The sequence below is a fragment of the Pedococcus sp. 2YAF34 genome (assembly GCF_052114585.1).
In the GTDB taxonomy this organism is placed as follows: domain Bacteria; phylum Actinomycetota; class Actinomycetes; order Actinomycetales; family Dermatophilaceae; genus Pedococcus.
On record NZ_JBFRFA010000034.1, the window covers coordinates 1 to 55,511 of the forward strand.

General features: G+C 72.1%; 57 protein-coding genes (1 of these 57 running past the window's edge). 16 read left to right on the forward strand and 41 right to left on the reverse strand.

Annotation, left to right across the window (positions count from 1 at the left end):
• On the forward strand, window positions 1–475 hold a 475-nt coding region (locus tag AB4Z02_RS15315; protein ID WP_441971974.1), incomplete at its 5' end, for a hypothetical protein.
• Window positions 476–557: 82 nt separating this feature from the next.
• Here AB4Z02_RS15315 and AB4Z02_RS15320 read toward each other — a convergent pair.
• Together AB4Z02_RS15320 and AB4Z02_RS15325 are read right to left on the reverse strand one after the other, a co-directional pair.
• Window positions 558–1,364, reverse strand: coding sequence for a hypothetical protein (locus tag AB4Z02_RS15320; protein WP_441971976.1), 807 nt, complete (start codon window positions 1,362–1,364; stop codon window positions 558–560).
• A 144-nt stretch (window positions 1,365–1,508) separates the two neighbouring features.
• Window positions 1,509–2,012 (reverse strand): MarR family winged helix-turn-helix transcriptional regulator, encoded by a 504-nt coding sequence (locus AB4Z02_RS15325; protein WP_441971977.1) that lies wholly within the window; start codon window positions 2,010–2,012, stop codon window positions 1,509–1,511.
• 95 nt (window positions 2,013–2,107) lie between these two features.
• Between AB4Z02_RS15325 and AB4Z02_RS15330 the strand changes: the two genes are divergently transcribed.
• The 3 genes from AB4Z02_RS15330 to AB4Z02_RS15340 are packed head-to-tail and all read left to right on the forward strand — an operon-like array spanning window position 2,108 to window position 4,396.
• On the forward strand, window positions 2,108–2,680 hold the full coding sequence (locus AB4Z02_RS15330) for an NADPH-dependent F420 reductase (protein WP_441971979.1): 573 nt from the start codon (window positions 2,108–2,110) through the stop codon (window positions 2,678–2,680).
• A 34-nt stretch (window positions 2,681–2,714) separates the two neighbouring features.
• Entirely contained in the window at window positions 2,715–3,224 is a 510-nt protein-coding gene (locus AB4Z02_RS15335; protein ID WP_441971981.1) for a VOC family protein, read from the forward strand.
• Window positions 3,221–4,396: a luciferase domain-containing protein gene (locus AB4Z02_RS15340; RefSeq protein ID WP_441971983.1), complete on the forward strand. Its 1,176-nt coding sequence runs from the start codon at window positions 3,221–3,223 to the stop codon at window positions 4,394–4,396. The genes AB4Z02_RS15335 and AB4Z02_RS15340 overlap by 4 nt, the downstream gene beginning before the upstream one ends.
• Before the next feature lie 69 nt (window positions 4,397–4,465).
• Here the strand turns inward: AB4Z02_RS15340 and AB4Z02_RS15345 are convergent, their stop codons facing one another.
• The 7 genes from AB4Z02_RS15345 to AB4Z02_RS15375 form a co-directional block, all read right to left on the reverse strand.
• The gene (locus AB4Z02_RS15345) at window positions 4,466–5,911 is read right to left on the reverse strand and encodes an aldehyde dehydrogenase (protein ID WP_441971985.1); all 1,446 of its coding nucleotides are present in this window, start codon (window positions 5,909–5,911) and stop codon (window positions 4,466–4,468) included.
• On the reverse strand, window positions 5,908–6,144 hold the full coding sequence (locus AB4Z02_RS15350) for a 2-hydroxymuconate tautomerase (RefSeq protein WP_056883861.1): 237 nt from the start codon (window positions 6,142–6,144) through the stop codon (window positions 5,908–5,910). Before AB4Z02_RS15350 ends, AB4Z02_RS15345 begins: the two co-directional genes overlap by 4 nt.
• Before the next feature lie 5 nt (window positions 6,145–6,149).
• The gene (locus AB4Z02_RS15355) at window positions 6,150–6,965 is read right to left on the reverse strand and encodes a 2-keto-4-pentenoate hydratase (RefSeq protein ID WP_441971987.1); all 816 of its coding nucleotides are present in this window, start codon (window positions 6,963–6,965) and stop codon (window positions 6,150–6,152) included.
• Window positions 6,965–8,113, reverse strand: coding sequence for a 4-hydroxy-2-oxovalerate aldolase (dmpG, locus tag AB4Z02_RS15360; protein ID WP_441971989.1), 1,149 nt, complete (start codon window positions 8,111–8,113; stop codon window positions 6,965–6,967). The genes AB4Z02_RS15355 and dmpG overlap by 1 nt, the downstream gene beginning before the upstream one ends.
• A 5-nt stretch (window positions 8,114–8,118) precedes the next feature.
• Window positions 8,119–9,147, reverse strand: a complete 1,029-nt coding sequence (locus AB4Z02_RS15365; RefSeq protein WP_441971991.1) for an acetaldehyde dehydrogenase (acetylating) — start codon at window positions 9,145–9,147, stop codon at window positions 8,119–8,121.
• 36 nt (window positions 9,148–9,183) lie between these two features.
• Window positions 9,184–9,966 carry a 2-keto-4-pentenoate hydratase gene (locus tag AB4Z02_RS15370; RefSeq protein WP_056883858.1) on the reverse strand — a complete coding sequence of 261 codons (783 nt, stop codon included), beginning with the start codon at window positions 9,964–9,966 and terminating at the stop codon, window positions 9,184–9,186.
• Window positions 9,967–10,089: 123 nt separating this feature from the next.
• Window positions 10,090–10,893, reverse strand: coding sequence for an IclR family transcriptional regulator (locus tag AB4Z02_RS15375; RefSeq protein WP_082590504.1), 804 nt, complete (start codon window positions 10,891–10,893; stop codon window positions 10,090–10,092).
• Between the two features lie 67 nt (window positions 10,894–10,960).
• Here AB4Z02_RS15375 and AB4Z02_RS15380 point away from each other — a divergent pair, with 67 nt between their 5' ends.
• Entirely contained in the window at window positions 10,961–11,734 is a 774-nt protein-coding gene (locus AB4Z02_RS15380) for an IclR family transcriptional regulator (protein WP_441971993.1), read from the forward strand.
• Here AB4Z02_RS15380 and AB4Z02_RS15385 read toward each other — a convergent pair.
• The 9 genes from AB4Z02_RS15385 to AB4Z02_RS15425 form a co-directional block, all read right to left on the reverse strand.
• Entirely contained in the window at window positions 11,731–12,822 is a 1,092-nt protein-coding gene (locus tag AB4Z02_RS15385; RefSeq protein WP_441971995.1) for an NADH:ubiquinone reductase (Na(+)-transporting) subunit F, read from the reverse strand. The two genes, AB4Z02_RS15380 and AB4Z02_RS15385, sit on opposite strands and share 4 nt — an antisense overlap.
• Before the next feature lie 23 nt (window positions 12,823–12,845).
• A complete protein-coding gene (locus AB4Z02_RS15390; protein ID WP_056883855.1) occupies window positions 12,846–13,172 on the reverse strand; it encodes a phenol hydroxylase subunit P4 in 327 nt (108 codons plus the stop codon).
• Window positions 13,173–13,175: 3 nt separating this feature from the next.
• Complete coding sequence (locus tag AB4Z02_RS15395) at window positions 13,176–14,711, reverse strand: YHS domain-containing protein (RefSeq protein ID WP_441971997.1); 1,536 nt, start codon at window positions 14,709–14,711, stop codon at window positions 13,176–13,178.
• A 79-nt stretch (window positions 14,712–14,790) separates the two neighbouring features.
• On the reverse strand, window positions 14,791–15,084 hold the full coding sequence (locus tag AB4Z02_RS15400; protein ID WP_056883853.1) for an MmoB/DmpM family protein: 294 nt from the start codon (window positions 15,082–15,084) through the stop codon (window positions 14,791–14,793).
• 15 nt (window positions 15,085–15,099) lie between these two features.
• Window positions 15,100–16,137, reverse strand: coding sequence for a hypothetical protein (locus AB4Z02_RS15405; RefSeq protein WP_441971999.1), 1,038 nt, complete (start codon window positions 16,135–16,137; stop codon window positions 15,100–15,102).
• Window positions 16,138–16,148: 11 nt separating this feature from the next.
• Window positions 16,149–16,577 carry a hypothetical protein gene (locus AB4Z02_RS15410; RefSeq protein ID WP_156399943.1) on the reverse strand — a complete coding sequence of 143 codons (429 nt, stop codon included), beginning with the start codon at window positions 16,575–16,577 and terminating at the stop codon, window positions 16,149–16,151.
• Window positions 16,561–17,070 carry a GlcG/HbpS family heme-binding protein gene (locus tag AB4Z02_RS15415; protein ID WP_441972001.1) on the reverse strand — a complete coding sequence of 170 codons (510 nt, stop codon included), beginning with the start codon at window positions 17,068–17,070 and terminating at the stop codon, window positions 16,561–16,563. The genes AB4Z02_RS15410 and AB4Z02_RS15415 overlap by 17 nt, the downstream gene beginning before the upstream one ends.
• 19 nt (window positions 17,071–17,089) lie before the next feature.
• Entirely contained in the window at window positions 17,090–18,004 is a 915-nt protein-coding gene (locus AB4Z02_RS15420; RefSeq protein ID WP_441972003.1) for a catechol 2,3-dioxygenase, read from the reverse strand.
• Entirely contained in the window at window positions 17,992–18,393 is a 402-nt protein-coding gene (locus tag AB4Z02_RS15425; RefSeq protein WP_441972005.1) for a 2Fe-2S iron-sulfur cluster-binding protein, read from the reverse strand. The genes AB4Z02_RS15420 and AB4Z02_RS15425 overlap by 13 nt, the downstream gene beginning before the upstream one ends.
• A 200-nt stretch (window positions 18,394–18,593) precedes the next feature.
• On the opposite strand from AB4Z02_RS15425, the gene AB4Z02_RS15430 reads away from it, so the two are divergent.
• The 4 genes from AB4Z02_RS15430 to AB4Z02_RS15445 all read left to right on the forward strand — a co-directional run bounded on the left by AB4Z02_RS15430 (window position 18,594) and on the right by AB4Z02_RS15445 (window position 22,683).
• Window positions 18,594–19,427, forward strand: coding sequence for an alpha/beta fold hydrolase (locus AB4Z02_RS15430; RefSeq protein ID WP_441972006.1), 834 nt, complete (start codon window positions 18,594–18,596; stop codon window positions 19,425–19,427).
• Between the two features lie 202 nt (window positions 19,428–19,629).
• Window positions 19,630–20,574 carry an AraC family transcriptional regulator gene (locus tag AB4Z02_RS15435; RefSeq protein WP_441972008.1) on the forward strand — a complete coding sequence of 315 codons (945 nt, stop codon included), beginning with the start codon at window positions 19,630–19,632 and terminating at the stop codon, window positions 20,572–20,574.
• Between the two features lie 58 nt (window positions 20,575–20,632).
• Window positions 20,633–21,355 (forward strand): trimeric intracellular cation channel family protein, encoded by a 723-nt coding sequence (locus AB4Z02_RS15440; RefSeq protein WP_441972010.1) that lies wholly within the window; start codon window positions 20,633–20,635, stop codon window positions 21,353–21,355.
• Window positions 21,356–21,399: 44 nt separating this feature from the next.
• Window positions 21,400–22,683 carry an amidohydrolase gene (locus AB4Z02_RS15445; RefSeq protein ID WP_441972012.1) on the forward strand — a complete coding sequence of 428 codons (1,284 nt, stop codon included), beginning with the start codon at window positions 21,400–21,402 and terminating at the stop codon, window positions 22,681–22,683.
• Window positions 22,684–22,876: 193 nt separating this feature from the next.
• Here AB4Z02_RS15445 and AB4Z02_RS15450 read toward each other — a convergent pair whose 3' ends face one another.
• Window positions 22,877–24,376 carry an AAA family ATPase gene (locus AB4Z02_RS15450; RefSeq protein WP_441972014.1) on the reverse strand — a complete coding sequence of 500 codons (1,500 nt, stop codon included), beginning with the start codon at window positions 24,374–24,376 and terminating at the stop codon, window positions 22,877–22,879.
• A 171-nt stretch (window positions 24,377–24,547) separates the two neighbouring features.
• Between AB4Z02_RS15450 and AB4Z02_RS15455 the strand changes: the two genes are divergently transcribed.
• Together AB4Z02_RS15455 and AB4Z02_RS15460 are read left to right on the forward strand one after the other, a co-directional pair.
• Window positions 24,548–24,862, forward strand: coding sequence for a 2TM domain-containing protein (locus AB4Z02_RS15455; RefSeq protein WP_441972016.1), 315 nt, complete (start codon window positions 24,548–24,550; stop codon window positions 24,860–24,862).
• A 51-nt stretch (window positions 24,863–24,913) separates the two neighbouring features.
• Window positions 24,914–25,804 (forward strand): universal stress protein, encoded by an 891-nt coding sequence (locus AB4Z02_RS15460; RefSeq protein ID WP_441972017.1) that lies wholly within the window; start codon window positions 24,914–24,916, stop codon window positions 25,802–25,804.
• A 25-nt stretch (window positions 25,805–25,829) separates the two neighbouring features.
• On the opposite strand, the gene AB4Z02_RS15465 is transcribed toward AB4Z02_RS15460, so the two are convergent.
• Window positions 25,830–26,837, reverse strand: a complete 1,008-nt coding sequence (locus AB4Z02_RS15465) for a zinc-dependent alcohol dehydrogenase family protein (RefSeq protein WP_056883845.1) — start codon at window positions 26,835–26,837, stop codon at window positions 25,830–25,832.
• Between the two features lie 138 nt (window positions 26,838–26,975).
• Here AB4Z02_RS15465 and AB4Z02_RS15470 point away from each other — a divergent pair, with 138 nt between their 5' ends.
• Together AB4Z02_RS15470 and AB4Z02_RS15475 are read left to right on the forward strand one after the other, a co-directional pair.
• Window positions 26,976–27,266, forward strand: a complete 291-nt coding sequence (locus tag AB4Z02_RS15470) for a hypothetical protein (RefSeq protein ID WP_056883844.1) — start codon at window positions 26,976–26,978, stop codon at window positions 27,264–27,266.
• A gap of 5 nt (window positions 27,267–27,271) precedes the next feature.
• A complete protein-coding gene (locus tag AB4Z02_RS15475; protein ID WP_441972019.1) occupies window positions 27,272–27,769 on the forward strand; it encodes a hypothetical protein in 498 nt (165 codons plus the stop codon).
• Between the two features lie 15 nt (window positions 27,770–27,784).
• Here AB4Z02_RS15475 and AB4Z02_RS15480 read toward each other — a convergent pair whose 3' ends face one another.
• Window positions 27,785–28,405, reverse strand: coding sequence for a LysE family transporter (locus AB4Z02_RS15480; RefSeq protein WP_441972021.1), 621 nt, complete (start codon window positions 28,403–28,405; stop codon window positions 27,785–27,787).
• Window positions 28,406–28,523: 118 nt separating this feature from the next.
• Here AB4Z02_RS15480 and AB4Z02_RS15485 point away from each other — a divergent pair, with 118 nt between their 5' ends.
• Window positions 28,524–28,880 carry a VOC family protein gene (locus tag AB4Z02_RS15485; protein WP_056883842.1) on the forward strand — a complete coding sequence of 119 codons (357 nt, stop codon included), beginning with the start codon at window positions 28,524–28,526 and terminating at the stop codon, window positions 28,878–28,880.
• 86 nt (window positions 28,881–28,966) lie between these two features.
• Here the strand turns inward: AB4Z02_RS15485 and AB4Z02_RS15490 are convergent, their stop codons facing one another.
• The gene (locus AB4Z02_RS15490; RefSeq protein WP_156399942.1) at window positions 28,967–29,158 is read right to left on the reverse strand and encodes a hypothetical protein; all 192 of its coding nucleotides are present in this window, start codon (window positions 29,156–29,158) and stop codon (window positions 28,967–28,969) included.
• 336 nt (window positions 29,159–29,494) lie between these two features.
• On the opposite strand from AB4Z02_RS15490, the gene AB4Z02_RS15495 reads away from it, so the two are divergent.
• On the forward strand, window positions 29,495–31,261 hold the full coding sequence (locus AB4Z02_RS15495; RefSeq protein WP_441972023.1) for an FG-GAP-like repeat-containing protein: 1,767 nt from the start codon (window positions 29,495–29,497) through the stop codon (window positions 31,259–31,261).
• A gap of 43 nt (window positions 31,262–31,304) precedes the next feature.
• Here the strand turns inward: AB4Z02_RS15495 and AB4Z02_RS15500 are convergent, their stop codons facing one another.
• The 6 genes from AB4Z02_RS15500 to AB4Z02_RS15525 form a co-directional block, all read right to left on the reverse strand.
• Complete coding sequence (locus AB4Z02_RS15500) at window positions 31,305–33,449, reverse strand: SpoIIE family protein phosphatase (protein ID WP_441972025.1); 2,145 nt, start codon at window positions 33,447–33,449, stop codon at window positions 31,305–31,307.
• Window positions 33,450–33,509: 60 nt separating this feature from the next.
• Window positions 33,510–35,714, reverse strand: coding sequence for a S9 family peptidase (locus AB4Z02_RS15505; protein ID WP_441972027.1), 2,205 nt, complete (start codon window positions 35,712–35,714; stop codon window positions 33,510–33,512).
• Between the two features lie 22 nt (window positions 35,715–35,736).
• Window positions 35,737–39,342 carry a DNA polymerase III subunit alpha gene (gene dnaE / locus AB4Z02_RS15510; RefSeq protein WP_056883838.1) on the reverse strand — a complete coding sequence of 1,202 codons (3,606 nt, stop codon included), beginning with the start codon at window positions 39,340–39,342 and terminating at the stop codon, window positions 35,737–35,739.
• A 102-nt stretch (window positions 39,343–39,444) separates the two neighbouring features.
• On the reverse strand, window positions 39,445–40,368 hold the full coding sequence (locus AB4Z02_RS15515) for an RluA family pseudouridine synthase (RefSeq protein WP_441972029.1): 924 nt from the start codon (window positions 40,366–40,368) through the stop codon (window positions 39,445–39,447).
• Window positions 40,361–41,017: a signal peptidase II gene (gene lspA, locus AB4Z02_RS15520; RefSeq protein WP_056883837.1), complete on the reverse strand. Its 657-nt coding sequence runs from the start codon at window positions 41,015–41,017 to the stop codon at window positions 40,361–40,363. Before lspA ends, AB4Z02_RS15515 begins: the two co-directional genes overlap by 8 nt.
• Window positions 40,990–41,538, reverse strand: coding sequence for a TraR/DksA family transcriptional regulator (locus tag AB4Z02_RS15525; protein ID WP_235531449.1), 549 nt, complete (start codon window positions 41,536–41,538; stop codon window positions 40,990–40,992). Before AB4Z02_RS15525 ends, lspA begins: the two co-directional genes overlap by 28 nt.
• Between AB4Z02_RS15525 and AB4Z02_RS15530 the strand changes: the two genes are divergently transcribed.
• Window positions 41,501–41,848, forward strand: a complete 348-nt coding sequence (locus AB4Z02_RS15530; RefSeq protein ID WP_235531448.1) for a hypothetical protein — start codon at window positions 41,501–41,503, stop codon at window positions 41,846–41,848. The genes AB4Z02_RS15525 and AB4Z02_RS15530 overlap by 38 nt on opposite strands.
• A gap of 83 nt (window positions 41,849–41,931) precedes the next feature.
• Here AB4Z02_RS15530 and AB4Z02_RS15535 read toward each other — a convergent pair whose 3' ends face one another.
• The 13 genes from AB4Z02_RS15535 to AB4Z02_RS15595 all read right to left on the reverse strand — a co-directional run.
• On the reverse strand, window positions 41,932–43,272 hold the full coding sequence (locus AB4Z02_RS15535; RefSeq protein WP_441972032.1) for a DivIVA domain-containing protein: 1,341 nt from the start codon (window positions 43,270–43,272) through the stop codon (window positions 41,932–41,934).
• Window positions 43,273–43,378: 106 nt separating this feature from the next.
• Window positions 43,379–43,666: a YggT family protein gene (locus tag AB4Z02_RS15540; protein ID WP_056883834.1), complete on the reverse strand. Its 288-nt coding sequence runs from the start codon at window positions 43,664–43,666 to the stop codon at window positions 43,379–43,381.
• Window positions 43,667–43,755: 89 nt separating this feature from the next.
• Complete coding sequence (locus AB4Z02_RS15545; RefSeq protein ID WP_056883833.1) at window positions 43,756–44,244, reverse strand: cell division protein SepF; 489 nt, start codon at window positions 44,242–44,244, stop codon at window positions 43,756–43,758.
• Window positions 44,245–44,319: 75 nt separating this feature from the next.
• Window positions 44,320–45,024, reverse strand: coding sequence for a YggS family pyridoxal phosphate-dependent enzyme (locus AB4Z02_RS15550; RefSeq protein ID WP_441972034.1), 705 nt, complete (start codon window positions 45,022–45,024; stop codon window positions 44,320–44,322).
• A complete protein-coding gene (gene pgeF / locus AB4Z02_RS15555) occupies window positions 45,021–45,746 on the reverse strand; it encodes a peptidoglycan editing factor PgeF (protein WP_441972036.1) in 726 nt (241 codons plus the stop codon). Before pgeF ends, AB4Z02_RS15550 begins: the two co-directional genes overlap by 4 nt.
• Window positions 45,747–45,847: 101 nt before the next feature.
• Window positions 45,848–47,107 carry a cell division protein FtsZ gene (ftsZ, locus tag AB4Z02_RS15560; RefSeq protein ID WP_056883830.1) on the reverse strand — a complete coding sequence of 420 codons (1,260 nt, stop codon included), beginning with the start codon at window positions 47,105–47,107 and terminating at the stop codon, window positions 45,848–45,850.
• A gap of 257 nt (window positions 47,108–47,364) precedes the next feature.
• Window positions 47,365–48,246 carry a cell division protein FtsQ/DivIB gene (locus tag AB4Z02_RS15565; protein ID WP_441972037.1) on the reverse strand — a complete coding sequence of 294 codons (882 nt, stop codon included), beginning with the start codon at window positions 48,244–48,246 and terminating at the stop codon, window positions 47,365–47,367.
• The gene (gene murC / locus AB4Z02_RS15570; protein WP_441972039.1) at window positions 48,243–49,682 is read right to left on the reverse strand and encodes a UDP-N-acetylmuramate--L-alanine ligase; all 1,440 of its coding nucleotides are present in this window, start codon (window positions 49,680–49,682) and stop codon (window positions 48,243–48,245) included. The genes AB4Z02_RS15565 and murC overlap by 4 nt, the downstream gene beginning before the upstream one ends.
• On the reverse strand, window positions 49,679–50,824 hold the full coding sequence (gene murG, locus AB4Z02_RS15575; RefSeq protein ID WP_441972041.1) for an undecaprenyldiphospho-muramoylpentapeptide beta-N-acetylglucosaminyltransferase: 1,146 nt from the start codon (window positions 50,822–50,824) through the stop codon (window positions 49,679–49,681). Before murG ends, murC begins: the two co-directional genes overlap by 4 nt.
• Window positions 50,824–52,086, reverse strand: coding sequence for a putative lipid II flippase FtsW (gene ftsW, locus AB4Z02_RS15580; RefSeq protein ID WP_056883827.1), 1,263 nt, complete (start codon window positions 52,084–52,086; stop codon window positions 50,824–50,826). Before ftsW ends, murG begins: the two co-directional genes overlap by 1 nt.
• A gap of 2 nt (window positions 52,087–52,088) precedes the next feature.
• Entirely contained in the window at window positions 52,089–53,609 is a 1,521-nt protein-coding gene (murD, locus tag AB4Z02_RS15585) for a UDP-N-acetylmuramoyl-L-alanine--D-glutamate ligase (protein ID WP_056883826.1), read from the reverse strand.
• 60 nt (window positions 53,610–53,669) lie between these two features.
• Complete coding sequence (gene mraY, locus AB4Z02_RS15590; RefSeq protein WP_056883825.1) at window positions 53,670–54,752, reverse strand: phospho-N-acetylmuramoyl-pentapeptide-transferase; 1,083 nt, start codon at window positions 54,750–54,752, stop codon at window positions 53,670–53,672.
• A protein-coding gene (locus AB4Z02_RS15595; protein ID WP_441972044.1) for a UDP-N-acetylmuramoyl-tripeptide--D-alanyl-D-alanine ligase crosses the window boundary here: on the reverse strand, window positions 54,749–55,511 show its 3' portion. 662 nt of this gene lie beyond the right edge of the window; the window shows 763 of its 1,425 coding nt (coding positions 663–1,425); its start codon lies beyond the right edge, outside the window — the gene reads right to left on this strand; it ends in the stop codon at window positions 54,749–54,751. Before AB4Z02_RS15595 ends, mraY begins: the two co-directional genes overlap by 4 nt.

Genomic DNA, 55,511 nt, shown 5'->3' on the forward strand with positions numbered 1-55,511 from the left:
GAAGATCACGATGCCGTCCGGCAAGGCGATCGAGGACCCGGCGATCAAGCCCTACCTGTCGCAGTACGCCGGCCAGGAGCTGACCACCGGCGCCCAGGCCAAGGCCTACGCCGACCACTACATCCTGGTCCACATGAACAAGGCCAGCGGTGGCAAGACCTACGAAGAGGTCAGCGGCCAGTTCATCGCGATGTCGCAGGACAAGACGGCCGACCCCGCCGCCGTTGCCGAGCTCGGCCAGCTGCGCCAGACCCTGTTCATGGGCAACACCCTTCGCGGGCTGCTCCTCAACGCGTACGCCTTCGGCACCATGGGCGTCATCGCCTGGTGGGGCGCGATCGCAGCCTTCATCGGCTCGGGCCTGATGTTCCTGCTCAGCTTCCTCGGGATCTGGCACCGTCGCACCGTGCCGGTCGAGGAGGAGGTCCGCATCGGAGCCAGCCGTGCCGCCGCTCCTGCTCCCGCTGTCGGTTGACACAGGCCAGCACCCGCGGACACAGCAAGCCCCCGACCCCCCGTCGGGGGCTTCGCTGTGCCCCGTACGGGGCCGGGCTCGGTCAGTGGGTACCGGCGGGGCGCCCAAGCCAGACCGTCGGGCCCCGGGTGTCGAGGTCCGGGCCGTCCGCGACCTGCACGTGCGGGGCGTACCGGTGGACCGCCTCCGTGAGCGCGGCGCGCTGCGCTGCATCGAGCCCGTTGGCCAGGGACTGGTAGGGCAACCTGGGCGACGCGCTCCCGGTGCGGTCGCGCTCGAGCATCGCCGACAGGTCGGGGCGCGACCTCCGCAGCTCGGCCAGGGCAACCGGGTCCACCGACGACACGTCCACGGCGCCCGGCTCGTAGGGGACCATTCCCTCGACCTGCGGCAGCTGTGCGGCCCCGGGCGCAGCGGTGCCCGGCGCCGGGTCCACCGTCACCACGGCCAGCGCCGGCTGCCTGGAGGCGGGCCGGCCCACCTGAGCCGACGGCTCCAGCGCACAGCACACCACCAGGCGACGCAGCTGCGCCCAGGGAAGGACCTGGGCGCGCTGGTCGCCGGGCGCCATGCCGAGGCCGCTGAGGTAGAGGCCGCCGGGTCCGGCTGCCAGCAACGGGACCGACGCCGCGCGCAGGCCCTGCCGTGCCGCAAGCCATGCTCCACCGGCTACCAGGCCGCCGATGAGGAAGCCGACGACGGACAGGTGGACGAGGGCGACGACGGCGACGAAGGCGCCGAAGGCGGCGCCCAGGAGGGGGACCACGACCCCGACTGCCGCGCTGCCACGGGGCATCTCGAGGACGAAGGCGTCGGGGTCGCCGACCGTCGCCTCGGAGGGGGACGCCCCGACGCCGGTCTGGTCGAAGGTCACGGTGAACCGCTGCACACGTCCTCCTGCGTCGATCCGGGTCGCCCGCAACGTAGCCGCCGCGCGCACCGACGCGCGCGGCGATCCGGACGACCTGACCCGAACGGGTGAGGGGCCACGCAGGCACGCGCCCTCCGCAGGCGCCCTCTTGAGGGGCCGAGCTCAGTCCGCCGAGGGCGAGGCGTCGGGGTTGATCAGGGCCTGCATCCGGCCCTCGGGGTCGAGGCGCGCGAGCATGGCATCACTGATCCGTGCCAGCTGGCGCACCTGCGTGCGGGAGAGTCCGTCGAGGACGAGGTGCCGCACGGTCTCGACGTGCCCCGGGGCGGTCTCGACGACGAGGTCCCAGCCACGGTCGGTCAGGCGCGCGTTGGTGGCGCGGCCGTCCTCGGGGCACGGGAACCGCTCGACGAGCCCGCGGCCCTCGAGCTTGTTCACCACGTGCGACAGCCGGGGCAGCGTGGCGTTGGTCTTCTGTGCCAGCGCGGTCATCCGCAGCGTGTGCTCCGGCGCCTCGGACAGCATCGCCAGGACGAAGTAGTCGAAGTGGCTGAGCCCGGCGTCGCGGCGCAGCTGGGCGTCGAGGGCCCCGGGCAGGAGCTCCATCACGGCGGCGAACCGCAGCCACGCCGCGCGCTCCTCGGGGTCCAACCATCTCGTGCTCATGCTCCACAGCATAGGACATTGGTTGAAGGAACAACTTTTGGGTGTACGGTGTTACTTGTATCAACAACCAAGCACTCACCACTCGGAGGCACACCATGGCGCACATCTCGATCATCGGAACCGGCAACATGGGCCAGGCGATCGCTGCCGTCGCCGGCCGCGGCGGCCACACCGTCACCCTCATCGGCAAGGACGACGCCGACGCCCGTCTCGGCGACGTGGTGGTCCTGGCCGTCCCCTACCCGGCCCTCGCCGACATCGTCGCCAGCCGTGGTGCCGAGCTCGCGGGCCGGATCGTCGTCGACATCACCAACCCGGTCGACTTCGCGACCTTCGACTCCCTCACCGTCACGGCCGACGGTTCCGCCGCTGCCGAGCTCGCCGACGCGCTCCCCGAGTCCCGCGTCCTCAAGGCGTTCAACACCAACTTCGCGGGGACGCTGGCCGCCGGGACCGTGGGCGACCTCACGACGACCGTCCTCATCGCCGGCGACGACGCCGACGCGAAGACCACCCTGGCCGGCATCGTCGCGGCCGGCGGCCTCAGGGCCATCGACGCCGGGTCCCTGCGCCGAGCCCGCGAGCTCGAGGCCCTCGGCTTCCTCCAGATCACCCTCGCCGCCGGCGAGAAGATCTCGTGGACCGGCGGCTTCGGCGTCATCGCCTGACCCAGATCCCCACCAGCAGAACGGATTCCGCACCATGACCGTCAACGCCGTGCGCCTCAACCACGCCGTGCTCTTCGTCAGCGACCTCGACCGCAGCCTGGAGTTCTACCAGCAGGCCTTCGGGATGGAGGTCGTGGCGCGGGAGCCCCGTGCCCAGGCCGCGTTCCTGCGACTGCCCCGCTCGGGCAACCACCACGACCTCGGCCTCTTCGGGGTCGGCGCCCAGCCGCCGCGCCCCCGTGGCGCCCTCGGGCTCTACCACCTCGCCTGGCAGGTGGACACCATCGACGAGCTGGTCGAGGCCCGCAGCACCCTGCTGCGCCTCGGCGCCCTCGGGGGCGAGTCGAGCCACGGCGCCACCAAGAGCATCTACGGCCAGGACCCCGACGGCAACGAGTTCGAGGTCATGTGGATGCTGCCGCGCGAGTCGTGGGGCGAGTTCGAGCACTCCGCACCGGTCGAGCGCCTCGACCTCGGCGCCGAGGCGACGCGCTGGGCGGGTGTCCGCACCGCCGCCGAGCTCGTGCCGCTGGACGCACGATGACCACCGCCACGGGCACGGCCACCTTCGCCGCCCCGGTCGTCGCGACCCACGGCGCCGGTGACCCGAATGCTCCCCTGGTCGTCCTGCTCCACGGACGTGGGTCCACCGAGCAGGAGATCCTCGGACTCGCCCCCCACCTGCCGCAGGGCGTCGAGTACGCCGCCGTGCGGGCGCCGATCGCCGAGGGTGGCGGGTTCGCGTGGTTCGCCAACCGCGGCATCGGCCGTCCCGTGGCCTCCTCCCTCGAGGCCACCATGGCCTGGTTCCGGGCGTGGCTGGACTCGGTCGCCCCCGCCGGCCGACCCGTCGTGCTCATCGGCTTCAGCGGCGGCGCCGCCTTCGCCGGCGGGCTCGTGCTCGCGGACCCGTCGCGGTTCGCGGGCGCCGCGATCCTCTACGGCACGCTGCCCTTCGACGCCGGCGTCCCGCTCGACCGCAGCCGGCTGGCCAACCTGCCGGTGTTCGTGGCCCAGGGCGAGTCCGACCACGTCATCCCGCGCGAGCTCCTCGACCGGACCTGGGCCTGGCTGCACACCGAGTCCGGGGCACCCACCGTCGGACGACGCGACGCCAGCGGCCACGGACTCACGCAGGCCACCGTGCGCCGGCTGGCGGCGTGGGCCGCCGAACGCCTCACCCACGTCTCCGTCGAGGGAGCCGCTCCGGTGGGTCCGCAGCGGGACGTGGTCTGGCACGGCATCGAGGGCGGCCGGCTCCCCCACCGGGCCGGTCCGTCGCCCGAGGTCCACTGGGACATCCCGCAGCAGCAACAGTCGCAGAACGCGCCGGAGCCGTTGCAGGAGAGACTGTTCGAGCGCGTCAGCGCCCTCACCGGCGTGCAGGGCGGCCCGTCCCAGATCTCCGTCCCCGGCGCGCGCGCCTTCACGCTGCCGGGCGGCACGGGCCCCGACGAGTGCTACCTCGTACCGGGCGTGCGCGAGTTCGCCCACCTCCACCCGGCCCACGACGGCTCGCTCCACCTGGCCCTCCCGGCGGCGTACGCCGCGGACCTCGTCGCCCACGGCTGGGGCGTCCCGCACCCGTGGGCGGGCACCCGCCTGGCGGCCGGGTTCGTCATGCTGTTCGGCCCCCGGACCGAGGACGAGCTCGAGACCTTGACCGCGGTCGTCACCGAGGCCCACTCCTTCGCCTCCGGGAGCAGGACGGCCTGACGGCGGACACACGCGAAGACCCCCTCCGGGTTCCGGAGGGGGTCTTCGCGTGTGTGCGGTCGAGGGCTCTCAGCCGCGGTCGATCTGCATGACGACGGCCTTGGGCTCGGTGAAGAACTCGCGCGAGAAGTTGCCCCCCTCGCGCCCGACCCCCGAGTCACCGACGCCGCCGAAGGGCGTGCGCAGGTCGCGGATGAAGAAGCAGTTGACCCAGACCGTGCCGGCCCGAAGCCTCGACGAGACGCGGTGCGCCCGGGACAGGTTCTCGGTGAAGACCATCGCGTTGAGGCCGTAACGCGTGTCGTTGGCCAGGGCGACGACGTCGTCCTCGGTCTCGAAGCGGTTGACCACGCACACCGGGCCGAAGATCTCCTCGCAGTACTGAGGGGCCGTCAGCGGCAGGTCGGTGACGATGGTCGGCCGCACGAGCCAGGCGCCGTCCTCGTCGACCCCGCCGGTGAGGACCTTGCCGCCCTGCTCCTCCACGGACTCGACGTAGCCGCGCACCTTCTCGAAGTGGCGCCTGCTGGCGAGGACCGAGAACCTCGTGGCGGGGTCGAAGGGATCGCCGATGACGAGGGCCTCGGCTGCTGCCCTGAAGCGGTCCATGAACTCGTCGTACACACCGGACTGCACGAACAGCCGCGACCCCGCGAGGCAGATCTGGCCGGAGTTGCGGAAGATCGCCTCCACGGCCCAGTGCACGGCGTTGTCGAGGTCGGCGTCGTCGAAGACGAGGTTCGCGCCCTTCCCGCCGAGCTCCAGCGAGACCGGCGCGAGGTGGGTCGCGGCGGAGGCCATGACCGCCTTGCCGGTGGTCGACGACCCCGTGAAGGTCACCCGGTCGACGCGCTCGTCGGCGGTGAGTGCTGCACCAGCAGGCGCGCCGTGGCCGTTGAGGACGTTGAGGACGCCCGGGGGGAAGCCTGCTTCGATGGCGAGGCGACCCAACAGGGTGACCGACGCGGGGGTGTCCTCGCTCGGCTTGATGATGCAGGTGTTGCCCCAGGCGATCGCGGGGGCGATCTTCCAGGTGGCCATCATGAGCGGGAAGTTCCACGGCGAGATGGCTGCCACGACACCCGCGGGGCCGAACTCGCTGTAGGAGTGGTGGCCCGAGTCCATCGGGTACACCTCCCCGACGTGGTCGCGCTGGTGGTCGGCGAAGAAGCGGAAGTTCCACACGGACCGACCGACGTCGTGCTTCGCCTGGGCGAACGGCTTGCCCATGTTGGTGGAGTCGAGGCACGCCAGGTCGTCGGCGCGCTCCTCCATCAGGTCGGCGAGCCGGTGGATCGCGGCGGCGCGCTCGGCGCGGCCCATCCGCGGCCACGGGCCCTCGTCGAACGCCCGGCGCGAGCTCTCCACCGCGCGTGCCGCGTCGGCGGCACCCGCCTCCGCCGCCTGCGCGAAGACCTCCTGAGTCCACGGGTTCCAGACGTCGAAGCGAGCCCCGTCGAGGGACTCCACCTCCTCGCCGTCGATGATGTGGCCGAAGAACTGGATGTCACTCATGGCGCCTCCTTCCCGAGGTCCGGTGAGGTGTCATGGGCCGAGGCGGCACGGCGCTCGGCGATGGTGACGTCGCCTGCCGCCCAGTGGGTCGCCGGCACCTCGCGGACGACGACCCTGACGTTCTCGAGCGGCGCGTCGACGGTCTCGACGACGGCCCGGGTCAGTGCGGAGACGAGGGCGCGCACCTGCTCGGGCGTGCGGCCCTCCACCATGGTCACCTCGACGAGTGGCACGGTCCTCAGCCCTCCCCACCGTTGAGGAAGACCGACCCGAGGTGGGTGAAGTGGCACGCGGTGCTCGACCCGGGTGGCGCGAAGACCGCATCGGTCATGCCGCCGGTGAGGACGATCCACCCCGCCTCGATGGCGTGGCCCCGTCGGGCGAGGTCGTTGGCGGCGAGGGCGAGCGCCTCCCCGGGGTGTCCCTGCACGGCCGCACCCGTGGCCGAGTCGACGACCACGCCGCCGACCTCGACGAGGACGGCCTCCAGGGCGAGGTCCAGCTCGGCCGGGGGCAGCCCGACCGGTCCCGTGACGAAGGCCCCCGACGAGGCGTTGTCGGCGGCGACGTCACCGGCGGTGAACCGGAAGTCCTGGTAGCGGCTGTCGATGACCTCGGCGCCGCCCCACACCGACTCGACCGCGGACATGGCCTGCGCGCAGGTGACGCCGGGGCCCTCGAGGCGCTCCCCCATGACGAAGACGATCTCGGGCTCTATCCGCGGGTGGATCAGGCGCGACTGCGGGACCGGGTCGCCGACCGGAAGCACCATCGCGTCGGTGAGCCAGGCCACGAACGGGAAGTGGACCCCCATCCGCTGCTGCTTGGCGCGGCTGGTCAGGCCGAGCTTGACGCCCACGAGCTTCTCCCCGCGCGCGAGCCGCTTGGCGAGGTTCAGGTCCTGGACCTCGTAGCCGGTGTCGAGGTCGAGCCCCGGCCACTCGTCGGTGAAGGGGGGCCGCTCGCGACGCTCGTCCTCGCACCGCAGGAGCTCGGCGGCGACGGACTCGACGTCCCAGCTGCCTGCCGGTGCGGTGCCGGGCTGCGCGGACATCAGCGGACCCCCGCCCCTGCGAGGTCCCCGAGCTCGACGAGCTGGGCCCGCTCCTCGGCGAGCTGGAGGGCGATGTCGATGATCATGTCCTCCTGGCCGCCGACGTACCCGTGCTCCCCCACCTTCTGCAGGATGGCGTGCGCCGGCACGTCGTACCGCTCGGCGGCACGCTCGGCGTGCAGCAGGAACGAGCTGTAGACCCCCGCGTAGCCCTGGGTGATGGACGCCCGGTCCATCCACGGCAGGCGCGGGATGAACGGCCGGACGACGTCCTCGGCCGCCGAGAGCACCTCCCCCAGATCGATGCCGGTGCGGACCCCGAGGCGCTCGAACGTCGCCGCCAGCACCTCCGTGGGGCTGTTGCCCGCGCCGGCGCCGAGCGCGCACAGCGCCCCGTCGATCTGCAGGGCCCCTGCCTGGTGGGCGAGGACGGAGTTGGCGATGCCGAGGCTGAGGTTCTGGTGGCCGTGGAAGCCCACCTGCGCCTCGGCGCCGATCTCGTCGATGACGGCGGTGATCCGCTGCTGTGCGTCCGAGAGCACGAGGGCGCCCGCGGAGTCGACGACGTAGACGCACTGGGCACCGGCATCGACCATGGTCCGCGCCTGCTGGGCGAGCTTCTCGGGCGTGGCCTTGTGGCTCAGCATGAGGAAGCCGACCGTCTCCATGCCGAGGGCCCGGGCCGCGCCGAAGTGCTGGACCGAGACGTCGGCCTCGGTGCAGTGCGTGGCGATCCGGGCGACCGAGGCCCCGGCCGCGTGCGCCTGCTTGAGGTGGTGCACCGTACCCAGCCCCGGGAGCATCAGCACCGCGATCTTCGCCCGGGTGGCCTCGTCGACGGCCGCGGCGATCAGCTTCATCTCGTCGACCGCGGAGAAGCCGTAGTTGAAGCTCGAGCCCCCGAGCCCGTCACCGTGCGACACCTCGATGACCTCCACGCCGGCGTGGTCGAGGGCGTGCACCACGCCGCGCACCTGCTCCTCGGTGAACTGGTGCTGCATGGCGTGGGAGCCGTCGCGCAGGGTCGAGTCGGTGATGCGCAGGTCACGCTGACCGCCACCGCTGGGGGTGTGGGCGAGGACCTCGGACTCGGTCACCTCGCTCGTGACGACGGGCGCGTCCTCGGGGCGGATGGTCATGTCTCCCATGGGGATCAGGCTCCTGCCTGCTGTGCGCCGGCGCCTGCGCCGACCAGCGGGTCGGGGACGTCGCCGAGCTCGCTCGAGGACTTCCAGGTGGAGGCGACCCCCAGGCGGTGGGCGACCATGATGTCGCCCACGCGGGCTGCGGCCGCCGTGATGATGTCGAGGTTGCCGGCGTAGTCGGGCAGGTAGTCGCCGCGTCCCTTGACCTCGATGGGGACGAACACCCGCGCCATACCCCGCCACAGGTCGCGGGCCGGGTCGAACTGCGGGTCGGCGCGGAGGTGGTAGCCGGGCACGTAGTCCTGCACCCGGGCGACCATCTCGTGGATGGACTCGAGGATGCGGTCCTGCAGCGCGCCGGGCTCCCCCGCCTCCGCGGGTATGGCGCAGAAGACCGAGTTGCGCATCATGAGGGGCGGCTCGACGGGGTTGAGGATGATGATGGCCTTGCCTCGCTCGGCACCGCCGACCACCTGGAGTGCCTCGGACGTGGTCTCGGTGAACTCGTCGATGTTGGCACGCGTCCCCGGACCGGCCGACCGGCTGGAGATCGACGCGACGATCTCCGCGTAGGGCACGGACACGACGGAGGAGACCGCCTTGACCATCGGGGTCGTGGCCTGTCCCCCGCAGGTGATCATGTTGACGTTCATCGCGTCGAGGTTGAAGTCGAGGTTGACCGGCGGGCAGAGGTACGGCCCGACGGCAGCGGGCGTGAGGTCGACGGCCAGGATGCCCGCCTCGGCGTACCGGGGAGCGTTGGCCTCGTGGGCCTTGGCCGAGGTGCACTCGAAGACGACGTCGGGCAGGTCGTCCTGGGCCAGCAGCCAGTCGACGCCCTCGTGGCTCGCCCGGAGTCCGACCGATCGGGCGCGCCTGAGGCCGTCGGAGGCCGGGTCGACCCCGACCATGTAGCGCGGCTCGAGCACGTCGCTGCGCCGCAGGAGCTTGAACATCAGGTCGGTGCCGATGTTGCCCGGGCCGACGATGGCGGCGGTGCCCGTGGTCCGGGTCGGGGTGGACGTCGGGGTGGACATGTCGCTCCTCCGTTGATCGGGGGTTCTGGGTGTGGGTCAGGCGAATCGGGCGGTGACGCTGCCGAGCCCGGCGAACGTCGCGGTGAAGGTGTCGCCGGCGGCGACCGGCACCATGGCGCACACGGCACCCGGCAGGACGACGTCGCCCTCCTCGAGCGTGATCCCGCGGGCTCCGACTGTGTTGGCGAGCCAGACGAGGGAGTTGACGGGCGAGCCGAGGACGGCGCCACCGGCGCCGGTGCCCACGACCTGGCCGTTGCGGTGGAAGGTCGCGCCGGCGAGGCGCAGGTCGACCGCGCCCACGTCGGTCGGTGTCGAGCCCAGGACGACCGCCCCGCTGCTCGCGTTGTCGGCGATGGTGTCCAGGAGCCCGATCCTCCAGTCGCGGATGCGGCTGTCGACGATCTCCAGGGCGGGCAGGACGAAGTCGACAGCCCGCAACGCCTCGTGGACCGTGACGCCCGGGCCCTTGAGCGGTCGCTTGAGGACGAAGGCGACCTCCGGCTCCACCCGTGGCTGGAGGAAGGAGCTGACCGGGACCGGAGCGTGCTCGAGGTGGAAGAAGTCGTCGAGCAGGTGGCCGTAGTCGGGCTCGGTCACCCCGAGGAGCTTCTGCATCGCGACGCTCGTCAGGCCCACCTTGTGACCCCGGACGACCCGGCCCTCGTCCCGACGGCGCTCGACCTGCAGCAGCTGGATGGCGTAGGCGTCCTCGAGGGTCATGTCCTCGTACGTGGCCGTCAGCGGCTCGACGGGCGTGCGCGTGGCGTAGGCAGCGAGGAGCTGCTCGGCGGCGGCGGCGCGGGTGAGATCGTCCACGTGGCTGACCTTCCTCGGTGCGGTGCTGCGGTCGGGCGGCTCGTCCCGCCGACACTGTCGACGGTACGGACCCGCGGCCCCGCGCGCCGCCCCCGTTCCGCTCCCGGGAACGGGACCCGCTGGTCAGCCTGCGTGGGCGAGGGAGATCCGCCGGGCGGCGGCGGTGAGCACCGGCACCAGGCGGTCGACGCGGGGGGCGATGACCTCGGTGGGCCCGAACACCGAGATGGCGGCGACGGCGCGCCGGTGGACGACGACGGGCACCGCCACCGAGGACGCACCGTCGAACGACTCGCTCGTCGACGAGGCGAAGCCGACCCGTCGCACGCCCTCGAGGCAGCGCACCCAGTCCGCCTCAGTCCGGACGGTCCGGCTCACGCGGGGCGGGAAGCCGGCACGACGGCGCGCCAGGTCGGCTGCGGGGTCGAAGGCCGCGATCGCCTTGCCGCTGCTCGTGGTGTGCGCGGGCAGCCGGCGCCCGAAGTTGCCGAGCATCCGCACGCCGTCACTGTTCTCGATGCGCTCGATGAAGACGATGTCCGGGCCGTCGCTGACCGACAGGTTCGTCGTGAGGCCGGTGGTTGCGACGACCTGGCGCAGGTGCGGGAGGGCGTGGTGGCGAAGGGCGTTGCGGGCCAGGGCCAGCTCGCCCAGCTCGTAGAGGTGGATGCCCAGGCGGTACAGCCCGGTGTCCGGGCGCTGCTCGACGAACCCGCGGCTCGTCAGCGTCTGGAGCAACCGGTGGGCCGTGGACTTCGCGACCCCGAGCCGTCGTGCGATGTCGGAGACCCCCAGCTCGCCGTCCGTGGCGAAGCACTCGAGCACGTCGAGGGCGCTGCCGACCGACTTGACCCCTGCCGTGTCGTCGCCGTGGCTCCGCTTCGGGGTGCTGGAGCACCACACCTGCTCCTGCGCGAGGGTTGTCATGGCCTGGCTCCTTTGCCCTTCCGGTGATGGGCTGACAATGCCTGCCCCCGCGTGCTTCGATCAACGAATGCGTTCCACTGAGCGGAACGGTCCGCCGGTCAGCCTCCTCGCCCGTGCGACCGCGGTCCTCGAGGCGTTCGACGACAGCCACCCCGTCCTGGGGCTCGCCGACCTCGCGCGCCGTACGGGACTGCCGAAGTCGACCGTGCACCGCATCGCGAGCGAGCTGGTGTCGCTGCGCGTCCTCGAGCGCCCGGACGACGCCACGGTGGACGGCTACCGGCTCGGCATGTGGTTCTTCGAACGGGGCGAGCTCGTCCCGGTGCACCGGTCGCTGTCCGATGCGGCCCTCCCGGTGATGGAGGACCTGCGTGAGGCCACCCGCCAGCGCATCCACCTCGCGGTCCTCGACGGGGTGGACGTCGTCTACGTCGAGATCCTCGGCACGGGGCGGCACGACATCGCCTCCCGCACCGGTGGCCGGTTGCCGGCGCACGCCACCGGTGTCGGCAAGGTCCTGCTGGCCTACAGCCCTGCCGCCACGGTCCGCGCCCGGGTGGACGCCGGGCTCCCCCGGATGACGCCGCGGACCATCGCGACGCCCGGAGGCCTCACCCGTGAGCTGCGCAAGATCCGCTCGGTGGGGATGGCGCTCGACCTCGAGGAGTCGCACCTGGGCATCTCCTGCGTGGCGGCACCGGTCTTCGGCGCCGACCACAAGATCCGCGCAGGGCTGTCGGTGACCGGCGTGACCGGGTCGATCGACCCGGTCACCCTCGGGCCCGCCGTGCGGACCGCCGCCTTCACCCTCAGCCGGACCCTGCGCGCCTCGGGCCTCTAGCGCTTGATGAGCGGCGACCGCACACCCCCCGTCGCCTTGTCGCCCTCGTTGAAGAAGTCCTCCCGGTGGATGTCCCGCGGGAAGAGCCGTCTGCCCATGAGGGTCTTCAGCGCCGCGTCGACCATCGGCGGTGGGCCGCACAGGTAGCCGGCGCTCCCGCTGAGGCTGGCGTGGTCGGCGGCGATCACGTCGGTGACGAGGCCGAAGCCGTAGTCAGCGGCGTCGGCGCCGCAGTCCTCGGGAGCCTCGTCAGAGAGGCACGGCCGGTAGGTGAACCGGTCGGGGTACCGCGCGGCGAGCCCACGGAAGTACTCCACGTCGTAGAGCCACTCCCGCGTGCGGGCTCCCTGGTACAGGGTCAGCCGCCCCTCGTACGCGTCGTCCTCGAGCGCGTGGCGCAGCATCGACTTCAAGGGCGCGAGCCCTGTCCCGCCACCCACCAGGATGGCGTGCCGGTCGTCCCCCGTGCGGAGCACGAAGCGGCCGTAGGGTCCCGACACCGAGACGCGGTCGCCCACCATGAGGCCGCCGAAGACCCAGCCGTCGGTCCCCCGGCCGCCCTCGACGTTGCGGATGTGGAACTCCAGCCTCCGCGACTCGCTGGGTGGCGAGGCGATGGACCAGGTGCGGTCCACCGCCGGCATCCCGTCCCGCGCCGGCACCTGGAACTTGAGGTACTGCCCTGCGTTGAAACCGATCTCACGGTCGAGCTTGATGACGAGCCGTCGCGTCTGGAGCGCGATCTCCTCGAGCTCGACGACGGTGCCCGTGTAGTCCTCGACCGGGAAGACCTCCACGGAGTCGTCGACGTCGACGTCGGCCTCGATCACGACGTCCGACCGCGGGCAGGCGACGCACGGGAGGACCTTGCCCTCGTCGCGCTCGTAGTCCATCAGCGCGAACGAGCTGGCCGCCCCGTGGTCCACCTCACCGTCGAGCACCTCGGCCTTGCAGGTCGCGCAGGTGCCGTGGGTGCAGCTGTGCGGGAGCCAGACCCCGCTGCGCAGGCAGGCGTCGAGGATCGTCTGGTCCTCGCGGCACTCGACCTCGCGGCCGAGGGGCTCGACGGTGATGGTGTGGGTGTCCATGTCTCTCCTCCGGGTGGTCCGCTTCAGGCCGCCACACGCGTGCCGATGACGTCCTTGTGCCCCACGCCCAGCTCGGCGAGCGTCTGGTCGTCGCGCGGCTGGAACTGCGCGCCGTGCAGGGTCCACACCCGCGGGGCGGCCGCGTCGAAGTCGGGGTCCTCCTCGGCGAAGGGGACCACGACGCCATTCCAGAAGTCGGCCCAGGTCATCGCCCTCGGCGCCCGGAAGCAGGCAGCGGCGGCGAACCACAGGGTGTCGGTGAACCACACGTGGACGAGCTGGTCGTCCCCGTACAGCTCCTGGCGTGAGCGCGACGGGAACTCGTACGCGCCGATGCTCTTGACGGTCATCCTTCAGCCCTCCGTTCCGGTCGGTGCGTGGTCGTCGTGCCAGGTGTTCCAGTTCTTCTCGTCGACGGAGCCCTTGTACTCGCCGCTGTCACCCTCCTCGAGGCCGTACCACTGCAGGACGTCCGGCAGGGTCGGCCCGCCGCAGCTCCCCTGGTAGATCTGGTGCACGGGCAGCCACGCCTGGACGTACTTCTCCGGCTCGCGCTCGAAGATCCACTGGCAGCCGTTCGAGCAGGTCTGGAACGTCTCGCCGTCGTACACCGACTCGCGCTGGCAGATCGTCGTCGGGTCGCCCGGCTCGGTGAAGAGCATCGGCACCTGGCAGACCTGGCAGAGCTGGGGCAGGCCGCGCCAGAAGTGCCGGCCACCGGCCTCGATGTTCTTCTCCTCCTTGGCCCACAGCGGCTGGTAGAGCTGCTCGAAGGTGTCGGGGTAGTTGTCCCGCAGCCACTGCTGGTGCTCGGCGTCGGGGACCGAGGTCGTGAAGGCCGCCGCGTGCGAGAACTGGTAGAGGGTCCAGTACACCTGGTGTGACAGGGTCTCCTTCTCGGCGATGGCGTCGTCGACGTGCTTCGGCGGCGTGATGCCGTAGAAGGCGAGGTCGGCGAACAGGCCCCCGAGCATCTGCTCCTCGAAGTACAGCTCGAAGGACTCCTTCCAGCTCATCACCTTGCGCGGCAACATGTAGTCGAGCATCTGCGCGACCAGCGCCGTGACGCGGTACCCGCGCCAGAACCACTTGTCGATCCACGCCTGGACGATCGGGACGTTGCCCTCGTCCTGCTCGAGGATGAACTTGATCGCCTCGAGCCCGAGGGTCATGTGGCGCGACTCGTCGGACTGCGCCGAGAAGCCGAAGGTCATCGTCGGCAGGTCGCCGTTGAACGACGCGCCTGACATGAACGGCACGAACAGCAGGTTGGTCAGGAGGTACTCGAAGGAGAACCCGATGGCGATGAGGAACTCGAACGGCCCGGCGGACAGCGCGTCGTCGAAGAACGACTTCGGCACCGAGAGGTACCAGACCCGGTCGTGCTGCTCGAGGTAGTTGTGGAAGCCGCCGTAGTACTTGTTGTAGTTGCTGAGCGTGTGGATCTCGGTCTGCGTGTGGCGCAGCTCGTCGATCGACTGGCAGAGGGCGGCGAAGCGCGGTCCCGGGCCGTTGAGGTGCCGGGCCAGGTAGGCGAAGTTCCGGTGCGCCGTGTACTCCAGCGGCGTGACGCCCTGGAGGAACACCTTCATCGCGTTGAGGTACGACGCGTCGGTGAGGCTGAGGTGCCCCTGGCTCTGGGCGAACCCGTCGAGCACGGCGTAGAGGCGCTTGTCCTTCTCGGCCTGGTACTTCGCGTAGGCGTCGACGGTGAGGCGGAAGGGGTCCTCCCACTTGCCCCAGTCGTGGATCTTGATGCCCTCGAACTCGGTGTGGGGGAACACGTCGCGCTTGTCGACGTAGCTCGGCTCCCAGTCGAGGTCCCGGGTCAGCGCCTCGTAGCGCTGCTTCATGGTCAGCTTGCGGGGGGCCTTGGGGGCGATGGTCATTGCGGACTTCCTATCTGCGACATCGGGGCCCCCGCGAAGTATCGGAGCGAGGGACGAGCGGAGAACTTCGTGGGGTGAGTCAGTGGTCCCAGGCGATGACGATCTCGTCGTCATCCCATTCCTTGATGTGCCCGAAGTAGCTGACGATGGCCAGCTGGAACTCGTGCGTCTCCCACTCGCGGCCGAGGCGCTCCTCGACCGCCTCCCGGGTGACGACCAGTCGGCCCGGCGCGGAGATCCGGACGAGGCCGGGCATGTGCTTGACGGTGCAGCCGTCGTTCGTCGCCTCGATGGCCTCGACGACGGAGCGGTTCGCCTCGCTCTCCTGGATGTCGACGCCCACGGTGCGGGTGGCGGCGGGTGTGGCGGTCATGTCGTCTCCTCCTGGTCAGGCCGTGGGGGCCGTGGGGGCCGTGGCCGTGTCGGGGCCGGCGGCGCGGACGGCTTCGCGGATGCCGTCGGCGGTGGCCTCGAGCGCGGCGACCGCACCGGAGGCGACGAGCTCGTCGACGCGCAGGGCGACCGGGCGGACGGCGCGCAGCGCCTCCTCGAGGGCCTCGGTCGTGGTGCTCGCGAGCAGGGCCGCGTTGGCCGACCCGGTCGCCGGGTCTGCAGCCCAAGCCTTGTAGAGGCCGTCGAGCCACTTGCGCTGGTCCTTGAACCACGTGGCGAAGTGCTGGGCCACGAGGCTGTACGCCCCGGCCCCGGACTCGATGGCGGCGTCGTCGAGGTGGCCGTGGAAGAGCGCGTAGACGAGGCGGTCGGTGACGTCGAGTCGGACGAGCGCACGGCCCCAGTCCTTCTCGAGGAAGAGCTCCTCGACGAAGCGGCGCAGGCCCTGCAGTGGTGCGTCCTCGACCCACCGGGTCTTCGCCTGGGTGAGCAGCTCTGCCGTCCCACCGCCCAGGGCGATGCCCAGGCGGCTCAACGACTGGGCGTTGCCGATGCGGTCGAACGCGGCGTAGCCGGCGCACTGGGTGATCGTCGTGCCGAACCCGAAACGCGTGACGTCGCTGCACACCATCTGCGCGCCCGACTCATAGTGCCGCAACGGCACGAGCAGCTCGCCGACGAGCGTGGCCCACCCCTCGGGGAGCCGCGACAGCAGGTCGCGGGAGTCGAGGTAGTCCAGCGTCGCCGCCATCGCCTCCGCCATGGCGGCCCGCGAGCTGACGTACGGCGCGTAGTAGTACTGCCGTGGGTCGGTGAACGAGTACGGGTCGGTGAGCCGGAAGGCACTGAGCGTCTCGTCGTAGAGCTCGTGCTGCGGGTCCCACAGCGGTCGGTAGTGGAAGTTCTCCTTGGCCTGGACGTCGATCGTCCCCTCCTCGTAGCGGGAGGCGGGGCGGTCGCCGTAGCGCTTCACCAGGTGGGTGAAGGTCTTGCGTTGCGGTTCGATGACCTGCGTGCGGAGCTCATACTGCATGGCGTGCCTCCTCAGGCGACGTGGTGGTGGGTGACACCCGACTCGACGAGCAGGCGGACCAGCAGGTCGGGCAGGGCGTCGGCGTCCTCGAGCTCGACGGGCTCCTCGGACTCGATGCCGTCGCCGACCAGCCGGCCGTACGCCGTGCCGTCCTCGAACGTCGTCGAGACGCGGGCCGCGCGGCCGCGGTGGACGACCCGGAAGGCGAGCTCGGTCGGCAGGGTCTCGTCGACGAGCTCCAGCCGGTCGTCGGCCGCGCCGAGGACCGCGTTGGCCTCGCTGACGAGCTGCTCGGCGAGCGAGCGGATCATCACCTGCCGGTCGGCGCCGGTGCCCGTGGCGATGCGCCGGCTGAGCCGGGTCACCGGTGGGGGCGACATCGCGCCCAGGGCCACGAGGTCGTCCTCGGGGGTGCCGACGAGCTCAGCTACTCGCTGCATGAACGGGGTCATGGTGCGTCCTCTCGGTGACGTCGCGGTGGCAGAAGAAGGTGGGGCTCACCCCGGTGACGCCGGCGACCACCGCAGCGGCGCCGGTGGAGGCGATGTCCTTGTCCTGGGCGGCGGACCCGCCCGAGACGCCGACGGCACCGACGGCACCCCCGCCGAGGACGATCGGGACCCCCCCGCCGAAGGCCGCGACCCGCCCGCGCTGGCCGATGCCCTCGCGGACGGGGTCCTCACCCGCGATGGCGTCGTAGAAGTCGTCGGTGGCGACCCCGCCGAAGCCGGCCACGGTCCACGCCTTGTCCTGGGCGATGGCCCCGGACCCGGCGAACGCCCCGTCCATCCGGGCAAAGGCCAGCAGCCCACCACCGGTGTCGGCGACGGCCACGTTCACCGCGACGCCCAGGGCCTGGGCCCGGCGCACCGCGGCGTCGAGAGCGAGGCGCGCACCGTCGTAGGTGAGGGTGAGCTCGTTGCGCAGCAACATGGTTCGGCTCCCCGGCTCGTCAGGTCAGGACCGACGTGAAGGCGTCGTTGAGCTCGCGCGAGTGGTAGAACACACCCTTGCCGAGTGCCTCGGGGGTCCACACGTTCGTCGGCCGGTCCGGGTAGGCGAGGTAGCCGCCGGAGAAGACCTCGTTGCGGTTGCCCGAGGGGTCGAAGAAGTAGACGGTCTGCCCGCGCGTGATGCCGTGGCGGGTCGGGCCGACGTCGATCGGGACGTCATCCATGGAGAACAGGTCGGCGGCACGGCCGACCTCGTTCCAGTCGTTCAGGCGGAACGCGAAGTGGTGCAGCTTGCCCTGCGGTCCGGAGAGGACCGCGAGCTGGTGGATCTGGTTGCTGCTCGTCATCCACGTGGCGATGATGTCGGCGTCGTCGTCGAGGCTGGTCTGCACCCGCTCGGTCGCGTAGAACCCGAACACCTCCGAGAGAAAGCGGTCCATCTGGCCCGGGTCCTCGGCGGTGATGAGCGAGTGGTCCAGGGCAGGCACGCCCACGCCCACCAGGCGGCGGGGGAACGCGTCGGGGTTGTGCACGCCGACCTCGGTGCCGACCAGGGTGGCCTCGTGGTAGACCTCGAAGACGTGGTCCGAGGGGGTCGTGAACCGGATGCCGTCACCGATCTCCGGGTTGTCGCCCTTGCTCATCCTATCGACCGTGACGCCGAACGCGGTCGCCTTGGCCTCGATGTCGTCGAGGTCGGTGGAGTGCTGGACCTTCCAGCCGTACTTGACGACGCCGACGCCGCCCTCCTCGAGGACGACCGAGTGGTGGTCCCACTCGTCCCAGGCCTTGTAGTAGACCTTGTTGCCCTCGGCGTGGGTCTCGTACAGGCCCATCGTGTTGGCGTAGTGGTCCTTGGCCTCGGCCAGGTCCGTGACGCGGATGTGGGCGTAGCCCAACCTCATGACTCCCATGACTGCTCCTTCTCGGGGGTGCCGGCCGCGCTGTTCGCGGCGGCGTGCGCCTCGGCGCGCTGCCGGGCCTTGTCGTTGATCTGGTGGAGGAACCGGTTGACGAGACGGACGTCCTCGCCGCGCAGCTCGATGGTGATGTCGCCCTCGGGGACGGCTCGGCAGGTCAGGCAGGTGCCGTCTGCCTGCTCGGCGTCGGAGATGACGGTGTCGGACACGGGACGGCAGTAGGCGAAGTCGCCCGCACGGCAGTCGACCTTGCAGATCGCGCACCCGCCGCGGCGGCACCCCACGGTGTAGGCGAACCCCGCCTGGTAGAGGCCGCTGAGCACCGTCTGGCCGGGCTGGAGGTAGATCACCTCGCCCGTGGGGTGGATCGTCACGGTCGGCACTGCCGCTCCCTTGCGTTCAGTGGTGAGAGGCGGGTGCCGCTCGTCAACGAGAGTCGCGCCGGTCCACGGCTGCGACCACCGCCGTTCCTCACGCCGGAACGCGCCGGCCGTCCGGCGCGGGGTCGTGGCTCACTGGTCGCGAACGCCGCGTGCCGACCGAAACTCGCCCGCCGACCGCGACCCGCCCTGGAGGAGACACCGTGAGCGCCGTGACCACCCGGACCAGCCCCGAGATCGCCCTGACCGTCGACGTCGACGGCATTGCGACCAACTACCACGACGTCGGCGAGGGCTCGCCCGTCGTCCTCGTCCACGGCTCGGGGCCCGGGGTGACCGCCTGGGCGAACTGGCGCCTCACGATGCCCGAGCTGGCCAGGCACCACCGGGTCATCGCCCCGGACGTCCTCGGCTTCGGCTACACCGAGCGCCCCGACGGCGTCGCATACGGCATGCAGGCCTGGACCGACCACCTGCTCGGCTTCCTCGACGCGCTCGGCCTCGATCGGGTCTCGCTGGTGGGAAACAGCTTCGGTGGCGCGCTGGCACTGAGCATGGCCACCCGGGCCCCCGAGCGGGTCGACAAGCTGGTGCTCATGGGCAGCGTCGGGGTGCCGTTCGAGATCACCCCGGGGCTGGACGCCGTCTGGGGTTTCGAGCCGTCGCTCGACGCGATGCGCGACCTCATGGGTGTGTTCGCCCACGACCGCTCCCTGCTCACCGACGACCTGGCCCGCTCGCGCCTGGAGGCCGCCACCCGGCCCGGGGTCCAGGAAGCCTTCAGCTCGATGTTCCCCGCGCCCCGCCAGCGCAGCGTCGACGCGATGACGGTCGACGAGGGGCTCATCCGTGGGATCGCCGTGCCGACCCTGGTGGTGCACGGCCGGGACGACCAGGTGATCCCCCTGTCGAACTCGCTGCGGCTGCTCGAGCTCATCGACGACGCCCAGCTGCACGTCTTCGGCCGCTGCGGCCACTGGGTGCAGATCGAGCACGCCGAGGAGTTCACGCGCCTGGTGGGCGACTTCCTGGGCTGATGCGCCCACGGTGACCTCCTCTCGCCGTCGAGGCTGCGGACGTTAGGCGCGTCCGCGCCGCGGCGCGATCCGCTGGACGCAGCCCCCATCCGCTGGGCGCAGCGACCCGGTGCCGTCGGGGGATGCGGTCGCGGACGGCTGTTGAGCCCGGTCCCCCCGCTCGGCGACAATGGCGCACGACCATGGGACGAGGAGGTCCCCGTTGAGCCACGTCCTCACCTCGGCTCCCACGTTCGACGACTGGGAGGGCGTCCACGACGCCGTTGCCCAGGCGTACTTCCCGCACTCCATGCGCCCCCTGTCGCGGGGCCCGGCCGGCCTGTCCGAGGTGGGGGTCGTCGACCTCGGGCCGTGCCGGGTCACCCGGATGTCGCTCGGCGCGACCGTGCGGGTGCAGACCGACCACCCGGGCGCCTGGGCGGTCAACATCGCCGAGTCCGGGCGGCTCGAGCACCGCATCGCCGGGACCACGGTGGTGTCCGACGCCGAGCGCGCGACCGTCTGCCCGCCGGACACCCCGATGAAGCTCCCGTCGTGGGACCCGTCCTGCACCCTGGTCGGGTTCCGGGTCGACGAGGAGTTCCTGCGGCGGGAGTACGAGCGGGTCCTGGCCCGTCGGCCCCACCCCCTGCCCAGGCAGCTGGACCTGCGCTCGGACACGGGCCACGACTGGCTGGCCTGGATCACCAGCGCCCTCGACCGGGCCACGTCCGACTCGCCGGGACTCTTGGCCGATCCGCGGATGCAGCGACAGCTCGGCGAGCTGCTGGTGACCGGGCTGCTGCTCACCAGCGCGCCGGAGGAGCCCGCGGGAGCCCGCGGCACCCGACCCCGGATCGTGCGCCGCGTCGTCGCCGCGATCGAGGACGACCCCGCCCGCCCGTGGACCCCCTCCGAGCTGGCTGAGCTCGCCGGTGTCAGCGTGCGCCGGCTGCAGCAGGGGTTCCGGGAGTACGTGGGGCGCAGCCCCTTCCAGTACCTGCACGAGGTGCGCCTGGACCGGGCCCACCACGACCTCGTCCACGCGCAGGACGCCACCACGGTGACCGAGGTGGCCATCCGGTGGGGTCTGAGCCACACAGGCAGGTTCGCGGCCGACTACCGGCACCGGTTCGGGCAGTCACCCTCCACGACGCTCAACTCCTGAGCGCCTGCACGTGCCGCGCGGGGTCGCGCAGGACCTGTACGCAGTGGATGCTGGCAGGGTGCAGAGCGAGAGCGTCAGCGACGTCTTCCGCGTCCTCGACCTCACCGGCGTCCTCGGCAACGCCCTCCTCGGCGGGGTGATCGCCCGCCGGGAGCGACTGGACCCGATCGGCTTCGCGACCCTGGCGGTGCTCTCGGGGCTGGGCGGCGGGATCATCCGCGACGTCCTGCTGCAGCACGGGCCACCGGTGGCCCTGACCGACCATGCCTACCTCCTCACCGCCCTGTTCGGCGCCGCGGTGACCTTCCTGCTCCGGGTCCGCGGCCGGGCCTGGGACCGGCTGTGGCCGGTGGTCGATGCCGTGGCCCTGGGCTGCTGGGCGACCGCGGGAGCCCAGAAGACGCTCGAGGCGGGGCTGGGCTGGCTGCCCGCGCTCCTGCTCGGCACGGTCACCGCCGTCGGTGGAGGTGCGGTGCGGGACCTCGTGCTGCGCAGGGTTCCCGGCATCCTGGGCGGCAACACCCTGTATGCCACCGCAGCCCTGGTCGGGGCCGGTGCGCTCGTGTGGTTGAGCGAGACCGGCCACCCCACGGCCGGCTCGGTGGTGGGCCTGCTCTCCGGCGCGGGGTTGTGCCTCGCCGCCCGGTGGCGCGGCTGGATCCTGCCGTCCGCCGACGCCTGGTCGCCGGCCCTCGTCGTACGACGCCATCCACACCTGCGGTCCAGGGGCGGCCGGCGCCGTCGTTCCGGCCACCCCCCGAAGCCGGCCCCCGACGCCTGAGGCTCCCGCCGATCCCCGTCGAAAACCACACCCCGGAGGCACCCATGAACGACACCCGCCCTGCCGGTGCAGTGCTCGCCGACCTGCCCACGGTGCGCCCGTGGCAGGAGGACTTCTACCGGGACCTGCACCAGCACCCCGAGCTCTCCCACCAGGAGCACCGCGCGGCCGGCGCCGTGGCCGCCCGGCTGCGCGACTCCGGGTACGAGGTGGTCGAGCACGTGGGCGGCACCGGGGTGGTCGCGACCTTGCGCAACGGCGAGGGGAAGACGGTCCTCCTGCGTGCCGACATGGACGCGCTCCCCGTCCTGGAGGCGACCGGGCTCCCCTACGCCAGCACCGACAGCGCCACGGACGCCACCGGAACCCACGTCCCGGTGATGCACGCCTGTGGCCACGACGTCCACGTGACGTGCCTGCTCGGCGCTGCCACCCTGCTCGCGTTGCACCGCGACGAGTGGGCCGGGACGCTGGTCGCCCTCTTCCAGCCGGCTGAGGAGCTCGGTGACGGTGCCCGCCGGATGGTCGAGGACTCCCTCGCGACGAAGGTCGGCGACGTGGACGTCGCCCTCGCCCAGCACGTCCTCCCGATGCCGGCGGGGACCGTCGGCACGCGGACGGGGCCGGCGCTCTCCGCAGCCGACAGCCTGCGGGTCACCGTGTACGGGCGCGGCGCCCACGGGTCGATGCCCCAGGCGTCCGTCGACCCGGTGGTGCTGGCAGCCATGGTCGTCGTGCGCCTGCAGACGGTCGTCTCCCGCGAGGTGGCCCCCACCGAGACCGCGGTGGTGACCGTCGGCAGCATCCATGCCGGCACCAAGAGCAACGTGATCGGCGACAGCGCGGTCCTGGAGCTGAACGTCCGCACCTACGACGAGCAGACCCGCACGACGGTGCTCGACGCCATCCGCCGCATCGTGGTCGCCGAGTGCCAGGCCTCCGCCAGCCCACGCGAACCGGACTTCGAGCTGTTCGACCGCTTCCCGGCCACGACCAACGACGAGGACACGACGGCGCGGGTGCGCGACGCGTTCAGCGCGTACTTCGGCTCGCGCGCGGGGACCCTGCCCCTGCAGAGCGCGAGCGAGGACTTCAGCGACATCCCGAAGGCACTGGGGATCCCCTACTCCTACTGGGGTATCGGTGGAACCGCCCCTGACGCGTACCGCGCGGCCGAACAGGCGGGCCGCGTCGCACAGGACATCCCTGTCAACCACTCCGCTGCCTTCGCACCCGTGATGCAGCCGACGCTCGACACCGGGACCGCAGCGCTCGTGGTGGCGGCCCTCGCGTGGCTCGGGCCACAGGAGGCGCGGGCCACCCCCTGACCGCCTCGCTCTCCCCGGCGCCCCTCGCGGGAGAGCGGGCGGCCACGACGCCCACGGCCCCACACCGCGGCACCGGCCCCGCTCGACAGCGTCGCCGGGACCGGGCCACCCCACTAGGGACCATGGTCCCTAGTGACGTCGCAGCAGGCGTCGGTCCCGGGTGGCATGCGCCCTGCCGCATCCTCACCCACCCTCACGAGGGGTCCGCCGCCCCGGTCCCGAGGTGGTGCAGGGCGTGGGTGAGGGCCGCCTCGCGGGACGTGCCGGTGTGCACCACCGACGCCTCGGGCCAGGGTTCGGCCAGGGCCGCCACCCGGCGGCCGACCGACCAGTCGGCGTCGCTCAGCGCGTCGGGTCGGCTCGCCCGCGAGCGCAGCCGGTCCTCGATGACCCGTCCGGGTGCGGAGCAGACGAGCTCGACCACGGGGGTGCTGGCGGTCCTGGCCAGCGACCGGAACTGCTCGCGCAGGCCGGCTGCCGAGAAGGACGCGTCGACGACGACCGTCTCCCCCATGCCGAGCAGCAGCGCGGCGCGAGCGGCGAGCGAGGTGTAGGTCCGCACCGTCATGCCTGCGGTGTAGATGCCCTGCCCCAGGGCCGCGGGCGCGTGCACCGACGGCGCCATACCGGCGAGGCTCTTGCGCTCCACGTCGCTGGCCAGCAGCACCGCCCCCAGCCGGTCGGCGAGAGCAGCCGACAGGGTCGTCTTGCCGGACCCAGGCGGACCGCCGACGAGCACCAGCCGCACCCGCCCCCGACGCAGGTGGGACAGCCCGATGTCACAGAGCAGCCCCGCCTCGTCGGCGTCGGCACCGGTGCGCGTGTGGTGCCCGGCCGCCCGGATGGCGGCGACCTTGGCGCGCATCACCGCGCGGTAGGCGGCGTAGTGGTGCCGCAGCGACGGCGGCTGGCGGGTCCCGGAGAACTCCGCGTAGTCGTGCAGGAACTGCTCGCCCAATCGCGGGCTGCCGAGCCGTTCCAGGTCGGTGGCGAGGCTGGCGGCGTCGTCGAGCACGTCCATCCAGCGCAGCTCGTCGGAGAAGTCGAGGCAGTCCAGCGCCCGCGGGCCCTCGGGCACGCAGAAGATGTCGTCGGCGAGCAGGTCGCCGTGGCCGTCCCGCACCAGCCCCGCCTCCACCCGGCTCTGCAGCAGCGGCGTGCGCCCGTCGACGAACTCGAGGGCCAGCTCCTCCACCCGGTCCGCCAGCTCGGCGCCGACCGTCGTCACCGGGTGGTCGCGCAGCCCCTGCACGTTGTCCTCCCACCGCTTCCGCAGCGCCTCGGCGGAGCCGCAGCGTGCGATGTCGTCGCCCGTGCGCGCCGTGGCATGGAAGGCGGCCAGGTCCTTGGCCAGCCGGCGCAGGTCGGGCCCGACGTCCGCCCCCGCGCGGACCAGCGTGGACAACCGGCGGTCCTCCGGCATGCGGCGCATCGCCAGCAGGTGCTCGCACGGCCCTCCGTCCGGGTCGCGGACCTCGAGCACCCCCAGGTAGACGTCCGGTGTCAGCCGCCGGTTGAGGACGAGCTCGCGACGGATGGCCGCCTCGCGCGCGGCGCGGGTGGTGAAGTCGAGGAACCCGAGGTCGACCGGCTTCTTCACCTTGTAGGCCCGGTCCCCCATGAGCAGGACGACGGCCGAGTGGGTCTCCCGGACCTCGGCGCCCCAGCCTGCGGCCTCCATGACCTCAGCCATGGAGCCAGACTCGCACCGGCTGCCCCGCCCTCCTCGGGTCCATGGTCCCCCTCGGTGCCGGTCGCCTCGGTGCCGGTCGTCCTCGCTGCGGTCAGGCCGGATGCGGGACCAACGACCCGCCGTCCGTGCGCCCAGCAGACCGATGCTGGGACGGGAAGGGAGATGGTCCGGATGTCAGACGACGTACGCACCCCCACGGGCGCCGGCCCCACCGAGGACTTGGGCGAGCTGCGCGAGCAGGCCCTCAAGCGGTTGAAGGACAAGCGCGGCCTGATGGCCCACGTGCTGTCTTACGTGATGGTCAACCTCCTGCTGGTGGCGGTCTGGTACGCCACCGGTCACCACTTCTTCTGGCCGCTCTTCCCCCTCTTCGGCTGGGGCATCGGGCTGGTCTTCCACGCCTGGGACGTCCTGTGGCCCGAGCCGCGCCCGGACCAGGTCGAGGCCGAGATGGAGCGCCTGCGCCGCCGCAACCGGCACACCTGACTCCCGCAGCACCCCACCCAGCAACCGCACCGACCACCGCGAGGAGCACCCGTGAGCACCACCGACCTGCGAGCCACCACCCGACCGGTCGTCGTCGGCGTCGACGGCCGCCCCCACACCCGCAACGCCCTCGACTGGGCCATCGACGAGGCCGTTCGGCGTCGCTGCGCCATCAAGCTCGTCCACGGCCGTAGCGTCCCCGTCCAGGGCCCCCACATCGAGCCTCTGATGGCCGCCTCCGACGAGGTAGCCAAGCGGGTGCTGCACGAGGCGGAGCAACGCATCCACAGCGTCTCGCCGTCGACCCCCGTGAGCACGGCCACCGGCATCGGCAGCCCCGGCGCCCTGCTCGTCGACGCCTCCACCGGGGCCGGCCTCGTCGTCGTCGGGGCGCGCGGGCGGGGTACGGTTTCGAGCGCCTTCCTGGGGTCCTCCTCGGTCGACGTGGCGGCCCGGGCCCACTGCCCGGTGGTCGTGGTCCGCGAGCTCCCCACGACGTCGTCGCCGGCGTCGGGGGTGGTGGTCGGGTCGGACGGCTCGCCGCTGAGCACCACCGCGATCGGTGAGGCCTTCGACGAGGCCCACGCCCGGCAGGCACCCCTCACCGTGGTGCACACGTGGCTGCTCGACTACGACGACAGCAACTTCCCACTCGTGGACGCAGAAGCGTTGCAGGACAAGATGGTTCGTCAGGCCAGCGACCTCACCGCCCAGGCGGTGGCCGACTGGTCCCAGAAGTTCCCGGACGTCGACGTGCGGGTGCGCGTGCTCAACGCCCACCCCGTGGAGGCGCTCGCCGAGCTGTCGCGCGAGGCGGAGCTGGTCGTCGTCGGCAGCCGCGGCCGCGGCGGGTTCCGCGGGCTGCTGCTGGGGTCGGTCAGCCAGGGCGTCCTGCACCACGCGCACTGCCCGGTGATGGTGGTCCGGCCCGAGCCCGACTGAGCCAGCCGGCTCAGCGCCTGTCGGCTCAGCCGCCCGCGGACCACCCCGACAGGACCGCCACCCCGGTCAGCCGGCCGCTGGACAGGTCCTCCAGAGCGACGTCGGCCGCCTCGAACGGGTACGTCGTCACGGCTGCGCGCACCGACAGGGCGGACGCCAGGCGCAGCAGCTCCTCCCCGTCGGCGCGGGTGTTCGCCGTCACCGAGGTCAGCCGCTTCTCCAGGAACAGGTGCCGCTGGTAGTCCAGGGGCGGCACGTCGCTGAGGTGGATCCCGGCGAGCACCAGCGTCCCGCTGCGGTCCAGGGCCTCGAGGGCCACCGGCACCAGGTCGCCGACCGGCGCGAAGACGATCGCCGCGTCCAGCGGCACCGGCGGCGCGTCGTACGCGTCACCGGCCGACGCCGCGCCCAGCTCGAGGGCGAGCTCGCGTGCACCCGCGCCGCGGGTCAGGACGTGCACCTCGCTGCCCTGGGCGATGGCGAGCTGGGCCGTGAGGTGCGCACTCGCCCCGAAGCCGTACAGGCCGAGCCGGCCGCCCGGTGGCAGCCCGGTCCGCCGCAGCGCCCGGTACCCGATGATGCCGGCGCACAGCAGCGGGGCCGCCTGCTCGGGAGAGAGGTCGCCGGGCACCCGGTAGGCGTAGGCGGAGGGCACCACGACGTGCTCCGCGTAGCCACCGTCGTGGTCCCACCCCGTGAACTGCGCACGGGTGCAGAGGTTCTCGGCGCCGCGGCGGCACCAGCGGCACTCCCCGCACGTGTGGCGCAGCCAGGCAACGCCCACGCGGTCGCCCACCGCGAACCTTCCCTGGGCCACACCCTCGACCACGGTGCCGACGACCTCGTGGCCCGGCACGACCCGCCGGCGACGCATCGGCAGGTCCCCGTCGGCGACGTGCAGGTCGGTGCGGCACACCCCGCAGGCCTCGACCCTGACCAGCACCTCTCCCGGCCCGGCGACCGGGACCGGCCGTTCGCCCAGCCGCACGCGCCCGAGGGTGCCCGCCTCGCCCGTGACCTCCCACGCCCTCATCCGCGCCCTCCTCCTCCTGAGGTTCCGACGTCACCGCCGGCCGACCCGGGACCTAGGTCCCTGACGTGGACGTGGCCTCGCGGCGTTCACTGGACTGACCAGGTGTGTGAACGTCCACACCGGAACAAGGGAGAAGGCATGCAGCCGACGACGTCTGAAGCGCCCCGCACCGAGCAGAGCGCCCTGACGGAGCACCTCACCCACCTCACCCTGCGCGACCTCCTGCAGCGGCTCGCCGCCTGCGAGGAGGCCTTGCGGTCCCCCGGCGCGGCCGGGTCGGTCCGCGCCGGCTCGCCCGAGCGCGAGGCCGTCCTGCACGACCAGGCGCGCATCACCCAGGAGCTCAGGCGGCGCCGTCACCTGCGGCGGCTGCACCCGCACGGCGAGGAGCGTCGCCGCTCGGCGGCGTGGCCGCGGCCACCCTGGTGACGTCCATGGACACCGCGCAGGACCGCGGGAGCGGCGTGGCGTACGAGGTCGAGCAGGTCACACTGCACGACCAGCCCACGCTCGTGGTCCGTGACACCGTCGACGAGGCGGGGATCGGGCCGTTCGTCGGTGCGGCGTTCGCACGCGTCGCCGAGGTGGCGGGGCAGGACGGCATGCACGTGTCAGGGCCGCCCTTCGTCCGCCTGCGGCCCGACGCGGACGGCGCCTTCGAGCTCGAGGCGGGCTTCCCCGTCAACGGGATGGTGCTGGGGCAGGGCGACGTCAAGGCGTCGCACCTGCCCGGTGGCCCGGCCCTGCGCACGACCCACCGCGGCGACTACGCGCGCAGCCGCGACGCCCACGAGGCGCTGCACGGATATGCCGCGCAGCACGGCCTGGTCCCGGCCGGCGACGCGTGGGAGGTCTACCTCGACGGTCCGGACGTCGCCCAGCCGCGGACCGTCGTCGTCCTGCCGACGCGCCCCGGGGGCGGCTCCGGCTGAGCGGGACCCCGACCGTCAGTGGATGGTCGCGAGGAGTGCACCGACCCCGACGAAGAGTCCGCCGAAGATCTTGTTGAGGCGCCGCTGGCCGCCCTCGCTGCGCGTCAGCCGGCGCAGCCCCCGGGCCGCCACCGCGAAGACGAACCACATGACGAGGACGTCGACGAGCACGACCGTCGCCGCGAGCACCGCGTACTGCGTGGCCAGCGGCCGGTCGGGCCGGATGAACTGCGGCGTGAAGGCGAGGAAGAACACGACGGCCTTGGGGTTGGTCAGGTTGACCAGCACGCCCTGGCGCATCATCGACCACCGTGAGCCGCCGCCTGCCGGCGCCTCGTCGTCGACGGGCGCCGGTCTCGCGCGCAGCTGCCGCACCCCGAGGAGCACGAGGTAGGCGGCGCCGGCATAACGGATCACGTTGAACAGCAACGGAGATCCGGCGACCAGGACCCCCACCCCGGCCGCCACGACCGCGATGTGCACGAGGAGGGCGAGCTGCTGCCCGAGGATGCCCCAGATCGAGCGGGCCCAGCCCCAGCCGATGGAGTTGGACATCGTGTTGATGGCACCGGCGCCGGGGGTCAGCGAGATGAGGACCGCGGCAGCCAGCAGGGTGAACCAGAGCGACCACGACACGGTGCGAGAGTCTAGTTTCGGCCACGCGAGCGCCTCCACGTGGTCCGCGACGTGAGCCGGACGTGACCCCGGGACGTTGCGGACGCCGAGCGTCCGCAACCGGGCGTACCGTGCCGCCATGGCCATCGCACGGTTCCCCAGCATCGTCCTCGACTGCCCCGACGCCGGCGCCCTCGCGACGTTCTACGGCGCGATGCTCGACTGGAAGGTCGACATCTCCCCCGGCTGGGGGGAGGTGCGCGCCGACTACGGCCAGTGCATCTGCTTCCAGCAGGTGGACGACTACACGCCTCCTCGGTGGCCCTCCCAGGAGGCGCCCCAGCAGATGCACCTCGACGTGGTGGTCGACGACCTCGACGAGGCGGAGGCCGAGGTCGTCAGGCTCGGCGCGACCCGGCACGAGCACCAGCCCGGCACCTCCTTCCGGGTGTTCCTCGACCCCGCCGGGCACCCGTTCTGCCTCTGCACCGACTGAGGACGTCGTAGGGCCCCCGACCAGTGGTCGGGGGCCCTACGACGTGGTGGCGGTGCCGCGGCCGTCGCGGTCAGCGGCCGCGCCGCTCAGGGGAGCGGGAGCAGCGAGGAGTCACCGCCCTGGGCGACCGCCGGGCCGGCGACGTCACGGGCGGGGGTGCGACGGGAGGCCGAGGCCCCGACACCGTCGAGCCGGTCGAGAGCCGACACGTCGTCGTCCACGAGGGGAACGAAGCGCTCCAGGAACAGCTGCCACATCGCCGCACCGACCTTTCTCACGTGACCCACCTCCGGACGCGTGCCCAACCAGGGGCACAGAGTCGAGGATGGGCGGCTCGGCGTCCGGGACGCACGCTGTGACGCGTCCACTCATCCATTCTGCTGACATCGTCACCCATTCGTATGATGCCTCGCAACCGCAAACGGGTGGCATCCGGGAACGCGTGGGCCCATCCGGGTACAGATGCCACAAACTGGACACTCCCCCACACTGCTGCGACCGCGATCCTCCCCGGGTCCTCCAGAGGTCCTCTCCGGGTCCTCCCGAGGTCCTCCCCAGGTCCTCCCCGCGAGGAACGGCGCGACCAGCCGCCTGAGCCGTCCCGGAGCTGCCCCATGACCACCTCCCGCCGCCTCCGCACCCTCCTGCCGCGCAGGGTCGCGACCACCGCCATGCTCGTGCTGGCCCTCGTCGCCACGGTGGCGGCCACGGGCCCGAGCGCCTCCGCCGCGACATCGGTGCCACCCACGCCGACGGGGCTGCCCACCGGGATCGAGGCCCTGTCCTCCTACGTCGGGGCGAACTCCTGCGACGCCAGGGCGAAGCCGGGCACCGCCGCCCTGGGTGCGTTGCTGGTTCGCACCTACCCGGGCACGACGTACGGGTCGGCACGGGCCTGCGGCTCGGACTCCCTGGCCACCTCCGAGCACTACGACGGGCGCGCGGTCGACTGGATCGCCAGTGTCCGCAACACCACCCAGAAGGCGCAGGCCAACGCCGCCCTCGGCTGGATGCTCGCGACCGACCGGGCCGGCAACACCCACGCCATGGCGCGCCGGCTCGGCGTCATGTACCTGATCTGGAACAACAGGACCTGGTCGGCCTACCGTCCGGCAGACGGCTGGGTGGAGTACCAGGGGTGCCTGTCCACGGCAAAGGCGGCCACGTCCTACGACACCGCCTGCCACCGCAACCACGTGCACATCTCCCTGTCCTGGTCGGGCGCCATGCAGCGCAGCTCCTACTGGTCCAAGCAGGTCGCGCCGCCGGAGTGGGGCCCGTGCCGCTCGTGGGCCCTCAGCTGGGCCTCGCCGCGCAGCAGCGCCAACCTGACGCGCTGCCAGGTGCCCCCGGCGGTCAAGGCGGTGCCCTCGGCGAGCAGCCTCGGCAAGCAGCTGGTGTCGTTCTCGGGCATGTACCTGCGCTCGGGCAGCACGGGCCCCGCGGTCCAGGCCGTGCAGAGCGCCATCGGCACGACGGCGTCCGGGTCCTTCACCTCGACCACGCAGGCAGCCCTCGTCGCCTGGCAGAAGCGTCAGGGCGTCACCGGGAGCGGGGTCACCGATGCCGCGACGTGGCGAGCCCTCATCCGCTCGTATGCCGCGCCGCCGGTCGCCCTCGGGCTCGACGCCACCATCGACTCCGACCTGGTCTCCCTGTCGGCGACGCAGGGGGTCGTGCTCCACGACAGCCCGGCCGACGTCACCGGGCGCAGCCTGGCCGGGAGCTGGGCCAGCGTGGCGGACGTCGTCACCCCCGGTGACTTCACCGGCGACGCCGTCGCCGACCTCGTCACCCGCACCGCGGGAGGCGACCTCTACCTCCTGCGCGGCACCGGCAACGCCACCTTCGGTGCCCCCACGCGCATCGGCTCCGGCTGGGGCATCTTCGACGCCGTGGTCTCGCCCGGCGACTTCACCGGCGACGGCCGACCCGACGTCCTGGCCCGCCGCCGCAGCGACGGCACGCTCTGGCTCTACCGCGGCACCTCGTCGGGGCTCGCCGCCACGGAGACCCGCGTCGCCACCGGCTGGCAGGTGTTCGACCAGGTGTTCTCACCCGGCGACCTCACCGGCGACGGCCGGCCGGACCTCCTCGCCCGCCACCGCAGCGACGGCACCCTGTGGCTGTACGCCGGCAACGGCAAGGGCGGCTGGTCGGTCTACAGCAGACAGGTCGGCACCGGCTGGCAGCCGTTCGTCACCCTCACCGGCGCCGGCGACCTCAACCGTGACGGGTTCTCCGACGTGCTCGCCCTGACCACCTCCGGCACGTGGACGGCCTACTACGGCAACGGCAAGGGGGGTTGGCTCTCGGGCTCCGGCACCCAGGTCGGGCGCAGCGGCTGGCCGCTGGACACCGCCTACGTCGGGGCCCGCTGACCTCATCGCACGCCGGGGTCGGTGACGGTCGCCGGCACGGGCGTCAGTGGCGGTCGCCGACGCCGATCCCCGCGTCGACCCCCGCGTCGGCGAGGGCCACCTCCACCTCGAACCACACCGTCGTCCCCGCCGACGTGCGGTGGGCCCCGAAGGCGTCGCTGACGGCGCGCACGAGGGACAGCCCGCGCCCGCGCACCGCCATCGCCTCGCCCCCGGTCAGCAACGGCTCGCCCCGGTTGCCGCTGTCGGCCACGGTGACCGCGACGACCCCGGTGTCGAGGTCGAGGGTCAGGTGCGACTCGGTGCCGGCGTGCAGGACGGCGTTCGTGATGAGCTCGGAGATGCCGGTGACGATGGTGTACTGGTCGGCCTCGTTGACCGTCCAGAGGTCGAGCTGCTCCCGGGCCCAGTCCCGGGCCGCCTTGACCGACTCCGGCATGGGCGGGACCACGATGGCGGCCCGGCGGTGCCCCACCGGTGACCGGCCGACGGTGAGGACGGCGCAGTCGTCCTCCTGGCCGGATTCGGGGACCATCGCCTCCATGACCAGCTGGGCGACGCTGCGGGGGCTGCTCGGCGGCACGTCGGCGAGCGCAGCGAGCAGCCGCTCCTCCCCCGCGTCGAGGGTCTCGTCGCGACGCTCGATGAGCCCGTCGGTGTAGATCACCAGCATGTCCCCCACCTCGAGGAGCTGGCGGTGGGTGGGCCGGTGCCCCGACAGGCCCAGCGGCGGCCCGACCGCCATGTCGACCAGGCGGACCCGGGGGTGGCCGTCGTCGCGCGCCGCGCGTCCGGAGAGCAGGACCGGCACCGGGTGACCGGCGCTCGCGACCTCGACGACGCCCGTCTCCGGCGACACCGTGCCGTAGAGCATGGTCACGAACAGCTCGCCCCCGAACGCCATCCCGGGGCGCGCGCGGGTGGACCCGAGCGGCATCGACGCCGGCCACAGGGCGTCGAGGTCCCACACGACGCGGTCGAGCGAGGTCATGACCGACTCGGGCCGCGGGTCGGTCATGGCGGCACCGCGGACGGCGGCGCGCACCTGGCCCATGACCGTGGCGGCCATGACCCCCCGGCCGACGACGTCGCCGATCACCAGGGCGAGCCGCCCGTCGGGCAGGAAGAACGAGTCGTAGAAGTCGCCGCCGGCGACCGTGCCCTCCGACACCGGCTCGTAGCGTGCGGCGATCGAGATCTCGTCGGACTGCGGCAGGCTCGGCGGCAGGAGGGTGCGCTGGAGCAGCTCTGCGGTCGAGCGCTCGGCGTCGTAGGCCACCGCGCGGCCGAGCGCCTCGCCGACGAGGTCGGTGAACGCCGACAGGACCGCCACGACGTCCCGTGGCAGCGGCGTGGACTCCCTGAAGACGACGACTGCCGCGTCCGTGCTGCGCGCGCGCAGCGGTACGGCGACGAGCTCGGCACCGTCGGACACGTACGGCTCCCCGTGGTCCAGGGAGCGGGAGACGACGTCGGCGAGGTCCTCGGGCACCTCGGACCAGATCAGCGGCAGCCTCTCCTCGTCCGGCGACAGGTCCTCGATGCGGTGCCGGCGCGCCATCCGCCAACCGCCCGGTCCGGGCGACGGCAGGCAGATGCCCACCGACAGGGCACCGAACGCCGAGACCGACTCTCGCAGCACCACCTTGCACACGTCGTCGACGGTGACCGCCACTGCCAGCGCCGTGGCCAGCCCCGTGACGGTGCGGGCCCGGTCGAGCGAGGAGGACGTCTCGACCGCGATGTGCAGCAGGGCGATGACGCGCCCGTCCTCGTCGTGCACCGGTGAGCCGGTGCGCAGGAAGTGCCCGAGGATCGGGGTGTCGTCGGCGAGGTCACCCGACGCCCGGAGCTCGGTGCCCTCGTCGAGGAACGAGCGGTCGTCAGCCATCGTCGCGTCGAACAGGGCGCCCAGGTGCGAGCCGCCCCACACCTCGGGGACCACCTCCGACGCCGGCCGGCCGAACGCGTGGGGGTGCCGGTCGCCGAGCTGCTCGGCGAAGGCGTCGTTGTAGAGCAGGACGTGGTCGTCACCGACGAACAGCGCCATGGGCAGTGGGCACGCCAGGGCGAGGTCCCACGTCACCTGCAGCGCCGTCGGCCACTGGTCGGGAGCCCCGATGGTGGTGCCGGACCAGTCCAGGAGGGCAGCGAAACGACGCGCACCACGCGCCTTGCCCTCACTCAACGCACTCCGCCTTCCGCCACCACACAGGGTAGGGCCCGGTACCCGCGAGGTGACCGCTGGTCAGCGGGCAATTTGGGTGGAGTCCTGCACGGGTGCGGCTTCCACCTCGGTTGCCCCGACCTGGCTGATGAGGAACGCCCACTCCCACGCCACCTGCCGCCAGGAGTCGTAGCGGCCGCTCTTGCCGCCGTGGCCCGCGACCATCTCGGTGCGCAGCAGCACCGGGCGCTCCACCGGGTCGCTCGTGGTGTGCTCGCGCAGCCGGGCCACCCACTTGGCCGGCTCGGTGAAGTAGACACGCGTGTCGTTGAGCGACGTGGTCGCCAGCACCGCCGGGTAGGCCGCGTCCCGCACGTTCTCGTAGGGCGAGTAGGACTTCATGTACGCGTAGACGTCGGGGTCGTGCAGGGGGTCGCCCCACTCCTCCCACTCCACGACGGTCAGCGGCAGGCTCGGGTCGAGGATGGTCGTCAGCGCGTCGACGAACGGCACGGCCGCGTGGACCGCGCGGAACCGCTCGGGGGCGAGGTTGACGGCGGCCCCGATGAGCAGGCCACCGGCCGAGCCGCCCTCGGCGACCAGCCGGTCCGGGTGGACCCAGCCGGCCTCGACCAGGTGGTTCGCGCAGTCGACGAAGTCGGTGAAGGTGTTCTTCTTCTGCAGCAGCTTGCCGTCGTCGTACCAGCGGCGCCCGAGCTCCCCGCCGCCGCGCACGTGCGCGATGGCGTAGACGAAGCCGCGCTGCAGCAGCGACAGCCGGGCGACGGAGAAGTAGGGGTCCGAGGAGAGCTCGTAGGACCCGTACGCCGCCAGCATGCCCGGGCGGGTGCCGTCGGGGGTCGCGCCGGCGGGGTGGACGATGGAGACCGGCACGCGGGTGCCGTCGGCCGCCGTGGCCCACTCGCGCCGCTGCTCGTACTGCGACGGGTCGTAGCCCCCGAGGACGGGTTGCCGCTTGAGCACGGTGTACTCGCGGGTGCGGACGTCGTAGTCCATGACGGTGCGCGGGGTGACCATCGACTCGAAGACGACCTGCAGGGCGGTGGTGGCGCTCTCGGGGTTCTCGCCGAGGCCGACCGAGTAGACCGGCTCGTCGAAGACCAGGTCGTGGCTCGCGCCGTAGCCGGACCCGCTCGAGGGGTCGCGGTCGAGCACGCGCAGGGCGGTCAGGCCGTCGCGGCGCAGCGACAGGACGGCGACGTCGTCGAACGCCTCCACGCCCTGGAACCGCTCCCCCGGCGCCGAGGCCATGAGCGGCTGCCACTGGTCGGCGGACGTGGCGTCCAGCGGGGCCCAGGCGAGGTCGGAGTCGACGTGGTCGGCGTTGTGGACGATGAGCAGGCGGTCCGGGCCCGGCTCGACGTCGTACTCGACGCCCTCCCGGCGCGGCGCCACCACCCTCGGGGTCCCCGTGGGGTCGGCAGCGTCGAGCAGCATGACCTCCGAGGTCGTCTTGGACCCCAGGCCGACCATGATCCAGCGGTCGTCGCGGGAGGACCCCAGGCCCATCCAGAAGCGCTCGTCGTCCTCCTGGTGCACCAGCACGTCGGCCTCCGTGGGGCCGCCGACCTCGTGCCGCCACACCTGGTGCGGGCGCCAGGTCTCGTCGACCCGCGTGTAGAACAGGTAGCGGCCGTCGAGGGAGAACACGCAACCGTACCCGACCTCGCGCACCGCGGTGTCGACGACGTCCCCGGTGGTGAGGTCCTTGACGCGCAGGGCGAAGCGCTCGTCGCCCTCGGTGTCCACGGCATACGCGAGCAGGCGGTGGTCGGGGCTGACGGACAGGGCGCCGAGGGCGAAGAAGTCGTGGCCGCGGGCCTCGAGGTTGCCGTCGAGCAGCACCTGCTCGCCCTCGACCTGAGCCTGCGCCTCGGGCATCGGGCGGGGTGCGCCCTCCACGCGCGGGCACCGGCACTCCACGGAGTACTGCGAGCCCTCGTAGCTGCGCGAGTAGTACCACCACGGCCCGCTCGCCACCGGCACCGACAGGTCGGTCTCCTGCGTGCGCGAGCGGATCTCCTCGAAGATCGCGTCGCGCAGGGGCTGGAGGTCGGCCGTGACCGCCTCGGCGTAGGCGTTCTCGGCCTCGAGGTGGCTGACCACCGCCGGGTCGGCCTTGTCGCGCAGCCACTCGTAGGGGTCGACCACCACGTCGCCGTGGTGCTCGCGCGAGGTGTCGCGCCGCGCCGCACGCGGTGGCGTCGGCGACGTGCCGGACGGCGGGGTCGGAGGAGTCGGCGGCGTCACTGCAGGCGTGCTCACGCTGGCACCCTATGCGGTGCGCTCAGCCGGCGAGGCAGCGCGGGCCGAGGATGACCTTGAGGTCGCCGAACAGCGCCTCCGTGGCGTTGACCCGGTAGGCGTCCTCGAGCTTCATGAGCACCGACCGCCCCGGCTGGCTGAGGCGGACGTGCACCTCGGTCTGGCCCGGGTGGGACGACAGCACCGACTTCAGCTCCTCGACCTTGGCCTGGGTCGCCCGGTTGGTGTCCATGGTCACGACCACCGGGCCGCGCGGCCCCTCGGAGATGTCCGGCAGGGTCAGGTCGGAGGCGTAGATCGACGGGGTGTCGTCGCGCCGGTTGACCCGGCCCTTGACCACGACGACGGCGTCGTGGGTCAGGGCGTGCTGGACGGTGAGGTAGGCCGAGGGGAAGAACAGGCACTCGATGGCGCCCTCGAGGTCCTCGACGGTCACGATGGCCCAGAGGTCACCCTTCTTGGTGCGCTTGACCTGCAGGCCGGTGATGAGGCCGGCGATGGTGACGTTGGCGCCCTCGGGCTTGCCGTCCTCACCGGTGAGGCTCGCGATCGAGGTGTCGGCGTGCGAGGCCAGCACGTGCTCGATGCCGAACAGCGGGTGGTCGGAGACGTAGAGGCCGAGCATCTCGCGCTCGAACTGCAGCAGCGTCTTCTTGTCCCACTCCACGCCCGGGATGGGTGGCAGCACCGAGAAGTCGACCGACTCCCCCGCGCCCGCGTCGCCACCGAAGGACCCGAAGAGCGAGTCCTGGCCGATGGCCTCCTGGCGCTTGATGTCGACGAAGTTGTCGACGTAGTCCTCGTGGACGCGCAGGAGGCCCTGGCGCGACTCCTGCAGGCCGTCGAACGCCCCGGCCTTGATGAGCGACTCGATGGTGCGCTTGTTGCACACGACGATCGGGCACTTGGACAGGAAGTCCTTGAAGGACGTGAACCGGCCCTTCTCCTCACGGGCGGCGATGATCGCCTCGACGACGTTGTGGCCGACGTTGCGGATCGCCTGGAGGCCGAAGCGGATGTCGGTGCCGACGGCGGCGAACCGGCCCACCGAGTCGTTGACGTCCGGCGGCAGGACCTTGATGCCCATGCGCCGGCACTCGCCGAGGTAGAGGGCCGACTTGTCCTTGTCGTCGCCGACGCTGGTGAGCAGCGCGGCCATGTACTCGGCCGGGTAGTTGGCCTTGAGGTAGCCCGTCCAGTACGACACGAGACCGTAGGCGGCGGTGTGCGCCTTGTTGAACGCGTAGTCGGAGAACGGGACCAGGACGCCCCACAGGGCGGCGATGGAGGCCTCGTTGAACCCCTTGGCCTTCATGCCCTCGGAGAAGGGGACGTACTCGGCGTCGAGCACCTCCTTCTTCTTCTTGCCCATCGCTCGGCGCAGGAGGTCGGCGTTGCCGAGGGTGTAGCCCGCGAGCTTCTGGGCGATCTCCATGACCTGCTCCTGGTAGATCACCAGGCCGTAGGTCGTGCCGAGGATCGGGCCGAGGGCGTCGATCATCTCCTGCTGCAGCTTGCCCTCGAGCTGGGGGTCGAGGGGGGTGAGCGCCTGCTTGCCGTTCTTGCGCAGCGCGAAGTTGGTGTGGGCGTTGACGCCCATCGGGCCGGGCCGGTAGAGCGCGAGCGCCGCCGAGATGTCCTCGAAGTTGTCGGGCTGCATCAGCTTGAGCAGCGTGCGCATGCCGCCGCCGTCGAGCTGGAAGACGCCGAGGGTGTCACCGCGCGAGAGCAGGTCGAACGTCGCCTTGTCGGTCATGTCCTTGGACAGCGCGTCGAGGTCGATGTCCTCGTCGCGGTTGGCCTTGATGTTCTCGATGGCGTCGTCGAGGATCGTGAGGTTGCGCAGGCCGAGGAAGTCCATCTTGACCAGGCCGAGCGACTCGCAGCTCGGGTAGTCGAACTGGGTGATGACCTGGCCGTCCTGCAGCCGCCGCATGATCGGGATGACGTCGATGAGCGGCTCGCTCGACATGATGACGCCGGCCGCGTGGACGCCCCACTGCCGCTTGAGCCCCTCGAGGCCCTTGGCCGTCTCGACGATCTCCTGCAGGTGCGGCTCGGACTCGACGAGGGCCCGGAAGTCGACGCCCTCGTTGTAGCGCTTGTGCTCCTTGTTGTAGATCTCGGACAGGGGCACGCCCTTGCCCATGACGTCCGGCGGCATCGCCTTGGTGAGCTGCTCGCCGACGACGAAGGGGTGGCCCATGACGCGGGCGGCGTCCTTGACGGCCTGCTTGGCCTTGATGGTGCCGTAGGTGACGATCTGCGCGACGCGGTCGGCGCCGTACTTCTCGGTGACGTACTTGATGACCTCACCGCGCCGGCGCTCGTCGAAGTCGACGTCGAAGTCGGGCATCGACATGCGCTCGGGGTTGAGGAACCGCTCGAAGATCAGGCCGTGCGGGACCGGGTCGAGGTCGGTGATCTTCATGGCGTAGGCGCACATGGACCCCGCACCCGAGCCACGGCCCGGGCCCACGCGGATGCCGTTCTTCTTGGCCCAGTTGATGAAGTCGGCGACGACGAGGAAGTAGCCGGCGTAGCCCTTGGAGACGATGACGTCGGTCTCGAACGCGGCCTGCTTGGTGGCGTAGTCGGGCACCCCACCCGGGAACCGCTCCATCAGGCCGCTCTGGACCTCCTTGACGAACCAGCTCTCCTCGTTCTCCCCCGGCGGGCAGGGGAAGCGGGGCATGAAGCGCCCCTCGCCCTCGGTGAAGGAGATGTCGCACATCTCGGCGATGAGCAGGGTGTTGTCGCAGGCCTCGGGCAGCTCGCGCCAGGTGTGGCGCATCTCGGCCGGGCTCTTGAGGTAGAAGTCGTCGGCGTCGAACTTGAAGCGACCCGGGTCCATCATCGTCGAGCCGGACTGCACGCACAGCAGCGCCGAGTGGGCCTTGGCGTCCTCCGGGCTGGAGTAGTGCAGGTCGTTGGTGGCGACCAGCGGCAGCCCGAGCTCGCGGGCGAGGCGCAGGAGGTCCTTCTGGACGCGGCGCTCGATGTCGAGGCCGTGGTCCATGAGCTCGCAGAAGTAGTTCTCGGCGCCGAAGATGTCGCGGAAGTCGCTGGCCGCCTGCATCGCCTCGCGGTACTGGCCCAGGCGCAGGCGGGTCTGGATCTCCCCGGACGGGCAGCCGGTGGTGGCGATGAGCCCCTGGCCGTAGGTGCTGAGCAGCTCGCGGTCCATCCGGGGCCACTTGGCGTAGACCTGGTCGAGGCTGGCGAGGGAGTCGAGCCGGAAGAGGTTGTGCAGGCCGTTGTTGTTCTTGGCCAGCAGCGTCATGTGCGTGTAGGCGCCCGAGCCCGACACGTCGTCGCCCGACTGGGACTCGTCGCCCCACTTCACGCGGGTCTTGTCGGTGCGGTGGGTGCCCGGTGTGACGTAGGCCTCGACGCCGATGATGGGCTTGACGCCCGTGCCCTGCGCCTTCTTCCAGAACTCGTAGGCCCCGAAGACGTAGCCGTGGTCCGTGGTCGCCAGCGCGGGCATCCCCATCTCCGCGGCCCGGGTGAACAGGTCACCGATCCTCGCTGCCCCGTCGAGCATGGAGTACTCGGTGTGGACGTGGAGGTGGACGAACGAGTCGGTGCTGTTCGAGGGGCTCTGGGGGGCGGGCTGCGGGGACATCGAGATGATCCTAAGCCCGCCCACCGACGCCCTTCGGCGTGTCGCCGAGCCGTGTCGCGCGGGGCCGCCGCAACGGTTCCCCGACGACCGGTGGGGTGGGCCTCAGAGCCGGTCGAGCGCCCGCTGGAGGTCCTCGGGGTACGGGCTCTCGAAGGTGACGTACTTCCCCGTACCGGGGTGCTCGAAGCCCAGGCCCACCGCGTGCAGCCACTGCCGCTCCAGCCCCAGCCGGGCGGCCAGGGTGGGGTCGGCGCCGTAGGTCAGGTCGCCCGCGCACGGGTGGCGCATCGCCGCGAAGTGCACCCGGATCTGGTGGGTGCGGCCGGTCTCGAGGTGGATGTCGAGCAGGGACGCCGCCCGGAACGCCTCGATCACCTCGTAGTGGGTCACGCTCGGCTTGCCCTTGTCCATGACCGCAAACTTGTAGTCGTGACCGGGGTGCCGGCCGATGGGGGCGTCGATCGTGCCGACGACCGGGTCCGGCAGACCCTGCACGAGGGCGTGGTAGGTCTTGAGGACGGTGCGGCTGCGGAAGGCCTGCTTGAGGACGCTGTAGGCGTACTCGGACTTGGCGACGACCATGAGCCCGCTGGTGCCCACGTCGAGACGGGACACGATGCCCTGGCGCTCGCTCGCCCCACTCGTGGCGATGCGGTACCCGGCCGCGGCGAGGCCACCGACCACCGTCGGCCCGGTCCAGCCGACGCTCGGGTGGGCGGCCACGCCGACCGGCTTGTCGACCACGACGATGTCGTCGTCGTCGTGGATGATCCCCATGCCCGGGACGGGCTCGGCGATGACCTTGAGGGTGGGGCTGTCCTCGACGCCGGGCAGCAGCACCTCGAGCAGGTCGCCCGCGCTGACCCGGTCGGACTTGCCGACGGAGGCGTGGTTGAGCTGGACGTCGCCGGCCTTCGCGAGGTCGGCCGCCTTCGTGCGCGAGACGCCGAAGAGGCGCGCCAGCGCCGCGTCGACGCGCTCGCCCTCGAGGCCGTCGGGCACGTACAGGGTGCGGGCGTCAGCCACGGGTCCCACCGCCCGTGGTGGAGGCTCCACCCTCGTGGCGGCCGTGGTGGGCGGCCCGCTTGCCGTCGACGCCCACGCCGCGCAGGGCCAGCAGGCCGATGAGGACGGCCGCCGACACGATGGCGATGTCGGCGACGTTGCCGATGAACAGGCCGAAGTAGTCGATGAAGTCGACGACGTGCCCGCGGCCGGGGGCCGGCTCGCGCAGCATGCGGTCGGTGAGGTTGCCGAGCGAGCCGCCGAGCAGCATGCCCAGCGCCCAGGCCCAGCCTCGGCTGCCGATCCGCCGCGCGGTGCGGATGATGAACACCAGCACGCCGAACGCGATGAGCGTCAGCACCCACGTGGCGCCGTCGGCGATGGAGAACGCGGCGCCGGCGTTGCGGATGAGGTTGAGGCGGATGAACTCACCGACGACGTTGACCGGCTCCCCCGGTGTGAGCCGGTCCAGGGCCAGCACCTTGGTGACCTGGTCGGCCACGTAGGCGACCACGGCGACCGTGGCCAGGAGGAGGAACAGCGCGCGCCGGTCGCGCGGGGCGCCGGCTCCGTCGTCGGTTGTGGTCCCCGTGGCCGTACCGGGAGTGGTGTCGTGAGTGGGGGTGGACGCGTCGGCCGCGGTCAGCGGCGCTCCTGCTTCGTCTTGCATGTCACGCATAGGGTCGCACGAGGAGCGGCCTGAAGGCGAAGTTTGCCGATGGGGTTGCCGCACGACTCGCAGATGCCGTAGGTGCCGTTGTCGAGGCGCTCGAGGGCGTGCAGGTTCTGGTCGAGCATGTCGCGGGCGTTGTTGGCCAGCGAGATCTCCTGCTCACGCTCGTAGGTCTTGGCCCCGGCGTCGGCCTGGTCGTCGCCTGCGCCGTCACCCGCATCGCGCATCAGGCCCACGAGGTCGGCCTCGGCGACGGTGATCTCCTGGCGCAGGTGGGCGATGTCGGCCTGGATCTCCGACCGCACCTCGCGCAGCTCCTTGGCGGTCCACGGCGACTCGTCGTCGCGCACGACCAGCGAGGCGGGGCTCGCCTTCTTCGTCGCAGCGGTCTTCCTGGCCGGCGCGGCCTTGGTCGCCGGAGCCGTCTTCGTGGCAGTGGCCTTCTTCGCGGGCGCGGCCTTGGTCGCCGGAGCCGTCTTCGTGGCAGTGGCCTTCTTCGCGGGCGCGGCCTTCTTCACCGCAGCAGCCTTCGCTGGGGCGGCCTTGGTGGCAGAAGGCTTGGCGGCAGGCGCGGCCTTCTTCGCGGGCGCAGCCTTAGTGGGCGCAGCCTTCGCGGGCGCAGCCTTCTTCGCCGGGGCGGCCTTGGTGGCAGAAGGCTTGGCGGCAGGCGCAGCCTTCTTCGCGGGCGCAGCCTTCGTGACAGAGGACTTGGCAGCGGGCGCAGCCTTCTTCGCCGACGCGGCCTTCGTGGCAGGGGCGGCCTTGGTCGTGGCTTTGGTGGTGGCCTTGGTCGTGGCGGACTTCGACGCGGTGGCTCTCGCCTTTTGAACCATGGTGTGCCAGGCCCCTCGGTCGCAGGGCGCCCCGGGGGGGCGCGGTCAGGTGCCGCGAGGATAAGCGCTGGACGGCGACTACTCAACGCCAACACACCACGGCCCCCCCGCCGCGGGCGCAGGGGGAACGCCGGAGGGCGCCCACCGCGATGCGGTGGGCTGCTCGCCCTGCTCCTGCTCGCCGTGCTGCTCCTGCTCGCCCTGGTCACCCCGGTCACCTTCGGCACCGTCGGCGTCCTCGAGGGTGGAGCCCTCCGGCGCCAGGCCGGTCTGGTCGAGGTCGGCGAGCTGCTCCTCGATGTAGTTCTTCAGGCGCGCACGGTAGTCGCGCTCGAAGGTCCGCAGCTCGTCGATCTTCTTCTCCAGCAGGCTGCGCTCGCGGCCGAGCTCCTCGAGGATCTGCGCCTTCTTCTGCTGCGCCTCGTGGACCATGCCGGTCGAGCGCTCGCGCGCCTCGGTGATGAGCTGCTCGTGCCGCGAGGTGGCCTCGGCGATGAGCTCGTCGTGGCGGGTCTGGCCGGTGGACAGCAGCTCGTCGTGGCGGCTCTGGCCGGTGGAGACCAGCTCGTCGTGGCGGCTCTGGCCTTCGGTGACGAGGTCGTCGTGCCGGCTCTGGGCCTCGGAGATGAGCCGGTCGCGGGTGGACTCGCCCTGGCCGACGTGCTCGTCGTGCAGTCGCTGCGCCATCTCGAGCAGGGCCGCGGCGCTGCCGCCACCACCGACGGCTGCGGCGGCCACGGGGACCGCGGCGCCCTGCGCCGGCTCGCCCTGCTGGGCCTCGCCGCGGACGACGGTCGCCTGCTCCTGCGCCTGGCGCCGCGCCTCCTCCACCTCCCGCTGGGCCTGCTCCTGCACCTCGAGGGCGCGGGCCTCGGCCTCCTCGGCGCGGGCGCGAGCCTCGTCGGCCTGCCGCTGCGCCTCGGCGAGGGCCTGCTCGACCTCCTGCGCTCGGGCCTGCTCCGCACCGGCGTGGGTCTCGACCTGCTGCTGGGCGTCGCCGATGCGCGCCTGCGCGGCCTGCTCCGCCTCCGCGGCCCGGGCCTGGGCGACCTGCTCGGCCTCCTCGGCCTTGGCGTTCGCCTCGGCGATCCTGGCCTCGGCCGCCTGCTCGGCCTCGGCTGTCTTCGCCTCGATCGCCTTGATGCGCTCCTGCACCTTGGCCTGCGCGTCCTCGAGCGCCTTGGCCTCGGCCTCCTGGGACGACTTGGCGTCCGCGTCGCTCTTGGCGACGACCGGCATGCCCTTGCTCTGACGGCACTCGTTGAGCTGGTCCCGCAGGTCGTCGGACTCCTTGACGATACGGCGCATCTCGGCGACGACCTCGTCGAGGAAGTCGTCCACCTCGCGCTCGTCGTAGCCACGACGGAACTGCGTGGGAGTGAAGTTCTTGTTGAGGACGTCCTCAGGCGTGAGCGTCATGTAGTCACCTCGGTTGGCAGGCATGAGCAGAGCAGGTCAAGCATCCCAGAGACTGGGTCGGTGCCAGCCTAGAGGATGGCGCCGGGCCCGCAGGATGGGGAGCGGGCTACAGGATGCCCATCAGGATGCTGGTGCCGAAGAAGAGGATCAGGAAGGCCAGGTCGAGCCTCAGCGCGCCCAGCTGGAGCGGCGGGATGAGCCGGCGCAGGGCCTTGAGCGGCGGGTCGGTGACCGTGTAGATCGCCTCGGCGATGACGAGGATGACGCCCTTGGGCCGCCAGTCGCGGGCGAACACCTGGACCCAGTCGAGCACCAGCCGCCCGATGAGCACGACGAAGAAGACGAACACCACGAAGCGGATGACGTCGGCGACGATGCTGGTCCCCAGGATCATGGGGTCACCCTGCCATGACGGGGACGCGGAGCGGGACCAGGGGCCGGATGAGGGCGGGCCGGGGGGGGCTCGGCCCGACCCTGACGGGGTCAGCTCTGGTTGAACAGGCCGCGCGTGGAAGGCGCCGGGGCGCCCTCCTCGGCCGAGACCTCGACGTGGGCGGGCGAGAGCAGGAACACCTTGGAGGTGACGCGCTCGATCTGGCCGTGCAGGCCGAAGACCAGTCCAGCGGCGAAGTCCACGAGCCGCTTGGCGTCGGCGTCGTCCATGTCGGAGAGGTTCATGATGACGGGGGTGCCGTCACGGAAGCTCTCGCCGATGTTCTTGGCCTCGTTGTAGGTGCGCGGGTGGATCGTGGTGATCCGGTTGAGGGCGCCGACCTCGACGTCGCGGACGACACGGGCGACCGGGGTCCGCTGCGGCAGGGGCGTCACGGCGGCGGAACGCTCGACGGGGGCCTCGTGGCGCTCCTGGCGCTGCTGGGGCTCGTCGTAGTCGTACTCGTCGTACCCCTCGTAGCGCTCGTCCTCCTCGGCAAGCCCGAGGTAGACCATCGTCTTGCGCAGCGCCCCAGCCATTGAGAGCTCCCTTGGTGTCCAGAAAGTGTGTGGTGACACGTGCGGGTCCTGCCGTGTCCGTGCTCGGGACCGAAGTTACCGGTGTGGCTGTCGAGTTCCGAGGATTGCGCTCCCGACACGCAGGTGTGTCGCTCCGTGGGTGATGGCCGCCTCGAGGTCGCCGCTCATCCCGGCCGAGACCCACGTGGCATCCGGCTGCCTGTCACGTACGGCGCCGGCCACCTCGCGCAGCTGCGCGAAGGCGGGTGCCGGGTCGGCTCCCAGCGGCGCGACGGCCATGACCCCCCGCAGGCGCAGGTGCTCGCTGTCAGCGACCAGGCCGGCGAGCTCGACCGCACCCTCGGGCGCCACTCCCCCGCGCCCCCTCGCCTCGTCGAGGTTGACCTGCACCAGCACGTCGAGGGCTCGTCCTGCCGAGGCCGCGGCCGACTCCAGGGCGTGCACGAGCTTGGGGCGGTCGACGGACTGCACGACGTCGGCGTAGCGCACGACCGACGCGGCCTTCTTCGACTGCAGCTGGCCGATGAAGTGGACCCGCAGGTCGTCCCGCCGGGCGACGTCGCGCAGCTTGGCCGACACCTCCTGGTCGCGGTTCTCGCCGATGTCGGTGATGCCGAGGTCTGCCAGGAGGTCGACGTCGGCGGCCGGGAAGAACTTCGTCACCGCGACGAGGGTCAGCTCGCCGGGGTCGCGACCGGCCCCCTCGCAGGCCCGGGCGATGCGGTCACGGACTGCCGCCAGGTTGCGCTCGAGCTCGGCACGCCGCTCCTGGTCGCTCACGACGCCGCCAGGACCACGACACCGGCGAACCTGCCGGTGCGGCCGTCGCGACGGTAGGAGTACAGGCGCTCGTCCTCGCGTGCACAGCCCGGGACCCATTGCACCGCAACGTCGTTCGCGTGCAGCTGTGCCACCACCCCGGAGGCGACGTCCACCGCCGCCGTGCCTGTCCACGACACCGCCGCCGACTCGGGCGAGACCGCCGCAGCCGCGTCACGCATCTGCGGCGGGACCTCGTAGCAGCGACCGCACACCGAGGGGCCCACCACGGCAGCGATCTCCTGGGCGCCCAGCTCCCGCATGCGCGCGACCGCGGTGTCGACGATGCGCGAGGTCATGCCCGGCCTGCCTGCGTGCACGGCGCCGACCACACCTGCAGCGGGGTCGGCGAGGAGCACCGGGGTGCAGTCGGCCACCAGCGCCGCCAGCGCGACCCCCGGGGTCGCCGTGACGACACCGTCGGCGCGCGGCGCGCCGGCGCCGTCCCACGGCCCGTCCACGACGACGACCTCGTTGCCGTGGCACTGCTGGAGGAACAGCAGGTGGCCCCGGTCGACTCCCATGGCCTCGGCGACCCGGGTGCGGTTGGTCTCCACCGCCTGCGGGTCGTCACCCACGTGGCCACCGAGGTTGAGCGACCCGAACTCCCCAGCGCTCACACCACCCTCACGGTCGGTGAACCCCCAGTGGACCGGTCCCGACTGACCACGCGCGAAGAACACGGACCCAACCTAGTCCGCCCCCGAGGACGGTTGCGCCCGGGCACGCGAAGGGCGCCGGACCCCAGGGGGATCCGGCGCCCTTCGGCACGAGTCGGTGCTGGCTACTTGAGGAAGTCCGGCACGTCGAGGTCGTCGCCCTCGTCGAACGTCACCGTCCGCGGCGGGCGGCCGGCCGGCTCGCGCGGAGCAGTCGGCTCCTGTGCAGGCGCCTGGGCAGGAGCCTGCGTCTGGGCCGGTGCCTGCGCCGGCGCCTGGGCGGGCGCCGGCTGCGACGGCTGGAACATCGGGTTGGGCTGCTGGCGGACCTGCTGCGGCTGGGCCTGGCCGGCGGGAGCGGCAGCGGGCTGCTGCTGCGCCGGACGGGACGAGCCCTGGATCTGCCCGATGGCCCGGTCGTTGTCGCGCTTGAGGGGCGCCCCTCCGTCGAACCCGGCGGCGATCACGGTCACCCGCACCTCGTCACCGAGGGCGTCGTCGATGACGGCACCGAAGATGATGTTGGCCTCGGGGTGGGCGGCCTCCTGGACGAGGCGGGCCGCCTCGTTGATCTCGAACAGGCCGAGGTCGCTGCCACCCTGGATGGACAGCAGCACACCGTGGGCGCCGTCGATGCTGGCCTCGAGCAGTGGGCTGGAGATGGCGAGCTCGGCGGCCTGGACCGCGCGGTCGTCGCCGCGGGAGGACCCGATACCCATCAGGGCCGAGCCCGCACCCTGCATCACCGACTTCACGTCGGCGAAGTCGAGGTTGATCAGGCCGGGGGTGGTGATGAGGTCGGTGATGCCCTGGACACCGGAGAGCAGCACCTGGTCGGCGGACCGGAACGCGTCGAGCATCGACACGGCGCGGTCGCTGATCGACAGCAGCCGGTCGTTGGGGATGACGATGAGGGTGTCGACCTCCTCGCGGAGGTTGCCGATGCCGGTCTCGGCCTGGTTGGCGCGGCGACGGCCCTCGAAGGTGAACGGGCGCGTCACGACACCGATGGTCAGGGCGCCGAGGCCCTTGGCGATCTTGGCGACGACCGGGGCGCCACCGGTGCCGGTGCCGCCACCCTCGCCGGCGGTGACGAAGACCATGTCGGCCCCCTTGAGGACCTCCTCGATCTCCTCGGCGTGGTCCTCGGCAGCCTTCTTGCCGACCTCGGGGTCGGCTCCGGCGCCCAGCCCGCGGGTCAGCTCGCGACCGACGTCGAGCTTCACGTCGGCGTCGCTCATGAGCAACGCCTGCGCGTCGGTGTTGATGGCGATGAACTCCACGCCCTTGAGGCCGACCTCGATCATGCGGTTGATGGCGTTGACGCCACCTCCGCCGATGCCGACGACCTTGATGACGGCCAAGTAGTTCTGCGGTGCTGCCACGGCGGTGGGCCTCTCCTGAATGCGGTGCTGGTGTCTAGACGTCAAGTCGAGGGTTAGACTTATGTCAACTTTCCGGTGCCGCCGACGCTATGCGTTGGGTGGGAGGCAGGCAACGAGGCATGCCGCGTGTCGCAGCACGGATTGGCCCGATTTCCGGGTTTCTCGACGGGGCTGCCAGGGCTGTCGCAACACCGGTCACAACAGCCCCACTGGCACCACTCTCGCAGAGCCGGCCGTCACGGTGCGACGAGGGTCCGTCAGCGGGTGACCGGGGTGTCCGGCGCGCTCACGTCGACCACCTTGGGAGACCCCTTGAGCAGTGCCGTCATGATGGCCAGCTTGCGCTCCGGCTCCTGCACGCCGCCCCACACCACGGTGGTGCGCCCGATGGTCAGCGTCACGAGGTTGGCGCTGCTCACGGTGACCTTGCCGACGCGGTGCTGCATGCTCGCCGGCAGCACCCGCACGACGCTGACGGCGGCGGCCAGGGCGTCCTTCGACAGGGCGGAGTCGCTGGCGGCGTCGACGACCGGGACGCCCTTGGGCGCCGCGCTCACCTGGGCGTACGCGACGCCCTCCTCATCCACAACCTTTAGTTGACCTTGAGGGTTTTTGACCACGAGGAAGGGCACCCGCGGGCTGGCGTGGATGACCAGGGTGCTCGGCCACGAGCGCTCGATCGAGACGTCGGCGACGGTGGCCCGCTCGGCGACCCGCGCCGCGACGAGGTCCTGGTCGACCCGGGCCAGGGGCTCCCCCAGCCGCACCGCGGCGAGGTCCCTGATCGGTCCCACCTCGGAGGCAGGGACGCCGACGACGTCGACCGTGCGCACCGCCAGGACCGGGCTGAACGCCACCACCCACACCAGGAAGCCGATGACGACGAGCAGGCCCGCGGCGTACGCCCCGAGCCGCACGGGGCGGCGGCGCACCTCCTGGGCGCGGCGCTGGAAGCGGGCCGCGGAGGAGGCCAGGCCGGTCGTCCGGCCGGACGGCCGCTCCTGCGGACGGCCGGCGGTGGGTCGGGTCGAGGAGGTGGGTCGGCTGGAGGTGGTCGATCGGGAGGAGGAGGAGGAGGAGGAGGAGGCGGCGACCCGGGCCGACGAGGTGGCACGGGTGGACGAGGGCGGGCGGCTCACGACTCCCCCAGGGCCCGCAGGATCTCCGGCCCCACCATGGTGACGTCACCGGCGCCGACGGTGAGGACGAGGTCGCCCGCCCTGGCTCGGCTCGCGACCTCGCCGGCCACGGCGGACCAGGACGGCACCACCGTGACGTCGGCGTCGGCACGGACCTCGCGCAGCGCGTCGGCGACGAGCTCGGAGGAGACACCGGGGACCGGGTCCTCGCGCGCGCCGTAGACCTCCATGAGCAGGACGACGTCCGCAGGCGCCAGGGCCCGCGCGAACTCGGCGGCGAAGTCGCGGGTGCGCGAGTAGAGGTGGGGCTGGAACACGACGAGCAGCCGGCCCTGCTCTCCCACCAGCTCGGCCGCGGTCGACACGACGGCCGACACCTTGCCGGGGTTGTGCGCGTAGTCGTCGACGACCGTGACGCCGGCGGCCGTGCCCTTGGGCTCGAACCGGCGCCGGGTGCCGGTGAACCCGAACAGCCCGTCGAGCACCCGGGTCGGCTCCTGCTCCAGGCCCTCGACGGCGACGGTGTAGGCCGCGGCGGCGTTGAGCAGGTTGTGGCGTCCGGGGATGTTGATGCGCAGCGCGCGGTCCTCGCCGTCCGGACCGGTCACGGTGACCCGGCTCATCAGGCCGCGCGACACCTCGTCGCGCAGGACGACGTCGGCCTCGGGTGACCACCCGTAGGTCAGCACCCGGGTGCCCGAGGCCCGGGCAGCGGTGGCCAGCTCCAGCGAGCCGGCGTCGTCGTGGCAGGCCACGAGGAGGCCGCCCGGCTGCACTGACGCGACGAACTGCGCGTAGGCCTGCTGGACGTTGGCGAACGTGCCGTAGAAGTCGAGGTGGTCGGCCTGCACGTTGGTGACGACCGCGACGTCGGGGCGGTAGACGAGGAACGAGCCGTCGCTCTCGTCGGCCTCAGCGACGAAGACGTCGCCGGTGCCCCAGTGGGCGTTGGTGCCGTGCTTGGCCAGCTCGCCGCCCGCCGCGAAGGAGGGGTCGACGCCGCAGTGCTGTAGGGCGACGGTGAGCATCGAGGTGGTCGTGGTCTTGCCGTTGGCCCCGGCGACCGCGACCCGGCGGGAGCCGGCCATCGTGCTGGCGAGGGCCTGGGAGCGGTGCAGCACCCGCAGCCCCCGACGGCGGGCCTCGGCCAGCTCGACGTTGGACTCGCGGATGGCGGAGGAGATGACCACCGTGTCGACGCCGTCGAGGTGGGAGACGTCGTGACCGACGTGCACGGTGGCACCCTCGGCCGCCAGCGCGGCGAGCACGGGCGACTCCTTGGCGTCGGACCCGGAGACGCGGCACCCGCGGGCCAGCATGACGCGGGCGACACCGGACATCCCGGCACCGCCGATCGCGATGAAGTGCACCGCCCCGAGCTCGCCGAGGGGTGGCACGGGGTCGGTGAACGTGAACCGCTGGTTCTCGCCGTTCATCGTCGGCCGGCCCCTGACGAGCCCCCCGACGAGCCCCCGGACGTGCCTTCGGACCAGGCCCGGACGACCAGGTCGGCCAGCGCCTCGTCGGCACCGCGGGTGCCGACGCCGGCGGCGGCGGCCGCCATGGTCTCCAGCCGCGGGTGGTCCACCACGAGCGGGGCGAGGGTGAGGTCGACCCACCCGGGGGTGAGGTCGGCGTCGGCGACGAGGATGCCACCGCCCGCGGCCACGACGTCGGCGGCGTTGTATCGCTGCTCGCCGTTGCCGATGGGCAGCGGGACGTAGACGGCGGGCAGGCCGACGGCGGTGAGCTCGCACACCGTGTTGGCCCCCGCGCGCGCGACGACGAGGTCGGCGGCGGCGTACGCGAGGTCCATCCGGTCGGTGTAGGGCAGGGCGACGTACGGCGGCCCGGTCTCGGCCCGCTGCGGCGTGAACTCCTTGCCCGCGCCGGTGAGGTGCAGGATCTGCACACCGGCGCCGCTGAGCGACGCGGCCCGGCTCTCGAACGCGGTGTTGAGCCGCTGTGCGCCGAGCGAACCACCGGTGACGAGGACGGTCGGCCAGTGCTCCTCGAGGCCGAAGTGGGCCAGGCCCTCCGCGCGGCTGGCGGCCCGGTCGAGCCGGCTGATCTCCTGGCGCAGGGGCATGCCGACCACGGTCGCGTGGGGCAGCGAGGTGCTGGCGAACGTCGTGGCGACGTGGTGGGTCAGCCGCGCCCCGACCCGGTTGGCCAGGCCCGGGCGGGCGTTCTGCTCGTGGACCACGATGGGTATGCCGCGCCGCCGGGCGGCGAGGTAGGCCGGCGTCGAGACGTAGCCGCCGAAGCCCACGACGACCTCGGCTCCCGCCTCGTCGATGGCACGCGCGGCCGCGTCGACCGCCGCACGGAGGCTGTGCGGCAGGCGCAGCAGGTCGGCCGAGGGCTTGCGGGGCAGCGGCACCTTGGGCACCACCACGAGGGGGTAGCCGCGCTCGGGGACGAGCCGGCTCTCCAGGCCGGTCTCGGTGCCGAGGGCGGTGACCCGGATGTCGGGGTCGCGCCGGCGCAGGCAGTCGGCCAGGGCGAGCAGCGGTGAGACGTGCCCCGCCGTCCCCCCACCGGCCAGCAGGACCGAGGCGGGTGTCGTCGTCGTCATCAGCGTCCCCGTCGTCCGGGCAGCACGGCCAGCGACCGGCGCACCACCGAGGGCTTGGCCGAGAGGGCTTCCTGGCAGCCGGGTTCCTGGCGTGCGAACGACAGGAGCATGCCCAGGGCGAACATCGAGGTCATGAGGGACGACCCGCCGTAGGAGACCAGGGGCAGCGGCACGCCGATGACCGGGAGCAGGCCGATCACCGCGCCGATGTTGATGATCGCCTGGCACACGATCCACGCCATGACCCCGGCGGTGGCGATGCGGACGAAGGTGTCCTTGGTGCGCAGCACGATGCGGTAGCAGACCAGGGCCAGCGCGCAGAACAGGCCGAGCATGACCAGGGTGCCCGGGAGCCCGAGCTCCTCGCCAAGGATGGCGAAGATGAAGTCGTTGTGGGCCTCCGGCAGCCAGGACCACTTCTCGCGCGAGGCGCCGAGGCCGACGCCCCACCACCCTCCGTCAGCGAGGGCGTAGCGGCCGTGCAGCGGCTGGCGCGCGGCGCCGTACGGATCGGTGTCCTTGCCCAGCCACACGTCGAAGCGGGCCAGCCGGTTGGGGCTGGTGACGACCATGAGGACCGCGAGCGTGGTGAAGGACGCGGCACCCCAGACGAACAGCCGGCGCGGCACCCCGGCGGCGAACAGCACGGCGGCGACGACACCGCCCATGACCATGACCGTCCCGAGGTCGTGGCCGGCGAGGACCAGCCCGATCGTGGCCACCGACGCGGGGAACAGGAACGGCACCACGACGTGGCCGAGCTTGCCGAGGGAGCGGCGCTTGGCGGACAGGACGGCAGCGCCCACCAGGACGAGGCCGACCTTGGCGAACTCCGACGGCTGCACGGTGACCGGCCCGGCAGCGAGCCAGTTGCGGTTGCCGTTGACCGAGATGCCGAGGGGGGTGAAGACGAGGAGCTGCATGAACAGGGCCACGAGCAGGATCGGGACGGACAGCGCCTTCCAGGTCCGGACCGGGACGTGGGCCGCGATGCCCATGGCCACGGCCCCCATGAGGGCGAACTGCAGCTGCTTGCGGAAGTAGAGGTATGGCGTGCCGTTGTTGGTCTGGACCAACGACATCACCGAGGACGCGGACAGCACCATGATCAGCCCGATGACGACGAGGACGACCGCGACCGAGAGCAGGACGTAGTAGCTGGTCACGGGCGAGTCGAGCCGCTGGAGCCAGCTGCCGACGCGGCCGGACTCCTCGCGACGCGCCGCGGGCCTGGCCCCGGACGACGTGGCGGTGGCGCTCACGGCTACTCCCCCTGCGGCCCGGTCGACCGGCCGCCGGACGTGCGGCGACGGTCCACCGCGGCGGCGAACGCGTCGCCACGGGCGCCGTAGTCGGTGAACATGTCCATCGACGCGGCGGCCGGGGCGAGGAGCACCGTGTCGCCGGGCTGGGCCAGCCCGGCGGCCTGCGCGACGACGACATCCATGGCACCAGTGTCCGTGCTGGGCACGTCGACGACCGGCACATCCGGCGCGTGTCGGGCGAGTGCCTCGGCGAGGCGCTCCCGGTCGGCGCCGAGCAGCACCACGGCCCGCAGGCGCGGGGCCGCCTCGCGGACGAGGTCGTCCACCTCCGCGCCCTTGAGCAGCCCGCCCGCGACCCAGACGATGTGCTCGAACGACTGCAGCGACGCCAGCGCGGCGTGCGGGTTGGTGGCCTTGGAGTCGTCGACGTAGCGGACCTCGTCGACCTCGCCGCAGTCGGCGATGCGGTGCGGCTCGGGGCGGAACGCGCGCAGGCCGTCGCGGACGGCCACCGGCGGGACGCCGTAGGCACGTGCGAGGGCTGCGGCGGCGAGGGCGTTGGCGAGGTTGTGCGGCGCGAGCGTGGCGGCCGAGCCGCGCACGTCGTCGAGGGTGGCCAGCTCGGCCGCCGAGGTCTTGCGCTGCTCGACGAACGCGCGGTCGGCGAGGATGTCGTCGACGACGCCCACCATCGACGGGCCGGGCGTGCCGAGGGTGAAGCCGATCGCCCGGCAACCCTCCTGCACCTCGGCCTCCATGACGAGCCGCTCGGTCGTGGCGTCCTGCACGTTGTAGACGCACGCGACCTTGGTGTTGGCGTAGACCTTGCCCTTGGCCGCGGCGTACTCCTCGAACGAGCCGTGCCAGTCGAGGTGGTCGGGGGCGACGTTGAGGCAGGCCGAGGCGTGCGGCGCCAGGCTGTCGGACCAGTGCAGCTGGTAGCTGGACAGCTCCACGGCGATGACGTCGTAGGGGTCGGGGTGCAGGACCGCCTCGAGGATCGGGGTGCCGACGTTGCCGGCCGCGGTCGCGCGCAGGCCCGCGGCGCGCAGCATCTCCGCGAGCATGGTGACGGTCGTGGTCTTGCCGTTGGTGCCGGTGATGGTCAGCCAGGGGGCCGGGCCGACGGCGGCCCGCATGCGCCAGGCGAGCTCCACCTCCCCCCACACCGGGATGCCCGCAGCAGCGGCCTGCGCGAGCAGGGGCTGGGTGGGGCGCCAGCCCGGAGAGGTCACGACGAGGTCGGGGACGACGTCGGCCGGGAGGGCGGCGACGTGGTCGGGCCCGAGGCGCACGTCGACCCCGAGGATGTCGAGGATGCGGGCGCGCTCCCCCAGGCCGGTGTTGGCCTCGGGGTCGCCCCCGTCCACCGCCACGACGTGGGCGCCGCGCTCGTGGAGGGCGTCGGCGGCGGCGAACCCGCTGACGCCGAGGCCCGCGACGACGACCCGCAGGCCGCTCCAGTCCGCGCCGCCGTCCGTCAGCCCGTCGAGCCGTCCGCCGACCGGTGTGCTGCTCACTGCTGCTGCTTCCTCACTGCTCGTGCCACTGCGTGTCCGGGTGGGACCGGTTGTCCGGGGCTACTGCGCCCCGACGACCCACTCGGCGTAGAAGAGTCCCAGCCCCAGCGCGACGAACAGCCCCGCGATGATCCAGAACCTGATGACGATGGTGACCTCGTTCCACCCCAGCAGCTCGAAGTGGTGCTGCAGCGGCGCCATCCTGAACACCCGTTTGCCGGTCATCTTGAACGAGCCGACCTGGATGATGACCGAGAGGGTGATGGTGACGAACAAGCCACCGAGGATGACCACGAGGAGCTCGGTCCGGGTGGTGATCGCCAGGCCCGCCAGCGCGCCGCCGAGGGCGAGGGAACCGGTGTCCCCCATGAAGATCTTGGCCGGCGAGGCGTTCCACCACAGGAAACCGAAGCAGGCGCCCATGGCCGCGGCCGCGACGACCGCGAGGTCGCGGGAGTCCCTGACCTCGTAGCACTTCAGGCCCGGCGTGATCTGGCAGTTCTGGTTGCCCTGCCAGATGCCGATGAGGACGTAGGCGGCGAACACCATCACCGAGGCGCCGGTGGCCAGGCCGTCGAGGCCGTCGGTGAGGTTCACGCCGTTGGACGTTCCCGCGATCATGATGTTGGCCCAGATGACGAACAGGATCAGCCCCACCAGGCTGCCCGCGAAGGCGAGGTTGACCGGGGTGTCGCGGACGAACGAGACGTAGGTCGACGCCGGGGTGCGGTGCTTGGCGTTGGGGAACTGCAGCGCGAGCACCGCGAACACCACCGCGACCAGGGTCTGCCCGGCGAGCTTCTCCCCCGACCGCAGGCCGAGGCTGCGCTGCTTGGAGATCTTGATGTAGTCGTCGAGGAACCCCACCAGGCCGAGGCCGGTCATGAGGAACAGCACCAGGACACCGCTCCACGTGAGCGGTGTGCCGGTGACGACGTGCGCGAGCGCGTAGGCGGCGAGGCTGCTGCCGATGATGACCGCGCCACCCATGGTGGGCGTGCCGCGCTTGGTGTGGTGCGACGTGGGGCCGTCGTCGCGGATGAACTGCCCGTAGCCCTGCTTGACCAGGAACTTGATGAACATCGGGGTGCCGAACAGCGCGCCCACCAGGGAGACGACGGCAGCGATCAGGACCGCCTTCACGTCGCGTCCTCCTCGCTGTCGGGACCGGCTTGCGCGGCCACCCGGTCTCCGAGCCACCGTAGCCCGGCGTCGCGGCTGGACTTGAACAACACGACGTCACCGGGACGCAGATTCTCGACGAGCAGGTCGTGCGCGGCGTCGGCGTCGGGCACCCAGACGGCCTCCTCGCCCCACGACCCCTCGTGCTGGGCCCCGCTGGCCATGGGCCGCGCGAGGTCGCCGACCACGACGAGCCGGGAGATGTTGAGCCGCACGGCGAGCCGCCCGATGGCGTCGTGCTCGGCGGTCGACTCGTCACCGAGCTCGAGCATGGAGCCCAGGACCGCCCAGGTGCGGCGCCCCTCCCCACCCATGGCGGCGAGCGCCTTGAGGGCGGCGCGCATCGAGTCGGGGTTGGCGTTGTAGGCGTCGTTGACGACGGTGACCCCGTCGGCCCGCTCGACGACCTCCATGCGCCACCGGGAGGCCGGCGTCGCCGTGGCGAGCGCCGCGACGACCGGGTCGAGGTCGAGCCCGCACTCCAGCGCCGTGGCGACGACGGCGAGGGCGTTGCCCACGTGGTGCTCGCCGTGCAGCGGCAGCGTGACGGCCGCCTCCCCCACGGGGGTGAGCACGGTGAAGGACGGCCGGCCGGCGGCGTCGAGCGTGATGTCGGTGGCCCGGACCACCGCGTCCGTGGCGGTGCCGACCAGCTGGACGCGGGCGGGGGTCTGGGTGGCCATGGCCCGCACGGCGGGGTCGTCGGCGTTGAGGACCGCG

Coding starts and splice junctions, on each gene's coding strand:
- AB4Z02_RS15335 (WP_441971981.1), top strand. CDS start 2,715: ATGACCGTCAACGCCGTGCGCCTCAACCACGCCGTGCTCTTCGTCAGC.
- AB4Z02_RS15355 (WP_441971987.1), bottom strand. CDS start 6,965: ATGTCCGCGCAGCCCGGCACCGCACCGGCAGGCAGCTGGGACGTCGAG.
- lspA (WP_056883837.1), bottom strand. CDS start 41,017: ATGCAAGACGAAGCAGGAGCGCCGCTGACCGCGGCCGACGCGTCCACC.
- AB4Z02_RS15475 (WP_441972019.1), top strand. CDS start 27,272: ATGGACACCGCGCAGGACCGCGGGAGCGGCGTGGCGTACGAGGTCGAG.
- AB4Z02_RS15395 (WP_441971997.1), bottom strand. CDS start 14,711: ATGACCATCGCCCCCAAGGCCCCCCGCAAGCTGACCATGAAGCAGCGC.
- AB4Z02_RS15390 (WP_056883855.1), bottom strand. CDS start 13,172: ATGACCGTCAAGAGCATCGGCGCGTACGAGTTCCCGTCGCGCTCACGC.
- AB4Z02_RS15385 (WP_441971995.1), bottom strand. CDS start 12,822: ATGGACACCCACACCATCACCGTCGAGCCCCTCGGCCGCGAGGTCGAG.
- AB4Z02_RS15400 (WP_056883853.1), bottom strand. CDS start 15,084: ATGACCGCCACACCCGCCGCCACCCGCACCGTGGGCGTCGACATCCAG.
- AB4Z02_RS15330 (WP_441971979.1), top strand. CDS start 2,108: ATGGCGCACATCTCGATCATCGGAACCGGCAACATGGGCCAGGCGATC.
- AB4Z02_RS15545 (WP_056883833.1), bottom strand. CDS start 44,244: ATGGCTGGGGCGCTGCGCAAGACGATGGTCTACCTCGGGCTTGCCGAG.
- AB4Z02_RS15410 (WP_156399943.1), bottom strand. CDS start 16,577: ATGCAGCGAGTAGCTGAGCTCGTCGGCACCCCCGAGGACGACCTCGTG.
- AB4Z02_RS15325 (WP_441971977.1), bottom strand. CDS start 2,012: ATGAGCACGAGATGGTTGGACCCCGAGGAGCGCGCGGCGTGGCTGCGG.
- AB4Z02_RS15380 (WP_441971993.1), top strand. CDS start 10,961: ATGCGTTCCACTGAGCGGAACGGTCCGCCGGTCAGCCTCCTCGCCCGT.
- AB4Z02_RS15405 (WP_441971999.1), bottom strand. CDS start 16,137: ATGCAGTATGAGCTCCGCACGCAGGTCATCGAACCGCAACGCAAGACC.
- AB4Z02_RS15340 (WP_441971983.1), top strand. CDS start 3,221: ATGACCACCGCCACGGGCACGGCCACCTTCGCCGCCCCGGTCGTCGCG.
- murC (WP_441972039.1), bottom strand. CDS start 49,682: ATGAACGGCGAGAACCAGCGGTTCACGTTCACCGACCCCGTGCCACCC.
- AB4Z02_RS15465 (WP_056883845.1), bottom strand. CDS start 26,837: ATGAGGGCGTGGGAGGTCACGGGCGAGGCGGGCACCCTCGGGCGCGTG.
- AB4Z02_RS15455 (WP_441972016.1), top strand. CDS start 24,548: ATGTCAGACGACGTACGCACCCCCACGGGCGCCGGCCCCACCGAGGAC.
- AB4Z02_RS15540 (WP_056883834.1), bottom strand. CDS start 43,666: ATGATCCTGGGGACCAGCATCGTCGCCGACGTCATCCGCTTCGTGGTG.
- AB4Z02_RS15375 (WP_082590504.1), bottom strand. CDS start 10,893: ATGACAACCCTCGCGCAGGAGCAGGTGTGGTGCTCCAGCACCCCGAAG.
- dnaE (WP_056883838.1), bottom strand. CDS start 39,342: ATGTCCCCGCAGCCCGCCCCCCAGAGCCCCTCGAACAGCACCGACTCG.
- AB4Z02_RS15365 (WP_441971991.1), bottom strand. CDS start 9,147: ATGTCCACCCCGACGTCCACCCCGACCCGGACCACGGGCACCGCCGCC.
- AB4Z02_RS15470 (WP_056883844.1), top strand. CDS start 26,976: ATGCAGCCGACGACGTCTGAAGCGCCCCGCACCGAGCAGAGCGCCCTG.
- murG (WP_441972041.1), bottom strand. CDS start 50,824: ATGACGACGACGACACCCGCCTCGGTCCTGCTGGCCGGTGGGGGGACG.
- AB4Z02_RS15415 (WP_441972001.1), bottom strand. CDS start 17,070: ATGTTGCTGCGCAACGAGCTCACCCTCACCTACGACGGTGCGCGCCTC.
- AB4Z02_RS15485 (WP_056883842.1), top strand. CDS start 28,524: ATGGCCATCGCACGGTTCCCCAGCATCGTCCTCGACTGCCCCGACGCC.
- AB4Z02_RS15495 (WP_441972023.1), top strand. CDS start 29,495: ATGACCACCTCCCGCCGCCTCCGCACCCTCCTGCCGCGCAGGGTCGCG.
- AB4Z02_RS15535 (WP_441972032.1), bottom strand. CDS start 43,272: ATGACGCTCACGCCTGAGGACGTCCTCAACAAGAACTTCACTCCCACG.
- AB4Z02_RS15445 (WP_441972012.1), top strand. CDS start 21,400: ATGAACGACACCCGCCCTGCCGGTGCAGTGCTCGCCGACCTGCCCACG.
- AB4Z02_RS15450 (WP_441972014.1), bottom strand. CDS start 24,376: ATGGCTGAGGTCATGGAGGCCGCAGGCTGGGGCGCCGAGGTCCGGGAG.
- dmpG (WP_441971989.1), bottom strand. CDS start 8,113: ATGGGAGACATGACCATCCGCCCCGAGGACGCGCCCGTCGTCACGAGC.
- AB4Z02_RS15345 (WP_441971985.1), bottom strand. CDS start 5,911: ATGAGTGACATCCAGTTCTTCGGCCACATCATCGACGGCGAGGAGGTG.
- AB4Z02_RS15420 (WP_441972003.1), bottom strand. CDS start 18,004: ATGGGAGTCATGAGGTTGGGCTACGCCCACATCCGCGTCACGGACCTG.